Below are 52348 nucleotides of genomic sequence, written 5' to 3'. Positions count from 1 at the left end.
CCGCACGTGTTTGCCATGGCACTCGCAGCCCCTCTGGCCACAGCAGCGCCCGCGCGCCGCAGCCGGGGCAACCCGATGAACACACCGGCTAGGCCCCGCAAGCGCGGCCTTCCAGAATACTTCTTTTTTGATAGCTGAAAATCAACATCCAGCAAGCGCAAGAGGCACATTCGACCTGAAAGTCGCCCAGGCGACGACCACCGGAGCGCCGGCAGGCCTACAGTGACAGCCCATGAACACCCTCACCTGCTTCTCCCTCAGCACCACCGACCACGTAGCCCATCTGGTTCTGAACCAGCCCGAGGCCATGAACACCATGCACCCCACCTTCTGGCGCGAGCTGGACATGGTGCTGACCCAGCTGCACCAGGCGGGCGAGGCGCGGGCGCTGGTCATCAGCAGCACCGGCAAGCACTTCAGCGCGGGCATGGCGCTGGAAACCTTTGGCGGCGCCATCACGATGGACGACCAGAGCCCCGAGGGCCGGGCCGCCATCTTTGACCTGCTCACCGACATGCAGGCCACGTTCACCCGCATCGAGAGCCTGCGCATCCCCGTCATCATGGCCATCCATGGCGGCTGCATCGGCGGCGCGGTGGACATGGTCACGGCCGGCTGCATCCGCTACGCCACGCAGGACGCATTCTTCTGCATTCAGGAAATCAACATCGGCATGGTGGCCGACGTGGGCACGCTGCAGCGCCTGCCCAAGCTGATTCCGATGGGCGCGGTGAAAGAACTGGCCTACACGGGCCGCCGCCTGAGCGCACACCGGGCACTCGGGTATGGCCTGGTCAATGAAGTGTTCGACACGCAAGAGGCCATGGTTTTCGCAGCCCTGCAGTGCGCGAAAGAGATCGCGTCCAAGCCGCCCGTCGCCATCTGGGGCACCAAGCAGGCGGTGAACTACGCGCGCGACCACAGCGTGGAAGACAGCCTGCGCCAGATGGGCTGGCTGCAGGGCGCCGTCTGGAGCAACCAGCATGTGCGCGAGTCGGTCACGGCCATGAAGCAAAAACGCGCGGGCAACTTTCCGGCGCTCACGCCGCTGCAGCGTTTCAGCGACCTGGGCTGAGCCCAGCCGTGCTGCGCGCTGGCAACGGCTGCCAACGGCTGGCGGCCTGCCAACGCCAGGCAGGGCCCATGCCATCGATAGCGGCCCGACCAGCCCCGCCCTAGACTTCCTGGCCGCACGGCAGCCGACAGCAAGGCAGTGCTCCCGCACCCTGGGCCGGCTTGCGCAATGCGCCCCATGGCCTTGCATCAAAATCCATAGCTGAATGCGCAGATGGGCTAAGCGCTGGCGGGGCTTTTCGCTTGAAATGGCATGGCAACGGACTATGATGCGACGGCGTAGGCGCCGCTTCCTGGTGCCCCGCACCGCACAAGGATGCCGCCATGACCCAGACGCCCTTTTCCGTGCCCACCTACGCCGACGTGGCCGAAGCGGCCCATCGCCTGCAGGGCATGGCGCACCGGACGCCCGTGCTGCGCTCCACCACCGCCGACGAACGCCTGAGCGCGCAGCTGTTCTTCAAGTGCGAGAACCTGCAGCGCACGGGCGCCTTCAAGTTCCGGGGCGCGTTCAACACCCTGGCCCAGTTCACCGATGAACAGCGCCGCGGCGGCGTGCTGGCGTTTTCGGCCGGCAACCATGCCCAGGCCATCGCGCTGTCGGCCCGGCTGCTCGACATGCCCGCCGTCATCGTCATGCCCGAAGACGCGCCCGCCGCCAAGATGGCCGCCACGCGCGAATACGGCGCACAGGTCGTCACCTACAACCGCTACACCGAAGACCGCGAGGCCATCAGCCGCCGCCTGGCGCAGGAACGCGGCATGACCCTGGTGCCCCCGTTCGACCATCCGCACGTCATCGCAGGCCAGGGCACCATGGCCAAGGAACTCCTGGAAGAAGTGCCCAACCTCGACTACCTCTTCGTCTGCGTGGGCGGTGGCGGCCTGCTGGCGGGCAGCCTGCTGGCCGCCGAGGCACTGGCGCCGCACTGCCGCGTGGTGGGCGTGGAGCCCGAGGCCGGCAACGATGGCCAACAGTCCTACCGCGCGGGCCACATCGTGCAGATTCCCACGCCCCACACCATTGCCGATGGCGCGCAGACCCAGGCGCTGGGCCAGCTCACGTTTCCCATCATCCAGCGGCTGGCTGACGACATGGTCACGGCCACCGACGCGCAGCTGGTGGAAGCCCTGCGCTTTTTCGCCGAACGCATGAAGATCGTGGTCGAACCCACGGGCGCCCTGGCCTTTGCCGGCGCGGAACATGGCAGCGTGGACGTGCGCGGCGCCCGGGTAGGCATCGTGATCAGCGGCGGCAACGTCGACATGGCGCGCTATGCCCGCTTTCTGGCAGACTGACTCTGCGCCACCCATCATCCATAAAACCACAATCACAAGGTCTTTCGCTCATGAGCAACGTCACCGTCATCACCCATCCCCTCGTCCAGCACAAGCTCACGCTCATGCGCAAGAAAGACGCCAGCACCAACAGCTTTCGCCGCCTGCTGGGCGAGCTCTCCACGCTGATGGCCTATGAAGTCACGCGCGACATGCCGCTGCAGGACGTGCAGATCGAAACCCCGCTTGAAACCATGACCGGCAAGGTCATTGACGGCAAGAAGCTCGTGCTGGTGTCCATCCTGCGCGCGGGCAACGGGTTTCTGGACGGCATGCTGAACGTGGTGCCCGGTGCCCGCGTGGGACACATCGGCCTGTACCGCGATCCGCAGACGCTGCAGCCGGTCGAGTACTACTTCAAGATGCCCTCCGAAATGCAGGAGCGCGACATCATCGTCGTCGACCCCATGTTGGCCACCGGCAACTCGGCCGCCGCCGCCGTCGAGCGCCTGAAGAAGCTGCAGCCCCGCTCGATCAAGTTCGTCTGCCTGCTGGCCGCCCCTGAAGGCGTAGCCACGCTGCAGAAGGCCCACCCTGACGTGCCGATCTTCACCGCCGCCATCGACCGCGAACTCAACGACCACGGCTACATCCTGCCGGGACTGGGCGATGCGGGCGACCGCATCTTCGGCACCAAGTAACTAGTCCCCCCGGCAACGGCGGGCGCGCCGGAGTTGGGCCCAGGCCGCACCTATGGCCGTTGGCACAGAGGACACTCGCCCTCCCGCACCTTCAAGCGCCCGGCCGAACCCGCCCCTGCACGGCATCGCGCGATGCAGCACCGGTCTGCCATGCTCTGCCGTGCGTGTTGCGCCATGGCATTGGCGTGCACAAGTGGGTGCGCCAGCGCAAACGCTCGCCCGCCACTCCTTCACCTTGCCCTCGACCAGAGATCCCATCCAATCGGCGCAAGACCGGTGACCACTTGCCACGTGGCATAAAAAAAGCCGCCGGCGGGGCGTACCCTGCCGGCGGCTTTGGCCTTGAGGCCCCTCGTGCAGTCTTGCCACTGCGCGGGGAAGCCATTGGACATCAATACACGTCGTGCTGCGTGTTGTTGACGTTGAAGTGGCCCGTGGGGGTGATGATGCGCGGATCCTTGATCACGGCCTTGAGCTTCAGCGTCTTGTCGTCCACAACGACCAGGGCCGACTGCTTGTCCTTGGCAGACCACACGGCAAACCACACTTCGTCGCCCGCCTTGTTGAACTCAGGCTGAACGACGCGCTTGGCGCCGCCGTCGTCCGGCAGACCGGCCCACTCGGCGATCGGCAGCACGGTGTAGCCCTTGTCCAGGTTGTTGATGTCATACACCACAACGGATTGGGACACCTTGGGATCGGGGTTCAGCGGAGCGTCCGAGTACAGGTGGGTGGACTTGGGGTGGCTCTTGATGAACAGCGCGCCGCCGCCGGGGCCCTTCAGCTTGGCAACTTCCTTGAAGGCATATTGCTTGTGCTTCTTGGGATCGGTGCCGATCAGCGAGATGGTTTCATCGCCAAGGTGGCCGGTAGACCACACGGGGCCGAACTTGGGATGCACGAAGTTGGCGCCACGGCCGGGGTGGGGAATCTTGCCCACATCCACGATCGCTGCCAGCTTGTCTTCCTTGGCATCAATCACACCGACCTTGTTGCTGTTGTTGGCAGCCACCATGAAGTAACGCTTGGTCGAATCCCAACCGCCGTCATGCAGGAAGCGGGCCGAACCCAACTCGGTGATCTTCAGCGACTCGATGTCGGAGTAGTCGACCATCAGCGTCTTGCCAGTTTCCTTGACGTTGACGATGAACTCAGGCTTGAAGTGCGAAGCCACGATGGAGGCCACGCGGGGTTCGGGGTGGTATTCCTGCGTGTCGACAGTCATGCCACGGGTGGACACGATCTTCTTGGGTTCCAGCGTATCGCCATCCATGATGACGAACTGGGGCGGCCAGTAAGCGCCAGCAATGGCCAGCTTGTCGGTGAAGTCGCCGTCCTTGCCCTTGTACTTGGACGTGTCGACCGAGCGGGCTTCCAGACCGATGCGGATTTCAGCCACGTTGTCGGGCTTGGGCATCCACAGGTCGATCATGTTGACGCGGCCGTCGCGGCCGATCACGAACAGGTAGCGGCCCGATGCCGAGGTGCGCGAGATGTGCACCGCATAGCCGGTCTTGACGATGTTGATGATCTGCTTGGTATCGCCATCGATCAGCGCCACTTCGCCGGTGTCACGCAGCGTGGTGGAGAAGATGTTGGAGATGTTGTAGTTGTTCATCTTCTTGGTGGGCCGATCCTTGGGCGCCACCGTGACCTTCCAGGTCTTCTTCATGTCCGCCATGCTCCACTCGGGCGGCTGGGGCGGATCTTGCTGGATGTAGCGGGCCATCAGGTCCACATCGGCCTCGGTGAATTCACCCGAAGTCTGCCAGTTGGGCATGCCAGCGGGCGAGCCGTAGGCAATGAACACCTTCAGGTAGTCCGTACCCTTGGCCAGGGTGATGTCGGGCGTCAGAGGCTTGCCGGTGGCACCCTTGCGCAACACGCCATGGCACCCGGCGCAACGCTCAAAGTACGTCTGGCGAGCGCGGTCGAACTCGGCCTGCGTCATCTTGGGCGCCTTGGGGTTCGTACTTTGGTACATCGGCGTGTCGGTCAATGGCGAAGAACCAGCCTGGTAATTCACCTCGGGGGCCGTGGCACCTTCTTTGTGTTGGGCCATGGCGGCCAGTGCCAGAGTGGACAGTGCCAGGGCCGCTAGGCGCGCCAGCTTTCGGGTTGTCATGGGAACTCCTTGTGTGCCGCAGCCCATGCGCTATTTCCATCCCTCAGGATCGCCCGCCGAGGGCCGCGACGACATAGTTTCGGCAGGCTTGAAGGCATTCTTCGACGGGTGCCCCGGGACCACTTTGATGCGCATCAAATTATTCATCTAACGTGAATCAATTCCCTACCGGCATGTCAATAATCCCACAGCTCCGGTCTTAAACCAACACCCGCGGGTGCGATATCACCTTCGCCGCCCGTTCAGTCGCATAAATGCCGCACTTTGGCGTGTTGAAGCCGCGGGTCACCGGGCAGAGCCCGACCAAGCCAAGGCCAACAGGCTGCCCTGCCAGGCCGGCCCCGGGTCGAGGCGCTTGGCCACACCGCCGTGCCTGCCGCTGCGCCCTCAAGCGCGTTGCGAGGCCCGGCAGACGCAGTGGTCAGTGGTTACGCCATTTCTGCACCATCACCTGCTGGATCTTGCCCTTGAAGAAGTAGCGGCGGTCCGTCGCCCCCTGGGGATCGGCACCGATCACCACCGGGCTGTTGTTGAGCGTGACGCCGCCAGAGACCGGCACCGAGGCCGTGCGCTCGACGTTGTTGACCCACAGACGCACGGCACCGTTGCCATCGTATGCACCGATGATGAAGTACGAGCTGGTGCCGTTCAGGCCGATGAGCGGCGTGGTGGCATAGGTGTAGCCGCCGTTCACGTGCACGCCAAAGCGCAGCTGGGTTCCGGCCTGCTCCAGGGCAAAGCCTCCGGCATCGCTCTTGGCCACGATGCTGGCGGTGGCACCCGAAGTCAGGTCATCAAAGTTGACCACGGCCGTGACGAGAAAGCCGCCGTCCGCCGCGTTGTCGGCATCCCAGGTGGTCACGCTTTGGGCGCCGGTGAACACCATGCTGCCGCCGATGCGGTCTTCGTCGCTGGTGACGGACAGCCACTCCAGCGCGGGCATGGTACTGCCGCTGGCCAGGGAGTAGTCCGCCGTGTTGGTGCGCCGGTAGCTCAGCGGATAGGCGCTTTGCGCAGCCGTATTCAGGTACACCAGCGACGTGCTCTCCTGCGCCAGCGCGCGCACGTTCGTGGCCAGGGGCGTGGCCGCCAGGTCGTAGTCGGTGGTGATGAAATCCACATCTTCGCGCAGCGCCGAAATGAAGGCCTCGCCCATGGTGGCGGGCACCGTGTACACGCCCACCCCCAGTCCCAGCTGCCGCGCCTGTTCCAGCTTGCCAAACAGATCCGCCGTCTGGTACTGGAACTCCACCCCATCAAAGCCCAGGTTCTTGGTGGTGCGGATGTTGTTGCGGATGTCGCTTTCGATCAGCGTGTGAAAGCGGACATGGTCACGAATGCCCGCGAACTCGCTGCCCGCCAGCAAGGCCTGGGCCCGCACCAGATGCTGGTGCCGGCCATCCATGAAAGCGCGCAGAAAGACGGGGCGGCCCGCTGCGGCGTAGCCCTTGTCGCGCACCGTGCGCAGCACGCTCAGCATCAGCGCGTCGCTCAGGGCCTGCGACGAATAGGCCTCCTTCACTTCCAGAAACAGCATGCGGTCGCTCTGCTGCAGGCTGGCATTGGCCAGGGTGGCATCCAGGGTGCCGTGCACGATTTCGCCATCGTTGTGCTCGACATACACCTTGCCATCCGAATGCAGGGTCAGGTCCAGCTCCACCAGATCGAAACCCCGGCCCAGCGCCTTCGAAACCTTGGCCTCGGTGTCCGCGGTGGTGTCGCCATAGCAGTTGTGGCACGAGATCGCCACTTGGTGGCCCAGCGGGGTCGTGGGCAAGGCACGGCCGATGCCGCTCCAGTAGGCGCCGGCTGCAAGCGCCTTGGCGCCGACGGCCTGGGCCAATGGTTGGGCAACCTCCCCGCCCCCACCGCAGGCGCTGAGCAAGGCGGTGGCCACAAGGGCCGCGATCGTTGTTTTCTGCATGGTGACTCCTCCCGTTGGTATGAAAGGGACACGATCGCACGGCCAGATCACAGGCGCGTGACAGAGCGGCGACGGCACACCCCTGCCATCCGCCCCGGTTGCCGCCCCCACCTGTGCGCAGGCACCGGCAGCCGCGTCTTGCCGCCACCGCCTTCCCTGCGCCTAAACTGAAACGCTCGGCCCCTTCGCACGGCCCCCAACCAACACTTCAGACAGCGCCCATGCTTGACCTGCTCATCACCAACGCCACCCTGCCCGACGGCCGCCGCCACATGTCAATTGCCGTGCAGGACGGCCGCATCGCCGAAGTGACCGAGGGCCTGCAGGCCCCCGCCCATGAGACGGTTGATGCCGGCGGTCTGCTGGTGAGCCCGCCCTTCGTGGATGCGCATTTCCACATGGATTCCACGCTGAGCTACGGCCAGCCGCGCGTGAACGAAAGCGGCACGCTGCTGGAGGGCATTGCCCTGTGGGGCGAACTCAAGCCCCACCTCGTGCACGAGGCCATCGTCGAGCGTGCGCTGCGGTACTGCGACTGGGCCGTGGCACGTGGGCTGCTGGCCATTCGCTCGCACGTGGACACCAGCAGCGCCAGCCTGCTGCCCGTGCACGCCTTGCTCGACGTGAAAAAGCGCGTGACGCCCTATCTCGACCTGCAACTGGTGGCCTTCCCCCAGGATGGCGTGCTGCGTGCACTGGGCGGTCTGGACAACCTGCGGCGCGCGCTCGACCTGGGCGTGGAGGTCGTCGGCGGCATACCCCACTTCGAACGCACCTACGCCGATGGCACCGCCAGCGTGAAGCTGCTGTGCGAGCTGGCAGCTGCCCGGGGCAGGCGCGTGGACATGCATTGCGACGAATCCGACGACCCGCAATCACGCCATGTGGAAACCCTGGCCTTTGAAACGCAGCGGCTGGGCCTGCAGGGCCGTGTCACCGGCTCGCACCTCACGTCCATGCACAGCATGGACAACTACTACGTGAGCAAGCTCATCCCGCTGATGGCCGAGGCGCAACTGGGCGTGGTGGCCAACCCGCTCATCAACATCACGCTCCAGGGCCGCCACGACAGCTACCCCCGGCGCCGCGGCCTGACCCGCGTGCCCGAGCTCATGGCCGCCGGCCTCACGGTGGCCTTTGGGCACGATTGCGTGCTCGACCCCTGGTACAGCGGCGGCAGCGCCGACATGCTCGAAGCGGCCCACATGGGCCTGCACGTAGCCCAGATGACCAGCCAGGCCGCCATGCGCCAGTGCTTCGAGGCGGTAACCAGCAACCCCGCCCGGCTGCTGGGCCTTGAAGGGTATGGGCTGGCACCGGGATGCCATGCCGACTTCGTGCTGCTGCAGGCCCGCCACCCGGCAGAAGCCATCCGGCTGCGCGCAACACGGCTGGCGGTGTACCGGCGGGGCCAGAAGATCGCGGGCAGCCCTGCGACGGTGGCGGCCCTCGCACTGCCCGGCAGGCCGGGCAGCGTGGATTTTCTGGCCTCCTAGGGTCGAAGGGCGCAACAGACCGCAGTCACACAGCCCGGCAAGTGCCACTTTGAGCCAAACAAGCTTCAGGCGCTTATACAGTCTGCGCCATACGCTATATATTCAATAGCAATTCGATGCCTATCGCCCTGCGAGCCAACGACCCTACCAGTGTCGCAGCCCTGCTCCGGATGCCCCGGCCTTGGTGGCGCAGGCACCGGGGCCAACGCATCAGACCAGCAGAACACCCACACCGGTGCCGGGCGGGCTCAAGGTTTCCACGCGATTGCGCCCCCGTTCCTTGGCACGGTACATGGCCTCGTCCGCGCGCTGCAATACAAAGTCTGACGTCTCGCCGCCCCCGTATTGCGTCACGCCGATGCTCACCGTCAAGGCGATGGGTCCACGGCCGGTCATGGCCGGGTGGTGGGCCACCAGGGCGCGCAGCCGCTCGGCCACGGCCTGCGAGCCCTCGGAGCTTGCGTTGGGCAGGAAAATCGCGAACTCTTCGCCGCCCAGGCGGCCCATCACGTCTTCCTTGCGCAGGCAGCCGTTGGCCAGTGCGACGAAATGCCGCAGCACTTCGTCACCGCTTTGGTGGCCCCAGGTATCGTTGATCTTCTTGAAATGATCGAGGTCGATCACCAGCACGGGCAGGCCCGACTGCGTGCGCTGCGCATTGCTGATGGCTTTTTCCAGCAAGGTGAGAAAGGCACGCCGGTTGAACACGTTGGTCAGCGGATCCACCTCGGCCAGGTGGCGCAGTTCGCGGGTGATGTGCTCGTTGGTGAGCATCAGCGCGCCAAAGGCCATCAAGACCAGGGACAGGGTTGCCTCGAGCACCACGAACTGCGACAGCAGCGCCACCATGCCGGCATCGGCGTCCTCGACCGTCCCGGGTGCAACCAGCCGGAACAGCAGCGGCCTCACCAGCAGAAAGACGCCATGCAAACCCGAGACAACGGCAAACAGGTAGCGCACCGGAACGTTGTGGAAGCCTCCCCGCGCGAGGGTGTGTGCCGTCAGCAAAAAATACACGCCCGCCACAAGGCCCGCCAACGCGAACCGTATCCCCATGTGGGGGTGCACCACCGTGAAATACACCGCCATGCCCATCACGGCCACGATCACCGCCACGGCCACAACATGCGGCGGGTGCGCCCGGCCCAGATAGGCGCGGCTGCCCAGAAAACAGAGGTACGCCGCTGCGGCAATGGTGGACTGCGTCAACATCACCGACAGCCATTCGGGCACGTAGTCCCGCACCAGCAGGCTGGCGCAAAACACCGAGGCACTCAAGAAAGACAGCATCCACAGCCGCAAGCCGGGGATGTTCTTGTTGAAGTACCACACGGCATACAGCACGCTGGTGACCAATGCCGCAAGAAGGCCGGCGAGTGTGACAAGGGTGGGGCTGTGCACGAAAGCGGGTGGCGGGTGGGCGGTTGCCTGAAGCTGCAGGCGCCCTGCAGAAGGAGATGGAGCGTGAATGTTACCTCGCCACGGCACCCGCAAAGCCCCGAACACGGGCGTTTTCGCGACCGGCGGCGACCGCCGCCCGTTGTGCATCCTGGACAAGCAACCTGCCGGCCATCGTGCAAACGGTTGCGTGGCGCGAGCCCCGACGTGCCCTTAACCACCGAGCCTTCGCGGTACCGCGCAATGCGGGCGAGACGGCCCGGGTACACCCTGGTTCCGCAGGCGCAGCATCCCTGCCTTTGTGAAGGCAGGACCTGTCACCCTGCGGCCTGGGTGGCCGAACGGTGATGCGCTGGCGGCTATCGCAGGGTCCACGCCCGCGCCAGGGGCCAAGCTGGCAGGAAAATAACCGCTGCCGCGGATCGTGACGCCCCTCCCCCCCGGCTGCGCGAACGCCCTCCCGGGCGGACTGTCAGCGAGCGCCCTCGGCACCAGCACCGTGCGCGACGCCTGCGCAGTCTTACAAGCTCCTAGGTGCGCGGCGGGCGGGCACCTCGGTCACAGGGCCCACCGGTTCAGCCGGCCACGTTGCATTCGCGGCGCAGCAGCGCCAGCGCGTCGTGCATCTGGTAGTCGTGGTCGCTGGTCAAGAGCGCCTGCGATTCCTGCACAAAGCTGTTCCACAGGTTTTCATAGTCGACCTGGTGCACGGCGGGCGCGTGCGCGCGGATGAAATCGGTGGCAAGAGCGGGGTGCAGGCCGGCCTTGCGCACCTTGCGCACCAGGCTCGCCGCGGCTTTCTCGGTAAGCAGGGTCTTTTTGGGCACGCCAGCCGCCAGGCACAGGAACAGCGTGAGCAGCGAATGCTCATCGTCGTTGCCTTGCACTGCGCGGACCCAGGTCTTGCTCGCAGGCGCGGGCGGCTCGCCCTGGGCTTCCCCCGTGTCCAGGCTGCGGTGGTAATCGTCCAGTTCGGCCAACGGGTCGTCGAGCAGGAAGTAGCGGGCCCTGAACGCTCCCAGGGGCCGCAGCAGCGTGCGCAGCGATACGGTCGCATCCTGTAATCTGGGCAGGTCGGCCAGAACCACCGCGCACTGGGCCTGCATCGCTGCGCGCAGGTCGGCGGGCAACCCTGGCGTAAGGCGCAGCTGCTGGGGCGGCACGGGCTTTTTCTTGCGCCAGGCCATGACCAGCTTCTCGAACGCCACCGCATGGGGCCACTCACCCGTGTCACGGGCACCAGGCGCCAGCACCTGCATCAGCAGGCCCGTGCGAATCACCGCTTCGGCATCCGCGCCCGCCGACTCCAGCTCGTCAACGTCCAGCCCATATTGCTCGGCCAGCCACTCGGCAGCACCCATGGCTTGGGCGATGTGCGTGCGGCGCGCCAGTTCGGCCTGGTAGTCCGCATAGCTGCGCAGCGTCCAGGCCGCGAGCCGGGGAATCTCGGCGTCGGCATGGCCAGCCAAACCGAAATTGCTGCTTTCGGGCAGCGCGATCAGCCGCCGAAGCATGTCCGAGCCGCCCTTCGACCGCGACAAGAATGAATGGTCGCGCAGCGAGACTGCCGCTTGTGTCATCTCGCCGCCGGTGGTGTCCAGCAGGTACAGGCTGACGAGGTTGACCATGCGGTCGCGCGCCTTCTCCAGCTCGGGGCGCAGGAACTCGCTGCCGAAATAACGCGCAATCTGCACGATGCCCTTGGGCGCGTCGGCATCGATGGCCGCCATGCGCGACGCATCAAGGATGCCGTGCTTCACGCCGTGGACCAGGACCTTCTCCAGGAACGGACGCGCATCGTGCAGTTGCAGGGCCTGTGCGGGCATAGCGGCCCCGGTATCGGATGTGTCGGACATGGGAACCGTTTCTCGCGCTCAGATGGCGGATTCCTCGTCGGACGTTCGGGCGGCGGGCGTCGCCTTGCCGCGGTCGGTTTCACTGGTTTCGAACTTGCCATCGTCTTCGGGCGCAGGCTCATCGCCCTCCTCGAGCCCCATGTCGTGCGCGCGCGCCTTGGCGCGCAGCACCAGCAGCATTTCGATGAACAGATCGCGGCACTCGTAGCGCAGCAACCAGGCCATCTGCATCCAGTCGCGGTCGGCCACTTCGTCCATATCGATGCGGGGCTGCACGTAGCCTGAAGCCAGCAGCTCGTCGTCGCTCAGCGTGGGGCCGTAGTCTTCGGTGGCATCGAACGTGCCGGTGCGGGCAAAGGCTTCGATGCGGCTCCACTTCTCGGCGAAATAATTGGCCAGGGCCTCGCTGCCGCCTTCCAGATCGCCAATCGCTGTCAGAAACTCCACCGGATCGGCATCGTCACGAAACACCACGGCATTGACCATGTTGCGCAGGTGCGTGTGCGTGAGGTCCTTGTATTGCTTCTCAAGCACCATCGCGCGTGCAAACTGCTCAGGCGTGACGAGCATGTTCACCACGGACGCCTTGGAGTCGTCGTATTCACGCATCACCGCCAGCACATCCTTGGGCGCCAGTTGGTCCAGCACGACCATCAGGGCGTTGTCGCCTTCGGTATCGGCCAGGTCGGCCAGCGCGGCTTCGGCGCCAACAATGTCGCCCGCGGCAATCAGGCTGGTGGTTTTGGTGATAAGGGCCAGGTGGTTCATGGGCAGGAAATCTCGGTCGTCTCAGTCTTTGCGGTCAAATCCGGCCTCGGCCAGCCAGTCGGCGCTGGCCTCCTCGCGGCTGCGGCCGTTGTGCGGGTCGGCGGCATCGTCGGCGCTCAGGGCGCTGTAGTCGTCGTCGTGCTCGGCGGCCTCTTCGTCGGCGTCATTCTCGGCGGGGCCGTCGCCATGCGCGGCCGCCGGTGCCAGGCGGGCATGCTGGTGCAGGTATTCGAGCCCCGCAGCCACCGCCATGAAGGTCGCTCCACCGGGCTCGCGCAGCACGGTTTGCGCCAGGCCCACCGCCCAGGGCTCCAGCGATACGGCATCCTCCAGCGTGTCCCACGCGGGAATGCGGTCTGCTCCCTGGCTAAGCACGTGCTCGATGGCAGAGGGCCGGGCAAAGCGGAAACCCTGGTGGAACACCACGGCCACCATCTCGGGGGCCAGCTCCATCATCTTCACCAGAAAGCCGATTTCGGAGCGCTTTTCCGCAAGCCGCCGACGCAGCACGTCTTTGCCTTCCGAATCCGAAACCAGGTCGTCCAGCTCGGCCTGGTAGGCCGAGCGCAAGTCATGAAAGTAAGGAGAGAGCTTCACGGGGAAAAAATGCTGTGGGAATAGGTTTGCCAGATTTCGCGCGCTGTCTGCAGCGGGTCGTCCAGCAGGTTGCGGCGCCGGTTGTCGTCGTAGGCCTTGCGCGTGTCTTCGTCGGACAGCACCTCATAGGCTTTCTGCACGGCCTGGAATCGCTGCGCGGCGTCGGGCGCGTCATTCCTGTCGGGGTGGTAGAACGACGCCTTCTGGCGAAAGGCCTTCTTGATATCGGCCAACGATGCGTTGGCGCCCAGCCCGAGGGCGGCGTAGTGGTCTGCGGTCATGAAAGCTCGGCGAACAAAGGCGGTAGCGCCGCACCGATGGGCACAGCGCACCGGCACAGCGGCACTCAGCCGCCCAGGCTCACGAAGACGTTCTGCACGTCGTCGTTGGCATCGATGGCGGCGAGGAAGCTCTCGACTTCTTCGAGTTGCTCTGGCGAAAGGCTGGCCGGGTCGACCGGGTTCTTCGGCTTGTAGCCCAGCTTGGCCGACAGCACGGTGAAGCCCTGAGCAGGCAATGCGCGGCTGACCAGGTCCAGGTCGGTCGGGTCGGTCCAGAAGGTGGTGGTGCCCTCTTCGTCGCCGGCCTCGAAATCCTGGGCGCCCGCCTCGATGGCGGCGAGTTCGGGGTCGGCGCCGGGGGTGGCCGGTTCCGCCTCGATCATGCCCACATGGTTGAAGTCCCAGGCCACCGACCCGGAAGTGCCCAACTGGCCCTTGCGGAACAGCACACGCATCTCGGGCGCCGTCCGGTTGACGTTGTCGGTCAGGCACTCCACCATCACCGCCACCTGGTGCGGCGCGAAGCCCTCGTAGATGACGTGTTCGTAGTTGACCGCATCCGCGCCCGTGCCCGAACCCTTCTTGATGGCCCGCTCAAGCGTGTCCTTGGGCATGGACACCTTGCGCGCCTGCTCGACCACCAGGCGCAGGCGCGCGTTGGTGGCGGGGTCGGCCCCGCTGCGCGCGGCCACCATGATTTCCTTGGCGAGCTTGCCAAACAGCTTGCCTCTGGCATCTGCGACTTGTGCCTTGCCTTTTGCTTTCCACTGGGCGCCCATGGCTGAATTCCTAGATGTTGTGGCGCTCGGTGGCGCCTAGTTTTTGGTGTAGGGAGCGAACGCACGCACGCCTGTGCCATAGGAACCTGTTGACGATCTTTTCGGGGTCGCGCAAGTACCTTGCCCGAAGGTGGGAGTGAAATCGGGTCGATGAGCTTGGTGCCCTGGCGCCTCGGCTGCTTGCATGGGCACGAGCCCCTGCGGCGCATCCGAAGCATCCACTCATCCCGATTGCACTCCAACGCGATCCTCGAAAAGAACGTAGACAGGTTCCAAGCCCGGTCGTGCAGCCGAACCCTCTAGCGTACCACCCGCCGATTCCCGCACCGGTTTTCAGGTCAGCAACGTGGGCAAAAGCAGCGCCCAGGCCAGGGCCAAGCGTGCGAGGCCTCGGAACCCGGCAGCGCGCCCGGGGGCCTGAGTGCAGCCGGGGTATTCTTGGCGCCTTCCCCTCCATCAACCTCTCCCTGCGGAGTTCTTTCCTTGCTCAATACCCTCTGGCTGGGATTCTTCGCCACTGCGGCCATTTCCGCGGTGGCCCAGTGGCTCATCGGTGGCAATGCCCAGGTCTTCGCGGCCATGGTCGAGGCGCTGTTTGCCATGGCCAGGCTCTCGGTCGAGGTGATGGTGCTGCTGTTCGGCACGCTCACGCTGTGGCTGGGATTTCTGCGTATTGCCGAGAAAGCCGGTATCGTGGATGCGCTGGCGCGCTGGCTGGCGCCGCTGTTTGCACGGCTGATGCCCGGCGTGCCGCGTGGCCACCCCGCCCTGGGCCTGATGACGCTGAACTTCGCCGCCAACGCACTGGGGCTGGACAACGCCGCAACACCCATGGGCCTCAAGGCCATGCGGGCGCTGCAGGAGCTGAACCCCCGGCCCGACACCGCAACCAACGCGCAAATTCTGTTTCTGGTGCTGAACGCGTCCTCGCTCACGCTGCTGCCGGTGACCATCTTCATGTACCGCATGCAGCAGGGCGCCCCTGACCCGACGCTGGTGTTCCTGCCCATCCTGCTGGCCACCTCGGCCTCGACGCTGGTGGGCCTGCTCAGCGTGGCCGCCGTGCAGCGGCTGCCGCTGCTGAGCCCGGTGGTTCTCGCCTACCTGCTGCCGGTGGCGCTGCTGCTGGGCGGCTTCATGGCCCTGCTTGCCACGCTGAGCGCGGCCGCGCTGGCCCAGTTGTCGTCCCTGCTGGGCAACCTGACGCTGTTTGCGCTGGTCATGCTGTTCGTCGGCGTGGGCGCCTGGCGCAAGGTGGCGGTGTACGAGGCCTTCATCGAAGGCGCCAAGGAAGGTTTCGAGGTGGCCAGGGGCCTGCTGCCCTACCTGGTGGCCATGCTGTGCGCCGTGGGGGTGTTCCGCGCTTCGGGGGCCCTGGGCTACGCACTCGACGCCATCCGCTGGAGCGTGGAGGTACTGGGGTGGGACGCCCGGTTCGTGGACGCACTGCCCACGGCCCTCGTCAAGCCGTTTTCCGGAAGTGCAGCGCGCGCGATGCTGATCGAAACCATGCAGAGCCAGGGCGTGGACAGCTTCGCGGCGCTGGCCGCGGCCACCGTTCAGGGCAGCACCGAGACCACCTTCTATGTGCTGGCGGTGTATTTCGGGGCGGTGGGCATACAGCGGGCACGCCATGCCGTGGCCTGCGCCCTGCTGGCCGAACTGGCGGGTGTGGTGGCCGCCATCGTGGTGTGCTACCGGTTCTTTGGCTGATTTTGACGCCAAATTGGCCGCTTGCGCTTGCCAATGCTTCGCCAACAGCTATTAATTCATGAGCAAATAGGTGCCGTGGCGCGTAGCGCCTTGGCCAACCCGTCCTGCCACTGCCCCGTCGAAAGCCCCAACGCGACTACCGTTCGGGCGTCGGCGGCGCGGCCACCAGTTCCCATTCCGCCAGTTGCTGGTTGGTGGCGATCAGCCGCCCGACCAGCAGCTTGATGAAGGCCTTGTCGAAACGGGACTGCAGATCCTCCGAAGCCTGCCGCAACGCCGGGTTGCGGACCTTGAGCAACAGCACCTCGGTCTCGGCCACGGCGGTGGCGGTGCGCACCTTGTCGTCCGTCCGCAGATAAGTCATCTCGCCCAGGGTCACACCCGGGCCCAGCGTGCTCAGGTGCCACCCTTGCCGGCTCACGGCCACCTGGCCTTCGATAAGGATGCAAAACGAATCGCCGGGCGTGTTTTCGCGCATCAGGGTGGAGCCCTGTGGCAGGCGCCGCCACTGCCCCAGCCGCATCAGTTCCCAGAGCGATACATCGTGAAAGTCGGCCAGAAAAGGCAGCGCCCGCAGGCGGGCAAAGCGCTCGGCCTCGGTGTCCTGCGAGCGTTGGCGCGGCAAATCACGGTGGGCGGCCAGCAGCGCCTGGGCGAAATCGCCCCAGGTGGCGAAGCGGTCGCCGGGCTGTTTGGCCAGGGCGCGCAGCAGCACCGCATCGATGTGGGCGGGCAGCGAGGCGCGCAGCAGACTGGGCGCCGTGGGCGCCTCGTGCCCGATCTTGTAGAGGGTGGCGAAATCGGTTTCGCCGTCGAACGGGCGGCGGCCCGTCAGCAGTTCGTACACCACCACTGCCAGCGAGAACATGTCGCTGTGGTGGCTGAGGTCTTCCTCGCGCACCTGCTCGGGCGACATGTACGAGGGTGAGCCCACCAGCCCCGACAGCTGCGTCGCGTCGCTGCGCAAGGACAGCGCAGCGCCAAAATCGGTGAGCTTGACATCACCTCCCCGCGTGAGCATCAGGTTGGCGGGCTTGATGTCACGGTGCACCAGGCCCTCGCGCTGGGCGTAATCCAGCGCGTTGCAGCATTTGAAGGCAATGTCCAGCACCTGGGCCACGGGCAGCAGCGTGTCGGGCGTGGCAAAGGCCGACAGGGGCTGGCCGTCCACATACTCGAGCACCAGGTACGGCGGCGACACGGCGTCGTCGGCATCGAGCAGCCGCACGATGTTGGGGTGGCGCAGCCGCGCGCCCAGGGCCGCTTCGTTGCGCATCAGCCGGCGGTAGCGCTCGGCCTGCTCGGGCTGGGCCAGCAGATGCGCATGGGTCTGCTTGATCGCCACGCGCCGGCCCCGGAAACCATCAAGCCCCAAGTACACGATACCGCTGGCCCCGCGGCCCAGCTCACGCTCGATGCGGTACTTGCCAATGCTGGGCGGAAAGGTCTGGGGTGCGCGGGACATGCCTGGGGGTGTGCGTCAACGGCGTCCATTGTGGCAAAAAAGCCTGGCGCCCGGGCGAGCACGCCTGCGCAGGGAAGGCGATGGAGGCAGGTGCCCTGCCCACCGCCGGGCGCCCGTTCCCGTTCCCGTTCCCGTTCCCGTTCCCGTTCCCGTTCCCGTTCCCGCCCACTGTGCCATGGCTGTCACACCCCTGTTCCGAAACAGAACACCCGGTACACCTTGCGGCCGCGGTGCGCAGCCGGCACAGCCTGGCCGCACCGCACTGGGGTTTTCCCTGACTGCCCTCGCGCAACGCGCATGGAATCTGGCGTGCGCCACACCGGACTGGCATCTGGACCATCCGGCGCGCGCGTTGGCACGCCGCTTGCGCACTGCACAGTGCCTGCGCAGCCTCCGCTGTGCAGCAACCCGGTTCACCGCAAACCCTCAGGAGACATCACCATGAACATGGCAGAAATCGCCAGCCTCGGCATCGCCAACCCCTTCAAGAAGCAATACGGCAATTTCATCGGCGGCCAGTGGGTCGCACCGATCGACGGGCAGTATTTCGAGAACAGCTCACCCATCAACGGCCAGGTGTTCACGGCCATCCCGCGCTCGAATGAAAAAGACGTCAACGCCGCACTGGACGCGGCCCACCAGGCCAAGACCGCCTGGGGCAAGACATCGACCACCGACCGCGCCAATATCCTCATCAAGATCGCCGAGCGCATGGAGGCCAACCTGCTGACCATCGCCGTGGCCGAAACCATCGACAACGGCAAGCCTCTGCGTGAAACCATGGCGGCCGACATTCCCCTGGCCATCGATCACTTTCGCTACTTTGCGGGCTGCATCCGTGCGCAGGAAGGCGGCATCAGCGAGATCGACCACGACACCATGGCCTACCATTTCCACGAACCCCTGGGCGTGGTGGGTCAGATCATTCCCTGGAACTTTCCCATCCTGATGGCGGTGTGGAAGCTAGCGCCGGCACTGGCGGCTGGCAACTGCGTGGTGCTCAAGCCCGCGGAGCAAACGCCAGCATCCATCCTGGTGCTGCTCGAAATCATCGGTGACCTGCTGCCCCCGGGCGTGGTCAACGTGGTCAACGGCTTCGGCCTCGAAGCGGGCAAGCCGCTGGCCAGCAGCCCGCGCATTGCCAAGATTGCATTCACGGGCGAAACCACCACGGGCCGCCTCATCATGCAATACGCCAGCCAGAACATCATTCCGGTGACGCTGGAGCTGGGCGGCAAAAGCCCCAACATCTTCTTTGCCGACGTGATGGACGCCGACGACGGTTTCTTTGACAAGGCCCTGGAAGGCTTTGCCATGTTTGCACTCAACCAGGGCGAGGTCTGCACCTGCCCCAGCCGCGCGCTGATCCAGGAGTCGGTCTACGAGCGCTTCATGGAGCGCGCACTCAAGCGCGTGGCCGCCATCCGGCAGGGCAATCCGCTCGACAAAGCCACCATGATCGGCGCCCAGGCATCCCAGGAGCAACTGGAAAAAATCCTGTCCTACATCGATCTGGGCAAGCAGGAGGGAGCACAGTGCCTGATCGGTGGCGAGCGCAATGCGCTGGCGGGCGACCTGGCGGGCGGCTACTACGTCAAGCCCACGGTCTTCAAAGGCCACAACAAGATGCGCATCTTCCAGGAAGAGATTTTTGGCCCGGTGCTTTCGGTGACCACCTTCAAGGACGAGGCCGAAGCGCTGGAGATTGCCAACGACACCCTGTACGGACTGGGCGCCGGCGTGTGGAGCCGCGACGGCAACCGCGCATTCCGCATGGGCCGGGGCATCCAGGCCGGTCGCGTGTGGACCAACTGCTACCACCAGTATCCAGCCCACGCGGCCTTTGGCGGCTACAAGCAATCGGGCATCGGCCGCGAAAACCACAAGATGATGCTGGACCACTACCAGCAAACCAAGAACCTGCTGGTGAGCTACACGCAGCAACCCCTGGGTTTCTTCTAAGCCGATGCAATCCTTGCCGGGGCCTCTGACCCAAGCCCCGGCTTTTCACCATTCCCCTTTTCAGGAGTTGACGCATGACCCGCACCACCATGAAGGCTGCCGTAGTCCGGGAGTTTGGCAAGCCGCTGCGCATCGAAGAGGTGCCCGTACCCGTGCCGGACGACAACCAGATCCTCGTGAAGATCGAGGCTTCCGGGGTGTGCCACACCGATCTGCACGCTGCCGAAGGCGACTGGCCCGTCAAGCCGCAGCCGCCGTTCATCCCCGGGCATGAAGGCGTGGGTTTCGTGGCGGCGATTGGCCGTGGCGTGAAGCACGTAAAAGAGGGCGACCGTGTGGGCGTGCCGTGGCTGCACTCGGCTTGCGGTTACTGCACGCACTGCCTTGGCGGCTGGGAAACGCTGTGCGAGTCGCAGACCAATACCGGCTATTCGGTCAACGGCGGCTTCGCCGACTATGCGCTGGCAGACCCCAACTACGTGGGGCATCTGCCCAAAGACATCGGCTTTGTGGACATCGCGCCGGTGCTGTGCGCCGGCGTCACGGTGTACAAGGGCCTGAAGGTGACTGACACACGGCCTGGGGACTGGGTGGCCATCTCGGGCATCGGCGGGCTGGGGCACATGGCGGTGCAGTACGCCCGGGCCATGGGCCTGAACGTGGCCGCTGTGGACGTGGAGGACGACAAGCTGGAGCTGGCCCGCAGGCTGGGCGCCAGCGTCACCGTGAACGCCCGCGACACCGACCCGGCGGCCTTCCTGCAAAAGGAGATCGGCGGCGCCCACGGCGCGCTGGTGACGGCGGTGTCGCCCAAGGCGTTCGAACAGGCACTGGGCATGGTGCGACGTGGCGGAACCGTGTCGCTCAATGGCCTGCCGCCGGGCAATTTTCCGCTCTCAATCTTCGACATGGTGCTGCGCGGCGTGACCGTGCGCGGCTCCATCGTGGGCTCAAGGCTCGATCTGCAAGAGTCGCTCGACTTTGCTGCACGCGGACAGGTGCGGGCCACCGTCTCCACCGAAAAGCTGGAAAACATCAACGACGTGTTCGAGCGCATGCGCAAGGGCCAGATCCAGGGCCGCGTCGTCATCGACATGGCGGCATGATCATGCCCACCCCGCCCTCGCGGGTGTCTGCGACGCCGCAGGCCACCGATCGCATCGAGCGCCTGCAGGCCCGGCACGGGCCGGTGCTGCTCCACCAATCGGGCGGTTGCTGCGATGGCAGCGCGCCCATGTGCCTCACCGTCGCCGAATTCATCGTCGGAGACAGCGACGTGCTGCTGGGCCATCTGGCCGGCGCGCCGGTGTACATGGGCCGATCGCAGTTCACCTATTGGCAGCACACCCACCTCGTCATCGATGCCGTACCAGGGCAAGGCGCCATGTTTTCTCTGGACAGCGGTACTGGTTGGCATTTCGTGGCCCGCCCTCGGCCCCTCAGTGACGAGGAATCGAACGCCCTCCCGAGCCTTTGAGGCCGAAGGCGCCTGGGGCGCACGGCGAAAAGAGGCTCCGGTGCGGTGCGCCGCACAGACCTTCTCCCGAAAAGTCCGGGGCGTGAAGGCCTGTACGGTGCGCGTGCGAGGCGAAAACTGCGCAGCGAATACCAAGCAAAGCACACCGGGACCGTACACGCATGGCCGCAGGCGCGAGCCCCCACGCCCGCCCTGGGCCCCAAAAGCGCAATGGGCGCTCAGCCCCTTCAGGCGGCGTCGAAGCGAGGTGCCGAGCCTGAACCGGTTGTTCGCAAGTGGCGGTACACCGTATTGCGCGACACCCCCAGCGCGCGTGCGGCCGCCGACACGTTGCCGCCATGGGTCGCCAGGGCCTGATCGACCGCCGCCGCAGTGACCGATATCAGGCGCTGCGCCGCAGCACCTCCAAGTGGCGCCGCGCCAGGGGAGGACGCGACGCCCTGCTGGCTGGCGGCGATGGCGGGTTCAGGGGCAGGTTCCAGGCAATCCTCGAGAAAATCCTCGGGCAGGTGGTGGCGGCGGATTTCGCCCTCGTGCGCCTCGCCGTCGGCCATGAGCGCCGCCGTACGCAGCACGTTGGCCAATTGGCGCAGGTTGCCGGGCCAGCCATAACCCTGCAGCAAGGCCATCACATCGGGCGCCACACGCAGGGGCTGCGCCGGATGGCACCCTGAAGGGCCGTCCTCGGGCGGCGTGCGCAGCATCCGCTCGACAATGACGGCGAGGTCGGTGCGCTCGCGCAGCGCCGGCAAGCGCACCACCAGCCCATTGAGCCGGTAGTACAGGTCCTGGCGGAACGTGCCTGCGGCCATCATCTCGCGCAGGTTGCGGTGCGTGGCGCACACCACATTGACGTCGACATCGACCGCCCGCGCGCCTCCCAGTGGCACTACGTTGCGCTCCTGCAGCACGCGCAGCAGCCGTGCCTGCATCGACAAGGGCATGTCTCCGATCTCGTCCAGAAACAGCGTCCCGCCGTGGGCCTGCACGATCTTGCCGGCACTGCCCTTGCGCCGCGCCCCCGTGAAGGCACCCTCTTCATAGCCAAACAGTTCCGACTCGATGAGCGACTCGGGAATCGCCGCGCAATTGACCGCCACAAAGGGCCCCTGCCGCCGAGGCCCGTCGTGGTGCATGGCCCGGGCCAACAATTCCTTGCCGGTGCCGGTTTCACCCAGGATCAGCGTGGCGATACCCCGCCCCAAAAGCTTGGTGACGCGTTCGATCACATGGGCGAGCTGGGCATCGCCCGTGTTCAGATAGCGCAGGCCCGAAAAGCGCGACGGCTCCGCAGGCCGTGGTGTGCTCGCAGGGGCCGTTGCCGGGCGAGGCACGCCATCATCGGGCATCGTCCAGCGGGCCGATGCAGGGCGGTAAGCCGCCTCGGCCATCACGCTTACCCCGCCGGGCAACCGCAGCGACAGCAAGCCGGGCGCGGCCCTGCGGCAGTGGGCCAGCACGCTGGCCATCTCCACGCCGAACAGCGACGCAAAGGTGTACGCCTGCAACGCCTGCAGGGACAGCCCCAACTGGAACTGCCCGCTGCGGTTGGCCGAAAGGAAACGGCCTTCCGGCGTGAACGCGGCCAGCCCCTCCATCAAAGTGCCAAGGAATTCGGGCCGCGCATGAAAGCGCAGGTACACGGCGTCTTCGTGCGCCTTGCTCCACAAGTGGTTTTCCACCATCTGCGCGGACATGCGCACCAGCGCCATCGTGTGCGGGCTCTGGCCCCGGTGGTCACCACTCACGTCCAGCGCGCCCAAAGCCACGCCCAGCGGGTCGAGGATGGGCACGCAGGCACAGGTGAGAAACTGGTGAGCGCGCAGGTAGTGCTGGCCGGCATGCACCTGCACCGCCTGGCCGGAGGTCAGCGCCGTTCCGATGGCATTGGTGCCCTTGCGCTCCTCGCTCCAGACCCCGCCTGGCCGCAGCGCCACCCGGTCGGCGCGGGCCACGAAATCGTCATCCCCCACGGCGTGCAGGATGACGCCCTGCGGGTCGGTCAGCAGCACCAGGCTGCGAGTACCTGCGATCTGGGCGAACAGGGTTTCCATGACCGGCAGGGCGTGCGCCGCGAGGGTCTGGTTGCGCTGCAGCGCAGTGCGCAGGTCAGCGCCCGCCAGGGGTGCAGCCTCGACCACGTCCTGCGCGCGCAGGCCATAGGCCGCGGAGCGCGCATGGGCATGCCGGATCAGCTCCTGCGGCGGCATCGAAGTGGCCAGGGGGCCACGAGAGCCCGCCGTGGCAACCAGCTCGGTGTGCATAGGTCTCCTTTCGTCAGGTGTGGGGCCGGGCCCTGCCTGCGTTTTTTGCTACCTTAGCACGATGGTCTGTCAGCCGGCTTGCACCTCCACAAGCACGCTGCGGGCTTGTGCGGCCTGGGTGGGATGGCGGAGATCAGGCCGCCGCGAGCGCCTGCTCGAAGTCGGCCAGCAGATCCTGCACGTCCTCCAGCCCCACAGACAGCCGAATCATGCTGTCGCCGATACCCATGTTCGACCGCACCTCGGGGCCCGCCTCCCAGAAGATGGTGTGGGCCACCGGGATGATGAGCGTGCGCGTATCGGCCAGGCCCGTCGCCTTGATGGGCAGCTGCAGGCGATTGCACAAGGGCAGGCACTGTTCGGGGTCGCGCAGTTCGAAAGACAGCAGCCACGAGCCCGCCTTGAGGTGCTTCCTGGCCTGCGCGTGCTGCGGGTGGGATTCAAGCAAGGGGTAAAACACCCGCGCCACAGCAGGGTGCTGCTCGAGCCACCGCGCCAACGCCAGCGCGGTGGCGCTGGTGCGTTCCATGCGCAGCGCCAATGTTTCGGCACCCAGGGCAATCTGGTGCGCCGCCTGCGAAGACAGGGTACCGCCCATGTCGCGCAGACCCTTCTTGCGCATTTGCTGCAGGCCCCAGCCCTTGGCCAGCCCCTTGCGGTATGCCGGGAAAATATTCGGGTACGCGCTCCAGTCGAACACCCCGGTATCGATCACCGCGCCCCCCAGCGCATCGCCGTGCCCGCCGATGCTCTTGGTCAGCGAATGGACCACCAGGCCTGCGCCCACCGAACCGGGGCGGAACAGGTAGGGGGAAGCGACGGTGTTGTCCACCACATAGAGCAGGCCGCGCTGCTGGCACAACGCGCCGATGCCCTCCAGATCGGGCATCTGTGTGCCCGGATTGGCGATGGTTTCGACAAAAACCATCCGCGTGTTCGGGCGCACGGCGGCAGCCACCTGGGCGGCGTCCGTCGCATCGACGGTGGTGACATCCACCCCCAGATCCGCCAGGGTGCCGAACACGCTGTTGGTATTGCCAAAGACAAACTTGCTGGCCACCAGATGGTCGCCCGCCTTCAGCAGCGTAAGGAAGATGGCGCAGATGCCCGCCATGCCGGTCGAGAAAACGATGCTGCCGTGCCCCTTTTCCATCTGGGTGAGCTTGGCTTCGAGGGCTGCCGTGGTGGGGGTTCCCTGGCGGGCGTAGTTGAAGCCGCCCTTGGCGGTTCCCTGGAACACGGCGATCAGGTCTTCGACCTTGTCGAACCCGTATTGCACCGAGGTGTGGACGGGCTGGTGGATGGCGCCGTGTTCGGCGCCGCCCAGGCGGTCGGCGTGCACGATCTCGGTGGTGAAGCGATGGTTCTGCGGTGTCATCATAAAAATCTGCGGATATCTATATCTGTATGCAATGGGTTCTAGGCTTACGGAACCAACGCCCGCGCACCGCTGCCCCCGTGGAGTGGGCCCCGCCAGGCCGGTTGCGACCCCTTCGGGCGGAGGGTGCGCGGCGCTGCACGGGCTACCGTTCCGGGGCGATGTGCTCGGCGTAATCGTACAAGGCGCCCAGGATCTCCTGGGTGCGTTCATCGTCGGCGGTTTCGGAAATCTGGTCGATCTCGGTGAACAACCGGTCCACCGTGCGCGCCCCACCCTGCCCGTCGAACAGGCATGCGGCGCGATGGGCTTCCCACCGCTCCCCCTCTTCGGGCGAGAGCGTGGTCGGAAAGTTGCGGGCGCGGTAGCGCCACACCAGTTCTTCCAGGCGCGGATCGTCAAAGCCCGTGCGCGCGGCGGCAAGCTTCTGGCCGTCCATCGCGCGCAAATCGTTCAGGCGGCGCCGGTCGCTGTTGCCCACGAAGCCCCCATACAGGTCCTGGTCGACATCGGCGGCGGGCTCGGCCGGGCGCGCGAACACGGCAGGCCAAATGCCGCTCATGTCGGGCAGGCTGCGCGCAACCTCGGCATGCTGCGCGGCCTGAACAAGATCAATGCCCCACCGCTGGGCGAGCGCGGGCGTGAGCGTGTTCACATTGCCCACCACCATGGGCGACTTGTTGAGGTGAATCGTCTTGACGGGCAGGCGGGTCATGCCTTCAGGCAAGTCGGCTGCCCGGGAGAACATGCGCAGGCGGATTTCGTCGGTGCCCAGCGTGGCCAGTTCACGGGGATCGTGGGCAAGGTCCCAGGCAATGACCTCATTCTTGTTGGTCGGGTGGCTGGCCAGCGGCCACATCACCGCCAGGCAGCCACGCTCGGCCGGAAACATGCCCGACACGTGCAGGAATGGCCGCGCCGTCAGCGCCGTGGCCGGCAGGCGCAGCTCGGCGGCCACCCGATCCTTCTTGTGAAGCGACAACGCAAAGTCGAACAGACGGGGATTGTGCTGGCGGATCAGCCGCGCCAACGCGATGGTGGCGCGCACGTCCGACAGCGCATCGTGGGCCGCCTCGTGCGCAAGGCCGTTGGCCTTCGAGAGGTGCTCCAGCTTGAAGCTGGGGGAACCGTCTTCCTTGCGCGGCCAGTGGATGCCGTCGGGCCGCAGCGCATAGGTCATGCGCACCACGTCAAGCAAGTCCCAGCGGCCGCATTGGTTCTGCCATTCGCGTGCATACGGATCGATGAGGTTGCGCCAGAACATGAAGCGCGTGATCTCATCGTCGAAGCGGATGGTGTTGTACCCCACACCGATGGTGCCCGGTTGCGCGAACTCGGCCTCGATGCGATTGGCGAATTCATGCTCCGGCACACCTTTTTCAAGGCAGAGCTGGGGCGTGATGCCGGTAATGAGGCACGACTGTGGGTCCGGCAGGTAATCGTTCGCCGGCTGGCAATACAGCATCAGGGGCTCGCCCACTTCCCGCAGCTCGGCGTCGGTGCGAATGGCTGCAAATTGCGCGGGCCGGTCGCGCCGAGTATTGGCGCCGAAGGTTTCGTAGTCGTGCCAGAGAAAGGTGTGGGGAGACATGCGCGAGACAACGGTTGCGAAGGGACGACCTGCAATGTAACAAGATCGGAGGGGCGAACGTCGGAATTTGGCGCCTTTTTGGGCTGCAGCGCTTTTCCGGCGTGCGCAAAGCGCTATCAATTTGATACTTTCGGCAGTTGCCGAAAGATCCGCTTCGGCTCAGGCCGCAATGTCGGATGCGAGCGCGCGCTGCTCGAGCAGCGCCTCGAGCGCGGGCACGGGCAAGGGTCGGCTCAGGTGGTAACCCTGCACCATGTCACAGGACAAACCCGCCAGTGCCTCCAACTGATGGGGCGTCTCGACGCCTTCCGCAATGGTGGCCAGCCCCAGGCTGCGCGACATTTCCACGATGGCGCGCACGATGGACATGCCGCGCGCTGTGTCCAGATTGCGCACGAAAGACTGGTCGATCTTGAGCCGGTGCACACGCAACCGCTGCAGATAGCTGAAGGACGAGTAGCCCGTGCCGAAATCGTCCAACGAAAGCTGTACGCCCAGGTCGGCCAGGGCCCGCACGCAGGCGATGGCTTTCTCCGGTTCGTGCATGGCAATGCTCTCGGTCAGTTCGAGCTCGAGCACCTCGGCAGGAACGCCTGCGCGTTGAAGCGCCTTCTGCACCACCTCCACCAGATCGGGGTGGCGAAACTGGGCAAGCGACAAGTTCACGGCCACCGTCAGGTCGGTATGGCCCGCATCCCGCCAGCGACGCAGGCACGCCAGCGCCGTATCAAGCACCCACAGGCCGATGTCGATGATCTGCCCGCTGCTTTCCGCCACGGGGATGAACTCTGCCGGGCCCACAACTCCCAACTCAGGATGGGTCCAGCGCAACAGGGCCTCGACCCCCACCATGCGCCTGTCGTGCACACGCCACTGCGGCTGGAAATGCAACGACATCTCGCCCTGGGCGATGGCTGTGCGCAGGCCGTTCTCGATGCGCAGCAACCGTGAAGACTGCGCCTGCATGTCCGCCGAGAAGAAACAATAGTGGTCCCGCCCCATCTCCTTGGCCTTGTACATGGCCACCTCGGCATGGTGGGTCAGGGCTTCCATGTCGCTTCCATCGCCGGGGTACATCGCAATGCCCACCGAGAACGTCACCAGCAATGCGTGGCTTTCCACCTGGCAGGCCTTGCTCAGCTCACCGTGCAGCCGCTCGGCGAAATGGACGGCGCCCTGCGCCGTGGTGAGCGGCAACACCACCAGAAATTCATCGCCCCCGTAGCGCGACACCGTGTCTTCATCCCGCAGCAGGGCCTTGAGGCGATGGGCCACATCGATCAGCACGCCGTCGCCCACGGCATACCCGAGCGAGTCGTTCACGTTCTTGAACCGGTCGAGATCGAGGTACAAGAGCGCCAGCGAGCCTTCGCTGCGCTGCGAAAGCCCCAGCGCCTGGCTGAACCGCGCGGAGAACATGGCACGGTTGGGCAGGCCGGTGAGCGCATCGAAATTGGCCAGGTGGCGAATGCGCTCCTCATTGCTCTTACGCTCTGAAATGTCTTCTTGCACAGAGATGTAGTGCGTAATCGCGCCCTGCTCATCCCGCATGGGCGAAATCGACACATATTCCCAGACCTCACGGCCCGTTTTGTGCCGGTTGAGCAGTTCGCCCTTCCAGGCGAGCCCGCTCAACAGGCGCTCCCACATCTGCGCAACGACCTCTGCCGAAGTCTTGCCTGCGCCCAGCATGCGCGGGTTGCGCCCCATCACTTCGTCGGAGCCGTAGCCGGTCACCGTCGTGAAAGAGGGATTCACGTACTCGATCTGCCCGCGCAGGTTGGTGATGATGATGGAATGGGGTGTCTGCTCAACCGCGTGGCGCAGCTTGCGCAGAGCATCCAGGTCCTGCATGCGTTGCGTCACATCGCGCGAAAGCACGACGAAGCGTGGGTCGGCGAAACCCGGGTCCTGAATGCGCGCCACCGACAGCTCGAACCAGTGCCTGCCGTCGGTCATTTCGAGCGCGAATTGCTGCCCTTGCGTGTGGCCCGTTGCCTCGGCCTGAGTCAGTGCCGTGCGCACCACGCCGGCGGCATCGGGCGGCAATACCTCGTCAATGGTTCGCCCCGCAATCTGCTCGGGCACGCGCTCCGTCAACCCCGGCACCCGGGTGTGCACGCGCAGATAGCGCCCGCTGCGCGTCATCTCGAACATCAGGTCGGGAACAGCGTCCAGCACCGCCTTGAGGCTCTTTTCGGACCGCGCCAGGGCCCGATAAGGTGCCTCAATGGTGCCCTGGATGATCGAACGGTAGAGAAACAGGTAGCCAAGCAGCTTGTATATGTGGCCGAGCAGATTGAAGTGGTCCGCCGCATCCACGTACAGGGTGAAGAAGAATTCTCCCAGCCCCATGGTGCCAACAGCCGCCAACAAGGGCGGGGCGTTGAAAGTCGTAGGCTGGCGCATCTGTCGCAAAAGCAGGCCAAAAACCAGTACGTGCAGGACGATCAAACCGTATTCGGCGCCAACCTTGAATCCGGTCAAGCCCGTGGCGGGCACAAAGGTTTCCGGCAAAATCCACGGATAATACAGAACCGCGGCATGGATGGCGCCGACCAGCAAGAGCATGAAGGCCACAGGCCGCAAACGCAACGCCAACCCCATTTCGGTGGTGTCGGGCACAGTCCACGGCAACACCACCGCCAGCAGCAGCGTCAGCACCGCGACGTAGCGCGCGGGCAACCAGAACCAGATGCCCTTGGACACCGAGTTGGGCGTAAAGTAGTCGGGCATCCCCGCATACGACAGCATGTGCGAGAAATCGAGCAGTGCGACACCAAGGAATCCACAGGCAAGGATCAATACGTTGCGCTGGGGATTGAGGCGACAGGCATGCCAACCGACGGCGAACACCAACACCGACACGGCGATCGAGAGGCTCTCGAGAATCTGGTGGGCGGTGAGGAAATCCTTCACCGGGGCGGCGGGTGTGCTGGAAAAGTAGGCCCACGACGCCAGCAGGAGCAAGGCCAGCCCCCCCAAAACGGACAAAGCACGTCGCATCCCGGCGACATGTTGTGTGTGGACTTTTCCGGCCAATGTCAGCATCCGTTTTGGTTTTTCGCCGCGGTGAACCAGCGCTCCCCTCTGGGCTGATCTTAGCGGCAAAAGTCTACGGTCTATGGCCGGGGCGGGCTTTTCTGTGCAACATTCACATTGCAAGGAGCCTGCAAGCCTTCCCTGGCAAGCGCGCCGCTACGCCCAACAAAAAGGCCGGCAAGCACTTGGCTTGCCGGCCTCTGCCGGTGAGCGCGCACGGGCTCAGTCTGCGGTGGCTTCTTCGGGCTCTGCAGGTTCGGACTTCGCAGAACGGTCCTTTTTCGGTAGCGGCTGAATGTCCAGCAGAACCTCCGAAGTTTCCACGCCCTTGTCGTCGGTCTTGACGTCGATGTCGACCGTCAGGCGCCCGCCTTCGGTCAGACGACCGAACAACAGCTCGTCCGCCAGAGCCCGACGGATGGTGTCCTGGATCAGGCGCTGCATCGGGCGCGCACCCATCAGCGGATCGAAACCCTTCTTGGCAAGGTGCTTGCGCAGGTTGTCGGTGAAGGTGACCTCCACCTTCTTCTCTGCCAGTTGGGTTTCGAGCTGCAGCAGGAACTTGTCCACCACGCGCAGGATGATCTGCTCGTCGAGTGCCTTGAAGTTGACGATGGCATCCAGCCGGTTACGGAACTCGGGTGTGAACAGGCGCTTGATGTCGCCCATCTCGTCGCCCGCCTGCCGCGGGTTGGTGAAGCCAATGGTCGCCTTGTTCATGGTCTCGGCGCCGGCGTTCGTGGTCATGATGATGAGCACGTTGCGGAAGTCGGCCTTGCGGCCATTGTTGTCCGTCAGCGTGCCGTGGTCCATGACCTGCAGCAGCACGTTGAAGATGTCCGGGTGCGCCTTCTCGATCTCGTCGAGCAGCAGCACCGCGTGCGGCTTCTTCGTGATGGCTTCGGTCAGCAGACCACCCTGGTCAAACCCGACGTAGCCCGGAGGCGCACCAATCAGGCGGCTCACTGCGTGGCGCTCCATGTACTCCGACATGTCGAAGCGGATCAGCTCAATGCCCATGATGTAGGCCAACTGCTTGGCCGCTTCGGTCTTGCCGACGCCGGTAGGGCCGCTGAACAGGAATGAGCCAATCGGCTTGTCGCCCTTGCCCAGTCCCGAACGTGCCATCTTGACTGCGCTGGCCAACACCTCGAGGGCCTTGTCCTGGCCGAAGACCACGCTCTTGAGGTCGCGCTCCAGTGTTTGCAGCTTGCCCCGGTCGTCATTCGACACATTGGCAGGCGGAATGCGCGCAATCTTGGCCACGATCTCTTCAATCTCGGCCTTGCCGATGGTCTTCTTGCGCTTGCTCGGCACCAAGATGCGCTGCGCAGCTCCAGCCTCATCGATCACGTCAATGGCTTTGTCGGGCAGGTGGCGGTCGTTGATGTACTTGGCGCTCAGCTCGGCGGCGGCCTGCAAGGCAGCCGCAGCGTATTTGACGCTGTGGTGCTCTTCAAAGCGCGACTTCAGGCCCTTGAGGATGTCCACCGTCTCGGCCACGGTCGGCTCGACCACATCCACTTTCTGGAAACGGCGTGACAGCGCCGCATCCTTTTCGAAGATGCCCCGGTATTCGGTGAACGTGGTCGCACCGATGCACTTGAGCTGGCCGCTGGACAGCGCCGGCTTGAGCAGGTTGGATGCGTCCAACGTACCACCCGATGCAGCACCCGCACCGATCAGGGTGTGAATCTCGTCGATGAACAGGATGGCGTTGGGCTTATCCTTGAGAGACTTGAGCACGCCTTTGAGGCGCTGCTCGAAATCACCGCGGTATTTGGTACCCGCCAGCAACGCACCCATGTCGAGCGAATACACCGTGGCCTCGGCCAGAATCTCGGGCACGTCGTTCTGCGTAATGCGCCAGGCCAACCCCTCGGCAATCGCGGTCTTTCCCACGCCGGCCTCGCCCACCAGCAGCGGGTTGTTCTTGCGGCGGCGGCACAGAATCTGGATCGTGCGCTCGACCTCGTAATTGCGGCCGATCAGGGGGTCGATCTTGCCGTCCTTGGCGGCCTGGTTCAGGTTCTGGGTGAACTGCTCCAGCGGGGATGCTTTTTCACTGCGCTCGCCACCGCCGCCCTCTTCGCCTTCCGCCTGGCCCTCGGCCTTGGCGGGCTCCGGCGGTTCACCTTTCTTGATACCGTGGGCAATGAAGTTGACCACGTCCAGGCGCGTCACGCCCTGCTGGTGCAGGTAGTACACGGCGTGCGAATCCTTCTCGCCGAAGATGGCCACGAGCACGTTCGCACCGGTGACTTCTTTCTTGCCGTTGCCCGTGGACTGCACGTGCATGATCGCGCGCTGGATCACACGCTGGAAACCCAGCGTGGGTTGCGTATCCACCTCGTCAGATCCTGCGACCTGGGGCGTATTGTCTTTGATAAAATTCGACAGCGATGAGCGAAGATCATCGATATTCGCCGAACATGCGCGCAGCACTTCCGCTGCGCTGGGGTTATCGAGCAATGCAAGCAACAGATGCTCCACGGTGATGAACTCGTGGCGCTGCTGACGGGCCTCGACGAAGGCCATGTGCAAGCTGACTTCCAGTTCCTGGGCAATCATGTGAACTCCTTTGTGCTTGCGGGGTAAGGGATAACTTTAGATCGGGACGAGAAACCTGTTATTCAACAGGTTCACTCACACATTGCAGAGGGTGGCCCGCCTTCAAAGCGGCCTCCAGCACCTGATCCACCTTGGTGGCCGCCACGTCACGGGAGTACACCCCGCAGATGCCTTTGCCGTCGAGGTGAATCTTGAGCATGATCTGGGTCGCTGTCTCCCGGTCCTTGTTGAAGAACTCCTGCAGCACCACGATGACGAACTCCATGGGCGTGTAGTCGTCATTGAGCATGACCACCTGGTACATCTGGGGCGGCCGGACCTTTTGGGCGCGTCTCTCGAGCACGACAGAACCGCCATCATCCTGCGCGGGCCGAACAGAGGGCGGTGCAGTGGGGGTCGAGGGTGGTTTTGTTGCCATGAAATTCATTCTAGCGATCCGCAGAGCGTATCGCTGCCCGGAACATCTGGTGACACGCACCGTTTTTTCAACCGGCGTGAACGTCCCCTGTTCGCAACCAGGCTACTCATAGATCACCGTCGCGGTACCCGTGCCCACGCCGGCACTCCACGCCGCCAGCGCCGCGTCGGTGGGATAGAACCGGCTGGCATCGCCGAGTTGAAGTTCGGCCACCGCTGCACCGCGCGGCTCGACGCAGCGCACCCCCATGCGTACCCGCAGGCCATGCACGAAGTCGCCCTCGGGAGCCTCTTCGCGCCGGGGGGGAAACTCCTGTACCAAGCGCTTCACATCGGGGGATTTGTCACCCACCACCACATGCAGGTATTTGCCAAACCGGGCACGGGCCCCAGCCATGTCCCACACCTGCTGGACTTTCACGCGCAGCCCGCCGCTGAAATGGTCGAGTTGCAACCGTCCCAGCATGACCACGAACTCATCTTCCTTGAGCTGATTACGGTAGGTGTTGAGCAGCGCCTCATCGGCCGAAGCCTCGATCACGCCAGATTTGTCATCCAGGCGGAACAGACCCAGCTTGCCGCGCTGGCCGTTGATCACCCGAAAGTCGCTAATGATGCCAGCGAGGATCTGCGGTTCGCGACTATCGAGCAATTCATCGATCTGGGTCCGCACGAAACGACGGACTTCCTGCGCCACCTCGTCGAACAAATGTCCCGAGAGGTAAAAGCCCACCGCCGTTTTTTCCTGGGTAAGCCGCTCTTTGATGCCCCAGGGCACCGCATCGACCAGATCGGGCTCCTGTGTACTGGAGCCGTGGGCATCCTCCCCCATCATGTCGAAAAGCCCGCCCTGGTTCACGTTCGCCAGCGTAGCAGCGGCGAAATCGAAAGCACGGTCGATGGACGCCACCATCGCCGCACGGTTGAGGTTGAGCGCATCGAAGGCGCCCGCCTTGATGAGTGCCTCGACAGTGCGCTTGTTCAGGCGCGCGCGATCCACCCGCACGCAGAAGTCGAACAAGCTCTTGAACGGACCTTTCGTCGATCCCTGCGGCCCCTCCCCACGCCCTTCGCGCGCGGCGACGATGGCTTCTATCGCCTGCTGACCGGTTCCTTTGACGGCTCCGAGTCCATACCGGATCACCTTGTCCGTCACGGGCTCGAACCGGTACATGCCGCGGTTCACATCCGGTGGCTCGAAGGTCAGCCCAAAATTCTTCTTTGCGTCTTCGAACAGCACCTTGAGCTTGTCGGTGTCGTCCATTTCCACGGTCATATTGGCGCAGAAGAATTCGGCCGTGTAGTGCACCTTGAGCCAACCGGTGTGGTACGCCAGCAGTGAATAGGCTGCCGCGTGCGACTTGTTGAAGCCGTAACCCGCAAACTTCTCCATCAGGTCGAACACTTCATCGGCCTTGTCCTGGCTGATGCCCTTTTCGGCCGCACCCTTGCGGAAGATGGCCCGGTGCTCGGCCATTTCCTCGGCCTTTTTCTTGCCCATGGCGCGGCGCAGCATGTCGGCACCGCCGAGGCTGTAGCCACCCAGTACCTGGGCGGTCTGCATCACCTGCTCCTGGTACACCATGATCCCGTAGGTCTCTGACAGCACCGGCTCGACCAGGGGATGCGGGTACTCCACCGGTTCCTTGCCGTGCTTGCGGTTCACGAACGTGGGGATCAGGTCCATCGGGCCCGGGCGGTAGAGTGCGTTCAGCGCAATCAGGTCCTCCAGCCGGCTCGGCCGCGCCTCGCGCAGCATGCCCTGCATGCCTCGGCTTTCAAACTGGAACACGGCTTCCGTCTTGCCCTCGGAAAACAACCGGTAGGTAGGCCCGTCGTCCAGCGGAATGTTCTCGTAGGCAAAGTTCTCCTGGCCCTTGTGGCGCTTCATGATGAACTCGCGCGCAATCTCCAGGATGGTGAGCGTGGCCAAGCCCAGGAAGTCGAACTTCACGAGACCGATGGCCTCCACGTCGTCCTTGTCGTACTGGCTCACGGCCGATTCGCTGCCGGGTTGCTGGTACAGCGGGCAAAAATCCGTCAGCTTGCCCGGTGCAATCAGCACGCCCCCCGCGTGCATACCGATATTGCGCGTCATGCCCTCGAGCTTCTGCGCCATTTCGATGACAGTCTTGACGTCCTCTTCCTTGCGCACGCGCTCGTAGAGCAACGGTTCCAGTTCCAGTGCGTAGTTGTTCTTGTCGCCGTCCTTCTTGACCTCGGGCGGATACTGCAGCGTGTAGGACATGCCAGGCTTACCGGGCACAAGCTTGGAAATACCGTCACAGAAGGTGTAGCTCATGTCCATCACGCGTCCCACGTCGCGGATGGCGGCCTTGGCAGCCATCGTTCCAAAAGTGGCGATCTGGCTGACGGCGTCCTTGCCGTATTTTTCCTTCACGTAGTCGATCACGCGGTCGCGGTTGGACTGGCAGAAATCGATGTCGAAGTCGGGCATCGAGACCCGTTCAGGGTTCAGGAAGCGCTCGAACAGCAGGTTGTATTCAAGAGGGTCGAGATCGGTGATCTTCAAGGCGTACGCCACCAGCGAGCCCGCCCCCGACCCCCGGCCCGGCCCCACGGGGCAGCCGTGCGTCTTCGCCCACTGGATGAAGTCGCCCACGATCAGGAAGTAGCCTGGGAACCCCATCTTGAGAATCGTGCCCAGCTCGAATTCCAAACGTTCCACATACCGCGGGCGCTCGACGTTGCGCCGCGCCTCATCGGGGAAAAGAAGCCGCAGGCGCTCCTCCAGCCCTTCGAACGACACGTGGCGAAAATAGTCGTCCACCGACAGCACCTGTCCGTTGACGGGCGGGATGGGAAAGTTGGGCAACTGCGGCTTGCCCAGGACCAGGGTGATGTTGCAGCGGCGGGCAATCTCGACCGAGTTGGCCAACGCCGTCGGCAGATCGGCAAAGAGCGCCTGCATCTGCGCCGACGACTTGAAATACTGCTCGCGCGTGAACTTTCGCACGCGCCGCTGGTTGCCCAGTATTTCGCCTTCAGCAATGCACACCCGTGCTTCATGGGCCTCGTAGTCGTCGGCCGTGGCGAACTGAACAGGATGGGTTGCGACCACCGGCAGATGCAGCCTTGCCGCCAGCTGAACGGCCGCCACCACGTGGGCCTCGTCGTCCGCGCGCCCCGCGCGCTGCACCTCGATATAGAAGCGGTGGGGAAATATTCCCGCAAGCCGCAGCGCCAGCGCCGCCGCCCCCGCATCGTCGCCCTTCATAAGAGCCTGCCCCACCGGCCCCGCCTGGGCGCCGGCAATCGCAATCAAGCCCTCGCCCAATTCCTGCAACCAGTCCCAGGTGCAGATGGCCTGCGCCTTGACCACGTTACGGGTCCAGGCGCGCGCAAGCAATTCCGACAGGTTGAGGTAGCCCTGGCGGCCCTGCACCAGCACCAGCATGCGCGAGGGCGCCGCTCCCGCCTCGCCCTCCAGAAATATCTCGGCTCCCAGGATGGGCTTCACCCCTTTGCCGCGGGCTTCCTTGTAAAACTTGATGGCACCGAAAAGGTTGTTGAGATCGGTAATCGCCAGCGCCGGCTGGCCGTCCTTGGCCGCCGCCTTGGCCAGATCATCGATGCGATTGGTGCCGTCAACGACGGAGAACTCTGTGTGCAGGCGCAAGTGAACAAACATGGGCTCCATTGTAGAAAGCCCACCTCTCCCCCACCCCGGAATGTGCATTCGGGGGCGGTCCTGCGCCCAAGCCGCCGTCGGTACAATGCCAAAGTCTGTCGAGGTTCTGCTTCTGGCCGCGCCTGCGCCCCTGCCGGGCTGGCGGTGGCCCGGTGCCCGCAGGACACACGTTCACTTTTTGCCTGAAAGCTGTCTGCAATGCTGCGTGCCCCCCTGCCCTTTATCACTGCCCTGCTGGCTGCCGGCCTGCTCGCGGGCTGCTCGAGCACACCGGAAGACAAGACCGCGGGCTGGAGCCCCAACCGCATCTACTCGGAAGCCAAGGACGAGCTGGGTTCTGGCGCATTCGACAAGGCCGTGCCATTGCTCGAAAAGCTCGAAGGCCGTGCGGCCGGCACGCCACTGGCGCAGCAGGCGCAGCTCGACAAAGCCTACGCCCAGTACAAGGGCGGAGAGAAGGCGCAGGCCATTGCCACGCTTGACCGCTTCATCAAGCTTCACCCCGCAAGCCCGGCGCTGGATTACGCGCTGTACCTGAAGGGCTTGGTTAACTTCAACGACAATCTGGGCCTCTTCTCATGGGTGTCGCAGCAGGACCTGTCCGAGCGTGATCAGAAGGCTGCCAAGGATTCGTTCGAATCGCTCAGCGAACTGGTGACGCGCTTTCCCGATTCGCGCTACGCGAAAGACGCTCGCCAGCGCATGACCTACATCGTCAATTCGCTGGCCCAATACGAAGTCCACGTCGCACGCTACTACTACGAACGCGGCGCCTACGTAGCAGCCATCGGCCGTGCGCAGTCGGCGCTGGCCGACTACCAGGGCGTCCCCGCACTTGAAGAGGCCCTGTACATCCTCATGCAGTCGTACGATGCCCTGGGAATGACCCAGCTGCGTGACGATACGCGTCGCGTGATGGAGGCGTCCTACCCCCAGGGAGCGCTCGCCAAGGGTGGCCTCAAGGCCAAATCGGATCCTTGGTGGAAGTTCTGGTGAGCGCGTCCAGCGCTGCATCAAAATCCTGAGGGCTCTCCAGCACCCTCATGGGAGGCAGCGCCCTGCGCAGGCGCTTGCCGTAGCCCATCGTCACCATGCGGGTGTCACCCACCACCAGAATGCCTTGGTCGGACTCCCTTCGGATCAGGCGGCCAGCCCCCTGCTTGAGCGCCACCGCCGCCTCAGGCAACGCGTAGGCGCGGAACGCACTACCTCCCTCGGCCTCAATGCGCTGCGTGCGTGCCTCGACCAGAGGATCTCCGGGCGGCGGAAACGGCAACTTGTCGATGACCACGAGTTGCAGGGCGTCGCCTGGCACATCGAAACCCTCCCAGAATGAGGCCGAGGCCACAAGGATGCAACCCTGCCCGCCGTGGCTTGCACCCTCGCGCAGGCGTTCCATGAGGCGGCGCTTGGGCCAGTCGCCCTGCACCAGCACTTCAAGGCCCTGGGGGCCACCAAACCGCGCCTGCAGTTCATCGCCGATGGCGCGCAAGGCCTTGAGTGTGGTGGTGAGGACCAGCGTCCGCCCCCCTATCCGCAGAGCGGCCGCACCGACCAGCCTCGCCACGGCGGCGCTGTGTGCGGGGTCAGCGGGTGGGGGCAAGTTCAGGGGCACGTACAACCCCGACTGCGCTGCGTAATCGAACGGACTTTCCACGCGCAGAATTTCGGCGCCCTGCAGGCCGCAACGCTCGGTGAACCAGGTGAGTCCGGGATCGTCGCCCAAGGTTGCGGACGTGAAAATCCACGCGCGCCTCGCGTGCTGCGGGGGCGCAGTGGGCCATTCGTCATCTCCCTCCTCGTCTGCGGGGGCGGCAAGCAAGCGGCTGCGCATCGTCTGCGCGATATCAAGCGGCGATTCGACCAGCCGCACCTGCCCAGCCACCTCCACCCAACGCACCACGTCGGGTGCACAAGGCGCAGCGAAACGCCCCAGGCGCGCCAGCAGCTCTGAACCACGCTCGCACAGGCGGGCGAAATCGGGGGACGCGCCGCTGAAGACATCCAGGGCCTCCATGGCCTGCACGCATGCCAGTGACAGGCGCCGCAGCGCCGCGTTCCATGCATCTGGCGCCAGCGACTCTGGAACCTGCAAGGTCCAGCGCAGCCGCGTGCCCGGCGCAGCAGGCCCCACGGCAAGCCGCAGGTCACCCACCGCACGCTCGACCTCGCCCGCCACCTGCGCCCAGTCGGCAAGGCCTCGGGCATGGCGCAGGCCGGCGGCGAGCAGATCGCGCGAGAAATCCTGCCATTGCCCCGTGGACAGCTGCAGCCCCAGGAACTGCACCCCCGTTTCATTGATCTGGTGCGCCTCGTCGAAAACAACCACCCGCACCGTAGGCAGCAGCTCAGCCATTCCCGATTCGCGCACGGCCAGGTCGGCAAAGAACAAGTGGTGGTTGATCACCACCACATCAGCAGCCAAGGCCTCGCGCCGCGCAAGGTTCACGTGGCACTGGCGAAAATGGGGGCACGACGCGCCCAGGCAGTTCTCACGCGTGGAGGTGACCAGCGGAATGATCGGCGAGCGTTCGTCGAGCCCGGCCAGCTCGGCCAGGTCACCCGAGCGGGTGGCGCGCGACCAGACCTCGACCTTCGCCAGCACCCTTTGCACCTGACGGTCCTGCGCCGCCGTATCCAGGCGTGCCAGCTCCATGCGGTGCAGGCAGAGATAGCTCGCTCGCCCTTTGAGCAGGGCCGTGCGCACCGGAAGCGCCATGGCGCCCACCAGTTGGGGAAGATCGCGGGCAAAGAGCTGGTCCTGCAAGGCTTTCGTGGCCGTGGAGAGCAGAACCCGCTCGCCGCTGAGCAGCGCTGGCACCAGATAGGCAAAGGTCTTGCCCACCCCGGTGCCGGCTTCCACCACCAGGCTGCCGCCGCGCTCAATGGTCTGCGCCACCGCGTCGGCCATGCGCATCTGGCCCTCGCGGGCGCGGTAATGTTCGTCCATCTGCGCCAACACCCCTTCGGGGCCGAACGCAGAGCGAACGGCTTCCTGCAAGCTCGTCATGCGGGCTCTGGGGGTTGCAGCGCGCGCTCCAGGCAGTCGATCTGATCGCGCAGTGCGAGGCGCTGCTTCTTCAAACGCCGCAGCAGGAATTCGTCGGGCACCGCCTCCAGCGCGCCCAAGTCGATGCGGGCGTCCAGGTCGGCGTGCATCATGCGCAAATCAATGAGCTGGCGCGAAGGAGAATGCAGGTTCGATTTCAAGACAGGGGTTGTGGCTGGCGCGCGGTGCATGGCAAAAACGCCACACGCGGACGGATAATACGCGCTCTGACGGCCACCCTCCCCGGAGTTTTGCTGCGTCGCCCCCCACAATCACCCTATGACCAAAGCGTTCCGCCTTATCGCCTCGACCGGCATCCACAAGGGTGACCGCGAATACCAACAAGACCAGGTGGCCCTGATCTCGCACGAACGCTACAACGGGTGCGTGCTGGGGGTGGTCGCGGACGGCATGGGCGGGCGCAGCGGGGGCCGCAAGGCCTCCGACCAGGTGATGATGACGGCCCGCCAGTTGTTTGAACGCTATTCGCCGGAGTCCGACGACCCCGCCGCAATGCTGAAGAACATGGTGGAAGAGGCGCACATCGTGATCCGCCTCACGGCCATTTCATCCGAACAGGAGCCTCATAGCACCATCGCGGCGTTCCTCATCAACCCGCGTGGCGACTGCCACTGGGTCCACGCGGGCGACTCGCGCATCTACCACTTCGAGGGTGCGCGGCTGGCGTTCCGCACGAGTGATCATTCGTATGTGCAGGCGCTGGTGGACCGCGGCGAACTGAGCGAAGCCGAGGCCAATAACCACCCGCACTCCAACATCCTGGTAGGCTGCCTGGGTACCGAGAGCGACCCACCCATCACCACCCACACCATCCCGCAACTGCGTCCGGGTGACGTGCTGATGGCCTGCAGCGACGGGGTGTGGCACTATTTTTCGCCCACGGAACTTGCCTCGGTGGTCGACTCGCTCTCGCCCCGCGAAGCCACCGAGTTCCTCATCGACAAGGCCCGCTCACGTGCACGGGGCGGCGGCGACAACCTCTCGCTGGTCATCGTCAAGATCGAGGCCCTGGTCGAAGAGAAGAAGATCGCCCGACTCGTCCCCATGTCCGCCGGAAAAGCCTGAGCGGCTGGCCAATGATGGCCTGCGGTACGGAACATCGCGGGCGCGAACTGCTTATCCACGACCCGGGGCCCAGCGCCTTTCGGCTTCAGCCGCGCGATAGGGACAGCGAGAACCATGACAGCGGCCCGGCTTCCCAGCCCGCTGGCATGGCCCTTTTTTCAGGGTTGACTGGCTGGCCGCAGCCCCGAAGACGCAGGCAGCGGTGCCGCCGGCGGGCGGCCCGATGCCGCCGCTTGTGACTGCATCTTCTCGACGCGCTCACGCCGCTCCTGCGCAGATTTCAGGTTTTCTTCGTGGCGCAAACGCGCGGTCGCTGCACGTTCGGCGTTATCACGGGCACGCTCGGCCTGGTCGGCTGCATGCGATTGCTGCCGGTTGCGCTGCTCTTGAGCCCTGCGCCGCGCTTCAAGGTCGTGCTGGCTTTGCAACGCCTCGGTTCCCAAGGGCGGCGCTGCGCGGTTGCCGCCTCTGGCGGAACCCTGCGGTTGCGAACGATCGGGCGCCACACGCTGCTTCTCTTCGATCGAGCGCAGGCGGTCGGTAGCCTTGGCCCTGCGCTCTGCGTCGTTGACCCGCACCTCGCGGGCACGCAGGTCCAGTTCGGTCACCCGTGCCCTGGCGCGCACGTCACGCAGGCAATCCTCCACCGCAAAGCGGCGATAACAGGCAGCCTCTTCCTGCTTGCGGGCGGTCGTACTGGTGCGGCGCTCCTGCTGGATACGGTCGCGTTCGGCCTGCCGCTCGGCGGGCGAAGCAAAGGGTGCCCCTGGAGGAGGCAACTCCGCCGAGGGCTGCGCCCACGCGGGCGCAACGGCCAGCAGTGCCAGGGCAAGGGTTCGCTGAGCCTTGTGCATCATGTCAGCCCCGTATCGACCGTGCGGCGGTCCAGTGCAAGAAACTCTTTCGACTGCATCTCGTGCAGCCGCGACACCGTGCGCGGAAACTCGTGGGCCAGTGGCCCCTCGGTGTACAGCTGCTCGGGCGGCACCGCCGCCGACAGGATGAGCTTGACGCGCCGGTCATACAACACATCCACCAGCCAGGTGAAGCGCCGCGCAGGCGATGCCATGTTGACCGGCATGTACGGCACATCCGACAGCAGCACCGTATGGAACTGCGAGGCGATTTCAAGGTAGTCGTTCTGCGAGCGCGGACCTCCGCACAGGGTCTTGAAATCGAACCAGACCACCCCACCCGCCTTGCGGCGCGCCCGGATCTCGCGGGCCTCGATGTGCAGCACGGGGTCCTCGTCGTGCACCTCGGCCAGCTGGTCGAAGGCTGCGTTCATATCGGCATCAGCCTCGGCGCCGAGGGGCGTGTGGTAGAGCTTGACCTGCTCGAGCGTGCGACGCCGATAGTCCGTGCCGTTGTCCACATTCACCACTTCCAGCTTTTCGTTCAGCAGCGCAATGGCCGGCAGGATGCGGTCACGGTGCAGGCCATCGGGGTACAGCTCATCCGGCCTGAAGTTGGACGTGGTGACGAACCCCACACCGTTGTCGAACAACGCCACGAGCAGACGGTGCAGGATCATGGCGTCCGTGATGTCCGCCACGTGGAACTCGTCAAAGCAGATCAGCTTGTAGCGCTTGGCGATGCGTTCGCCCAGAACGTCCAGCGGATTGACCGTACCCTGCAGCGCCGCCAGTTCACGGTGCACCTCGCGCATGAACTCATGGAAGTGCAGGCGCACCTTGCGCTTGAGCGGCACGGCGTTGAAAAAACAGTCCATCAGGAAGCTCTTGCCCCGCCCCACCCCGCCGTACATGTAGACGCCGCGCGGAACCTCGGGGTGGTTGATGAGCTTCTTGAGGGCGTTGGAGCGGCGCGATTTGTACGCGGCCCAATCGCGGGCGCAGCGCTGCAAGGCGTCCACCGCGCGCAGTTGCGCCGGATCGCTCTGGAACCCCTTGGCGGCCAGTTCAGCGAGGTAGGTCTGTTTGACGGTCACGTTGACAATGCCCTGGAACTCTAACGCTATAAAACAAATAGCTGCTAGCGCTTAGTGCATAAGCGCTAGCAGCCAATTTCACGCAAAGAATCAGAAATTCAGCGTGCGCTTGTCAACGGCCAGTGCCGCTTCCTTGGTGGCTTCGCTCAAGCTGGGGTGGGCATGGCAGATGCGGGCAATGTCTTCCGCGCTGGCCTTGAACTCCATGGCCACCACGGCTTCGGAGATCAGCTCGCTGGCCATGGGTCCGACGATGTGCACGCCCAGGATCTCGTCCGTGGCAGCGTCGGCCAGGAACTTCACCATGCCGGTCGTGTCGCCCAGCGCGCGTGCCCGGCCGTTGGCCAGGAACGGGAACGTGCCCGCCTTGTACTTCACGCCATCGGCCTTGAGCTGCTGCTCGGTGCGGCCCACCCAGGCGATCTCGGGGCTGGTGTAGATCACCCAGGGAATGGTGTTGAAGTTCACATGACCATGCTGGCCGGCAATGCGCTCGGCCACGGCCACGCCCTCTTCCTCGGCCTTGTGCGCCAGCATGGGGCCGCGCACCACATCGCCCACGGCCCACACGCCAGGCAGGTTGGTCTTGCAATCACCATCGACCACGATCTCGCCACGGTCGCCCAGCTGCAGACCCACCGCCTCGGCATTCAGGCCGATGGTGTTGGGCACGCGGCCGATGGAAACGATGAGCTTGTCCACGTCCAGGCTCGCAGCCTCGCCCTTGGCGTTGGTATAAGCCACGCTCACGCCCTTCTTGCCGGCCTTGATCTCGCCGATCTTCACGCCCAGCTCGACCTTCAGGCCCTGCTTGTCGAATGCCTTCTTGGCTTCCTTGGCGATCTGCTCATCCACGGCACCGAGGAACGTGGGCAGGCCTTCCAGAACCGTGACGTCGGCGCCCAGGCGGCGCCAGACCGAGCCCATCTCCAGGCCGATCACGCCCGAGCCGATCACGCCGAGCTTCTTGGGCACGGCGCCGATGCGCAGCGCGCCGTCGTTGGACAGGATGTGCTCTTCGTCGAACGCCACGCCGGGCAGTGCGCGGGCGTTGGAGCCCGTGGCGACGATGACCTGCTTGGCCACCAGGGTCTCTTCGGCGGCGCCCGCCACCTTGATCTCGTAGCCGCCCTCGGCGGCCTTCACGAACGAGCCGCGGCCATGGAAGAAGCTGACCTTGTTCTTCTTGAACAGGTACAGGATGCCGTCGTTGTTCTGCTTCACCACGGCGTCCTTGCGGCCGACCATCTTGGCCACGTCCATCGTCACCTTGCCGGTGCTGATGCCATGGTCGGCGAAGTGCTTGTTGGCGTGCTCGAAATGCTCGGACGACTGCAGCAGCGCCTTGGAGGGGATGCAGCCCACGTTGGTGCAGGTGCCACCCGGTGCCGGGCCGCCTGCCGCATTCTTCCATTCGTCGATACAGGCGACATTCATGCCCAGTTGTGCTGCACGGATGGCAGCGATGTAGCCACCGGGGCCGCCGCCGATCACGACGACATCGAATTGTTTGCTCATGGAAAATCTCTCTCAATCAGTTGGAAAAAGACCCACCGACGGGCTCCAGCACAGGCCAGGCCACATGGGTGGGTCAATGCTTGCCGCTTTCAGCGCTTAGATGTCGAACAGCAGGCGCGATGGGTCTTCCAGTGCGTCCTTCATGGCCACCAGGCCCAGCACGGCTTCGCGGCCGTCGATGATGCGGTGGTCATACGACATCGCCAGGTAGTTCATGGGGCGCACCACGACCTGGCCGTTTTCAACCATGGCACGGTCCTTGGTGGCATGCACGCCCAGAATGGCCGACTGGGGCGGGTTGATGATGGGGGTGGACATCATCGAGCCGAAGGTGCCGCCATTGGAGATGGAGAACGTGCCGCCGGTCATCTCCTCAATGCCCAGCTTGCCTTCGCCCGCCTTCTTGCCAAATTCGGCGATCTTCTTTTCGATGTCGGCAAAGCTCATCTGGTCAGCGTTGCGCAGGATGGGCACCACCAGGCCACGGGGCGAACCCACGGCGATGCCGATGTCGAAATAGCCGTGGTAGACGATGTCATTGCCGTCCACCGAGGCATTGAGCACGGGGTACTTCTTGAGCGCGTGCACAGCCGCCTTCACGAAGAACGACATGAAGCCCAGCTTGGTACCGTGTTCCTTGGTGAACTGGTCCTGGAACTTCTTGCGCAGCTCCATCACAGGGGCCATGTTGACTTCGTTGAACGTGGTCAGGATGGCGTTGGTGGATTGCGACTGCAACAGGCGCTCGGCCACGCGCGCGCGCAGGCGGCTCATGGGCACGCGCTGCTCCGGGCGGTCGCCCAGGTCTTGGGCGGCGGAAGGCGCGGCCACCTGCGGCAGCGCCTTGGTGGGCACGCCCGTCGGGATCACCGCAGCCGTCGACTTCACGCCACTGGCCACGGCGGCCAGCACATCGCCCTTGGTCACGCGGCCGTCCTTGCCCGTGCCAGGCACGGCGCTGACCGACAGGTTGTTGTCGGCCAGCAGCTTCGCGGCGGCCGGCATGGCCACATCGCCCTTGGCACCACCCGTTGCCGCGGCGGCGGCTACGGGAGCGGGAGCGGCGGCAGCCGGTGCGGCAGCAGCGGCGGGAGCCGCAGCAGCGCCGGCCTTGCCTTCGGTGTCGATTTTGGCAATCAGCTGGTCGGCCACCACGGTGGCACCGTCGCCCTGCACGATTTCCGCCAGCACGCCAGCGGCCGGTGCCGGCACTTCCAGCACGACCTTGTCGGTTTCGATTTCGATCAGGATCTCGTCCACGGCCACTGCCTCGCCGGCCTTCTTCTTCCACGTCAGCATGGTGGCCTCGGCCACGGATTCGGACAGTTGCGGTACTTTGACTTCTACGATAGCCATGTCAGTTCTTTCGGAATGGGGTTTTGTTCTGGAGAGGGGTTGCCGGCCTTACTTGGTCAGGACAAAACCCTTGAGCTTGGCAAACGCGCCTTCCACCAGCGCCTTTTGCTGTTCCTGGTGCAGGTGCGAATAGCCCACGGCAGGCGAAGCGGACGCTGCGCGGCCGGAGTAACCCAGCTTCTGGCCGTCGAGCATGTTCTCGTGGATGTTGTGCTGGATGAAGAACCAGGCGCCCTGGTTCTGCGGCTCATCCTGGCACCACACGATGTCGGTGGCGTTGGGATACTTCTTGAGCACAGCGGCAAACGCCTTGTGAGGGAACGGATAGAGCTGCTCGACACGGATGATCGCCACGTCGGTCGCTTCGTTCTCGGTACGCTTCTTCACCAGGTCGTAGTACACCTTGCCAGAGCAGGCGATCACGCGCTTGACCTTGTCGGCCTTCTTGTCGATGGCCTCGTCCTGCTCGGGAATCACCGTCTGGAAACCGCCCTTGGTGAACTCGGACAGCGGCGAGGTCGCGTCCTTGTTGCGCAGCAGCGACTTGGGCGTCATGATCACCAGCGGCTTGCGCAGGTCGCGCACCATCTGGCGGCGCAGCACATGGAAAATCTGGCTGGCCGTGGTGGGCTGCACGATCTGCATGTTGGCGTCGGCGGCCAGCTGCATAAAGCGCTCCAGGCGGGCCGAGCTGTGCTCGGGGCCCTGGCCTTCATAGCCGTGGGGCAGCATCAACGTCAGGCCGTTGGCACGGCCCCACTTCACCTCGCCCGAGGCGATGAACTGGTCGATCACCACCTGCGCGCCGTTGGCGAAGTCGCCGAACTGGGCTTCCCAGATGACGAGGGTGTTGGGGTCGGAGCCGGCATAGCCGTACTCGAAGCCCAGCACGGCCTCTTCGGACAGGATGGAGTCGATCACGACGAACGGCGCCTGGTTCTCGGCCACGTTCTGCAGGGGTACGTAGGTGCCGGTGTCCCACTTCTCGCGGTTCTGGTCGTGGATCACGGCATGGCGGTGCGTGAACGTACCACGGCCCGAATCCTCGCCCGACAGGCGCACCGGGTAGCCGCTGGCCACCAGCGATGCAAAAGCCATGGTTTCGCCCATGCCCCAGTCCACGTTGACTTCGCCGCGGCCCATGGCTGCGCGGTCGTCATACACCTTCTTGACCAGCTGGTGCGGGGTGACGCTGTCGGGAATGGTGGTGAGCTTTTCGGACAGGCGCTTCCATTCGGTCAGGGGAATGGCGGTATCGCCGGCGTCGGTCCACTTCTTGCCCACGAAGGGCGACCAGTCCACCGCGTACTTGCTCTTGAAGTTGGTCAACACCGGATCGACCGTGTGCTTGCCAGCGTCCATGGCGGCACGGTAGGCCTTGACCATGTCGTCACCCAGCGTCGCGCCCAGGCCCTGGGCCGCCAGCTTGTCGGCGTACAGCTTGCGCGTGCCGGGATGCTGGGCAATCTTCTTGTACATCAGCGGCTGGGTCAGCGCGGGGGTGTCCTGCTCGTTGTGGCCCAGCTTGCGGAAGCAGGTGATGTCCACCACCACGTCCTGGCGGAATTCCATGCGGAACTCCAGTGCCAGTTGGGTGGCCAGCACGACCGCTTCAGGGTCGTCGCCGTTCACGTGCAGCACCGGCGCCTCGACCATCTTGACGATGTCGGTGCAGTACACGGTCGAGCGCATGTCGCGGGGGTCGGACGTGGTGAAACCGATCTGGTTGTTGATGATGATGTGCACCGTGCCGCCAGTGGTGTAGCCACGGGTCTGGGCCAGGGCCAGGGTTTCCTGGTTCACGCCTTGGCCGCCGAAGGCCGAGTCGCCGTGCACCAGCACGGGCAGCACCTGGCTGCCCTTGGGGTCGCCGCGGCGGTCCATGCGGGCGCGCACCGAGCCTTCCACCACGGGGTTCACGATTTCGAGGTGCGAGGGGTTGAATGCCAGCGACAGGTGCACGGGGCCGCCTGCGGTGGACACATCCGAACTGAAGCCCTGGTGGTACTTCACGTCACCGGCCGGCAGTTCTTCGGGGGCCGTGTGATCGAACTCGGCAAACAGGTCCTTGGGCATCTTGCCCAGCGAATTCACCAGCACGTTCAGGCGGCCGCGGTGGGCCATGCCGATCACGATTTCCTGCACGCCCTTGGCACCGGCCGACTGGATCAGCTCGTCCATGGCGGCGATGAAACTCTCGCCCCCTTCGAGCGAGAAGCGCTTCTGGCCAACGTACTTGGTGTGCAGGAAGCGCTCCAGGCCTTCGGCGGCCGTCAGGCGATCCAGGATCTGGCGCTTGCGGTCGCCGTTGAACTGGGGCTTGCTGCGGATGCTTTCGAGCTTCTGCTGCCACCAGCGCTTTTGCGCCTGGTTGGTGGTGTACATGTACTCGGCGCCGAGGGTGCCGCAGTACGTTTCATGCAGCGCGTTGAGCAGCTCGCGCAGCGGCATCTTGTCCTTGCCGAAGAAGGTGTTGCTCGTGTCGAACACCGTTTCCTGGTCGGCATCGCTGAAGCCGTAGAACGATGGCTCCAGTTCGGGAATGGCGGGGCGCTCGGTGCGCTTCAGGGGGTCCAGATCGGCCCAGCGCTGGCCCACGTTGCGGTAGGCGGCGATCAGCTGCTGCACGGCGGTGCGCTTGCGGCCCATTTCAGCGTCGGCGCTGGCAACCACTACCTTGGTGCCGCCCTGCTTTGCGCGCTCGGCAAAGGCGTTGATCACTGGCAGGTGGGGAACGTCGCGGGCGTTGGTTCCGTCCACGGCGGGAACATGCTGCAGCGCATCGAAATACTCGCGCCACGTGTCGGGCACGCTGCCGGGGTTGGCCAGATAGTTTTCATACATCTCTTCGACATAGGGCGCATTGCCGCCGAAGAGGTAGGTGTTGCCTTGGTAGGCTTGATAGACGGATGTCGTATCGCTCATATTCCGCTGACCTCCGCTTCCCTGCGGGAAGCATTAGCTGGTTGAGAAACCTTCCGCGACACGGCTGGACCGATTTGCGGATGCGACTGTGGCTGGGGAAGGGCCTTTGTACGGGCGGTATTGTGCCACCGAACGCAAAAGCGCTCCAGCCAGCGTCCGCCCGCCGGGCAGCACGGACGGCCGCATTCCTGTCACGCGGCCACCGTTCCCTCGCGTACAGTGCGGGCTTCGCATCTGCCTGCAAACGCCCATGCACCCTACCCTCTTTCAGAACCGCGTTTTCCTGATCCTGCTGACGCTGGTCACGCTCGCCTTCGGCGCCATCCTCTGGCAGTTTCACGGCGCCGTGTTCTGGGGCGTGGTGCTGGCCATCCTGTTCACGCCCTTTCACCGCAAGCTGCTGCGGCGCATGCCGGGCAGCCCCAACCTGGCGGCCCTGGCCACCCTGGGGCTGTGCCTGGTGATCGTCATCCTGCCCATGACCCTCATCAGCCTGTCGCTCGTCCAGGAGGCCACGGGCATCTACGACCGCCTGAAATCCGGGCAGCTGAACTTTGGCCAGTATCTGCAGCAAATCCTGGACGCCATGCCTGCCTGGGCGGCCGGGCTGCTGGACCGTTTCAACCTGACGACCCTGGGCGAGCTGCAGGAGAAGCTGTCGTCCGTGGCGGTACAGGCCAGCCAGTTCTTTGCAACCAAGGCCCTCAGCATCGGGCAGAACACGCTCGAGTTCGTGGTGGGCTTCGGCGTGATGCTGTACCTGCTGTTCTTCCTGCTGCGCGATGGCTCTGCGCTGGCGGCACGTATCAACCGCGCCACGCCGCTCGATACCGAGCACAAGCGCCAGCTGGCCAGCAAGTTCACCACCGTGATCCGGGCCACCGTGAAGGGCAACATCGTCGTGGCGGCGTCGCAAGGGGCGCTGGGCGGCCTGATCTTCTGGATCCTGGGCATCCAGGGGCCCGTGCTCTGGGGCGTGGCAATGGCGTTCTTGTCGCTGCTGCCCGCCGTGGGCGCGGGACTGGTCTGGGGGCCGGTCGCCCTGTATTTCCTGGCCACTGGCGCCGTGTGGCAGGGCGTGGTGCTTGCGCTGTACGGGGTGGGGGTGATCGGGCTGGTGGACAACATCCTTCGCCCGCTGCTGGTGGGCAAGGACACCAAGATGCCCGACTACGTGGTGCTGATCTCCACGCTGGGCGGCATGGCCCTGTTCGGCCTGACCGGTTTTGTCATCGGCCCCGCCATCGCCGCCCTGTTCATTGCGAGCTGGGACCTGTTCGCCCCGCCCGATTCACCGGCCGGCCCATCCAACTCGGAGCGCTGATTCCTGCGGCTGCGCATCCGGCCCCCTGCAGGTGGGCGGCCGGACTTCCGCGCTGGGCGCAGCAACGAGGGGCGGCGCCGTGCGGCTACAGGGCACGGCGGACTGCATGCGCTGCGGGCTGCTCCGCACTGAAAAGCTATTCATTTCATAGCTGCTCGCGGCTTGCCAAAAAGCGCTGCAGGCACTTCTCTCTTCAAATCCAGGGTTAAGGCCCTTCGCAAGCCCCTGCGCCCACCGCCCCTCGATGCGAACCTTGGCTGCAGCCCACCCCAGACCGTCCGCGCGCAAGCAGGTGCATCCCAACGGAATGCCTCACCCCAGCGCCCCACCACCTAACCATATGCGCAAACCTTCGTTGGCTTGACTCACGTCAAAACCTACGCTGCAGCCTTCGATCTGTCTCCACCCGAAGGACCGCGCACCATGACCTTAGCCACCAGCCGCCGCTCGGCGCTGAAAACCCTCACCGCACTGACCGCCGCCAGCTGGGGCCTGGCCGCCTGCTCGCGCCCCGATGAGCAGGCCGCCGACTCTGCTGCTGCCACCGCACCGTCGGCGGCAAGCAATAGCAAGATCGTCGAATTCCTCTACCCCGACAACCCCTCGTTCGACCTGATCTACCTGGCCGATCGGCTTGGCTATTTCGAGGGCACCAGCACCCGCCCCAAGTACGTGGGCAAGGTGGCGGCGCCGCAAATCATTCCGCTCGTCGGCACGGGCGAGATCCACTTTGGCGCCCGCATGGTGCCGCTGGTGATCTCGGCAATTGCCAGTGGTGCCGACATGAAAGTGGTGGCGGCCGGTGGCAAGACGCTGCAGGAAGCGCCCCACATGAAGTACTTCGTGAAGAAGAGCTCGGGCATCCGCCAGCCCAAGGACCTTGAAGGCAAGACCATCGGCTTCAACAGCTTTGGCGCCTGCGCCGAGTTCGTCACCAAGAAATACCTGCGCGAGCACGGCGTGGATGTGAACAAGATCAATTTCATCGTGGTGCCCGACAACCAGAACGAGCAGGCAGTGGTGACAGGCAATGTGGACCTGGCCATCATCCACCCGCCGCACTCGGGCGGCGCCGAAGCCAACACCGACCTGCTGCGCCTGTGGAGCGACTTCGACCTGGACGGCGGCCTGGGCGGCATGTCGCCCTACAGCGTGAACGGCAAGTTCGCGCGCGAAAACCCGCAGGCCGTGCGCGACGTGGTGGCCGCCCTGGCCAAGGCCGGCAACTGGGTCAACGCCAACCCCGAGGAGGCCCGCAAATACACGGCCGAGCGCATCGGCATGGACCTCCAGCATGTGGAACGCTACGCCTACGTGGACAACCAGCTCATCACCGAGCCACCCATCCAGTACTACATCGACATCCTGCAGGCCGAGGGCAAGCTGGCGCCCGGCAAGGTCAAGGTGGCCGACGTGTACACCAACGAGTTCAACCCGCACGCCAACGCCAGTGCAAAGGGCTGACCCCATGAGCAACGCCAAGATCGTGGCGCGCGGCGTGCAGATGGACTTCCAGGTCCGCGACGAGCTCGGCCAGAAAAAGACCATTTCCGCGCTCAAGGACTTCGACCTCGACGTGCGCCCCGGCGAGTTCTTCACCATCCTCGGGCCTTCGGGCTGCGGCAAATCCACTTTCCTCAGCATGCTGGCAGGCCTGTCACGCAAGACCGGCGGCAGCATCACCATCGACGGCCGCCCCGCCGAGGGCATCAACCAGCACCAGGGCGTGGTGTTCCAGGGCTATGCGCTGTTTCCGTGGCGCACGGTGCTGCGCAACATCGAGGTGGGGCTGGAGATCCGCAAGGTGCCCAAGGACGAGCGCCGGCGCACCGCGCAGGAGTTTCTGGAACTGGTGGGACTGGAAGGCTTCGGCCATCGTTACCCGCATGAGCTGTCGGGCGGCATGCGCCAGCGCGTGGCCATTGCGCGCTCGCTGGCCTACAACCCCGACCTGCTGCTGATGGACGAGCCCTTCGCCGCGCTCGATGCGCAGACGCGCGAAATCCTGCAGTCCGAGCTGCTGCGCATCTGGGAGCTGCACAAGAAAACCATCGTCTTCATCACCCACAGCCTGGACGAGGCGATTTACCTGTCGGACCGCATTGCCGTGATGACGCACCGGCCCGGCCGCATCAAGGCCATCCTGGACGTACCGCTGCCGCGCCCGCGCGCCCCGGAAATCCGCAACTCCACCGCTTTTGTGCAGTTGCGCCAGCAAGCCTGGGAAATCCTGCGCGACGAGGTGGCCTTTGCCAGCAACCACCGACAAGAGCCGCTGGCACCGCTGGTGCCTACCGCGCCCGACTTTCGCCTGGCCCTCACGGGGTTCGCCGTATGACCACCTCTGCCACTTCCGCCGCTGGCGCTTCCGCCGCTGACATTTCCACTGCCGGCATGTCTGCCGCCAGCCCGGCCCCTGCACAGCGCCTTGCCACGCCCACCGCCGTATTGCCCACCCTGTGGCGCGGCCTGGAACGCAGCGCCTGCATTCTGCTGTTCCTGGCCCTGTGGGAGTTGCTGCCCCGCGCGGGCTGGGTGAGCCCGGCATTCTTGAGCCCGCCCTCCGATGTGGTTCGAGCCATCGCCACCCTGGTGGACAACGGCCAGCTCTGGAAGCATGTCACCGCCAGCCTGCAGCGCTCGCTCGCCGGCCTGCTGCTGGCCATCGCCAGCGGCGTGGGCCTGGGCCTGCTCATGGGGGCCGTTCAGCGTTTTGAAGCCTTTGTCGACCCGCTGCTGCAGCTGTTTCGCCAGGTGTCGGCCTTTGCGCTGTTTCCGGTGTTTCTGCTGTTCCTGGGGATAGGCGAGGCGTCCAAGGTGGCCATCATCTTCTGGGCGGCGTTCTGGCCGGTGCTGCTCAACACCATCGGCGGCGTCAAGCAGGTGGACAAGCTACTGGTGCATTCCGCCCTGTCGATGGGTGCATCGCGCAGCTACATCTTTTTTCGCGTGGTGCTGCCAGCAGCGTCGCCCTCGATCTTCACGGGCATTCGGCTGGCGGGGGCCTACTCCATCACGGCGCTGGTGGCGGCAGAAATGATCGGCGCCCATGCCGGACTGGGCTTTCTCACCCTGAACGCGCAGGAGATCTTCCAGATCCCCACCATGTACGCGGGCATCCTGCTGCTGGCCTTGCTCGGGCTGGGCCTGAACTACGCCCTCGCCCTCATCGAAGCCCGGCTCACCGGCTGGCGCAAGGGGCTGGAACTCCATGGCTGAGCCCGGCACCCTGCCTGCCGATGCAGGCCTGCCCCCACGCCCCCCGTGGCGCCCGATGCAACGGCACGGCTGGTTGGCGGCGCTGGTGGTCCTCGGCGCGACCACCTGGAT

37 protein-coding genes are annotated in these 52348 nt (G+C 64.9%); 14 read left to right on the top strand and 23 right to left on the bottom strand.

The window, feature by feature from the left end; genetic code table 11:
- The first annotated feature begins 232 nt into the window (after positions 1–232).
- From ACDELDRAFT_RS03375 to upp, 3 genes are all read left to right on the top strand, one after another.
- On the top strand, positions 233–1075 hold the full coding sequence (locus ACDELDRAFT_RS03375; RefSeq protein WP_005793442.1) for an enoyl-CoA hydratase-related protein: 843 nt from the start codon (positions 233–235) through the stop codon (positions 1073–1075).
- Positions 1076–1398: 323 nt separating this feature from the next.
- The gene (locus ACDELDRAFT_RS03370) at positions 1399–2373 is read left to right on the top strand and encodes a threo-3-hydroxy-L-aspartate ammonia-lyase (protein WP_005793440.1); all 975 of its coding nucleotides are present in this window, start codon (positions 1399–1401) and stop codon (positions 2371–2373) included.
- 50 nt (positions 2374–2423) lie between these two features.
- Positions 2424–3053, top strand: coding sequence for a uracil phosphoribosyltransferase (gene upp, locus ACDELDRAFT_RS03365; RefSeq protein ID WP_005793438.1), 630 nt, complete (start codon positions 2424–2426; stop codon positions 3051–3053).
- A gap of 391 nt (positions 3054–3444) precedes the next feature.
- Here upp and ACDELDRAFT_RS03360 read toward each other — a convergent pair whose 3' ends face one another.
- Together ACDELDRAFT_RS03360 and ACDELDRAFT_RS03355 are read right to left on the bottom strand one after the other, a co-directional pair.
- Positions 3445–5178, bottom strand: a complete 1734-nt coding sequence (locus tag ACDELDRAFT_RS03360) for a nitrite reductase (protein ID WP_005793436.1) — start codon at positions 5176–5178, stop codon at positions 3445–3447.
- A gap of 421 nt (positions 5179–5599) precedes the next feature.
- Positions 5600–7102 carry a LamG-like jellyroll fold domain-containing protein gene (locus ACDELDRAFT_RS03355; RefSeq protein WP_005793434.1) on the bottom strand — a complete coding sequence of 501 codons (1503 nt, stop codon included), beginning with the start codon at positions 7100–7102 and terminating at the stop codon, positions 5600–5602.
- A 221-nt stretch (positions 7103–7323) separates the two neighbouring features.
- Between ACDELDRAFT_RS03355 and ACDELDRAFT_RS03350 the strand changes: the two genes are divergently transcribed.
- On the top strand, positions 7324–8598 hold the full coding sequence (locus ACDELDRAFT_RS03350) for an amidohydrolase family protein (RefSeq protein ID WP_005793432.1): 1275 nt from the start codon (positions 7324–7326) through the stop codon (positions 8596–8598).
- Positions 8599–8808: 210 nt separating this feature from the next.
- Here the strand turns inward: ACDELDRAFT_RS03350 and ACDELDRAFT_RS03345 are convergent, their stop codons facing one another.
- The 6 genes from ACDELDRAFT_RS03345 to ACDELDRAFT_RS03320 form a co-directional block, all read right to left on the bottom strand.
- Positions 8809–9999, bottom strand: coding sequence for a GGDEF domain-containing protein (locus ACDELDRAFT_RS03345; RefSeq protein ID WP_040327942.1), 1191 nt, complete (start codon positions 9997–9999; stop codon positions 8809–8811).
- 572 nt (positions 10000–10571) lie between these two features.
- Positions 10572–11852 (bottom strand): hypothetical protein, encoded by a 1281-nt coding sequence (locus ACDELDRAFT_RS03340; protein WP_005793428.1) that lies wholly within the window; start codon positions 11850–11852, stop codon positions 10572–10574.
- 18 nt (positions 11853–11870) lie between these two features.
- The gene (locus ACDELDRAFT_RS03335; protein ID WP_005793426.1) at positions 11871–12620 is read right to left on the bottom strand and encodes a hypothetical protein; all 750 of its coding nucleotides are present in this window, start codon (positions 12618–12620) and stop codon (positions 11871–11873) included.
- Positions 12621–12641: 21 nt separating this feature from the next.
- Positions 12642–13217 (bottom strand): hypothetical protein, encoded by a 576-nt coding sequence (locus ACDELDRAFT_RS03330; RefSeq protein WP_005793425.1) that lies wholly within the window; start codon positions 13215–13217, stop codon positions 12642–12644.
- Entirely contained in the window at positions 13214–13498 is a 285-nt protein-coding gene (locus ACDELDRAFT_RS03325) for a DnaJ domain-containing protein (protein ID WP_005793423.1), read from the bottom strand. The genes ACDELDRAFT_RS03330 and ACDELDRAFT_RS03325 overlap by 4 nt, the downstream gene beginning before the upstream one ends.
- A 65-nt stretch (positions 13499–13563) precedes the next feature.
- A complete protein-coding gene (locus tag ACDELDRAFT_RS03320) occupies positions 13564–14277 on the bottom strand; it encodes a YebC/PmpR family DNA-binding transcriptional regulator (RefSeq protein WP_005793422.1) in 714 nt (237 codons plus the stop codon).
- 483 nt (positions 14278–14760) lie between these two features.
- Between ACDELDRAFT_RS03320 and ACDELDRAFT_RS03315 the strand changes: the two genes are divergently transcribed.
- On the top strand, positions 14761–15990 hold the full coding sequence (locus tag ACDELDRAFT_RS03315; RefSeq protein ID WP_005793420.1) for a nucleoside recognition domain-containing protein: 1230 nt from the start codon (positions 14761–14763) through the stop codon (positions 15988–15990).
- Positions 15991–16126: 136 nt separating this feature from the next.
- Here ACDELDRAFT_RS03315 and ACDELDRAFT_RS03310 read toward each other — a convergent pair whose 3' ends face one another.
- Entirely contained in the window at positions 16127–17455 is a 1329-nt protein-coding gene (locus tag ACDELDRAFT_RS03310) for a protein kinase domain-containing protein (protein WP_005793418.1), read from the bottom strand.
- A 441-nt stretch (positions 17456–17896) separates the two neighbouring features.
- Here ACDELDRAFT_RS03310 and adh point away from each other — a divergent pair, with 441 nt between their 5' ends.
- The 3 genes from adh to ACDELDRAFT_RS03295 all read left to right on the top strand — a co-directional run bounded on the left by adh (position 17897) and on the right by ACDELDRAFT_RS03295 (position 20894).
- Positions 17897–19417: an aldehyde dehydrogenase gene (gene adh, locus ACDELDRAFT_RS03305; RefSeq protein ID WP_005793414.1), complete on the top strand. Its 1521-nt coding sequence runs from the start codon at positions 17897–17899 to the stop codon at positions 19415–19417.
- Positions 19418–19491: 74 nt separating this feature from the next.
- Positions 19492–20523 carry an alcohol dehydrogenase AdhP gene (gene adhP / locus ACDELDRAFT_RS03300; RefSeq protein ID WP_005793412.1) on the top strand — a complete coding sequence of 344 codons (1032 nt, stop codon included), beginning with the start codon at positions 19492–19494 and terminating at the stop codon, positions 20521–20523.
- Positions 20520–20894 carry a DUF779 domain-containing protein gene (locus ACDELDRAFT_RS03295; protein WP_005793411.1) on the top strand — a complete coding sequence of 125 codons (375 nt, stop codon included), beginning with the start codon at positions 20520–20522 and terminating at the stop codon, positions 20892–20894. Before adhP ends, ACDELDRAFT_RS03295 begins: the two co-directional genes overlap by 4 nt.
- Positions 20895–21121: 227 nt before the next feature.
- On the opposite strand, the gene ACDELDRAFT_RS03290 is transcribed toward ACDELDRAFT_RS03295, so the two are convergent.
- The 7 genes from ACDELDRAFT_RS03290 to dnaE all read right to left on the bottom strand — a co-directional run bounded on the left by ACDELDRAFT_RS03290 (position 21122) and on the right by dnaE (position 35809).
- Positions 21122–23158, bottom strand: a complete 2037-nt coding sequence (locus ACDELDRAFT_RS03290; RefSeq protein WP_005793409.1) for a sigma-54-dependent Fis family transcriptional regulator — start codon at positions 23156–23158, stop codon at positions 21122–21124.
- A 133-nt stretch (positions 23159–23291) separates the two neighbouring features.
- Positions 23292–24539, bottom strand: coding sequence for a cystathionine gamma-synthase family protein (locus ACDELDRAFT_RS03285; RefSeq protein WP_005793407.1), 1248 nt, complete (start codon positions 24537–24539; stop codon positions 23292–23294).
- A 142-nt stretch (positions 24540–24681) separates the two neighbouring features.
- The gene (gene sbcB / locus ACDELDRAFT_RS03280; protein WP_005793406.1) at positions 24682–26127 is read right to left on the bottom strand and encodes an exodeoxyribonuclease I; all 1446 of its coding nucleotides are present in this window, start codon (positions 26125–26127) and stop codon (positions 24682–24684) included.
- Between the two features lie 159 nt (positions 26128–26286).
- A complete protein-coding gene (locus ACDELDRAFT_RS03275; protein ID WP_005793405.1) occupies positions 26287–29133 on the bottom strand; it encodes a bifunctional diguanylate cyclase/phosphodiesterase in 2847 nt (948 codons plus the stop codon).
- 258 nt (positions 29134–29391) lie between these two features.
- Positions 29392–31740, bottom strand: coding sequence for an ATP-dependent Clp protease ATP-binding subunit ClpA (clpA, locus tag ACDELDRAFT_RS03270; protein ID WP_005793403.1), 2349 nt, complete (start codon positions 31738–31740; stop codon positions 29392–29394).
- Between the two features lie 58 nt (positions 31741–31798).
- A complete protein-coding gene (clpS, locus tag ACDELDRAFT_RS03265; protein WP_157764867.1) occupies positions 31799–32158 on the bottom strand; it encodes an ATP-dependent Clp protease adapter ClpS in 360 nt (119 codons plus the stop codon).
- A gap of 102 nt (positions 32159–32260) precedes the next feature.
- Complete coding sequence (gene dnaE, locus ACDELDRAFT_RS03260) at positions 32261–35809, bottom strand: DNA polymerase III subunit alpha (protein WP_040327946.1); 3549 nt, start codon at positions 35807–35809, stop codon at positions 32261–32263.
- Positions 35810–36007: 198 nt separating this feature from the next.
- Between dnaE and ACDELDRAFT_RS03255 the strand changes: the two genes are divergently transcribed.
- Positions 36008–36805, top strand: coding sequence for an outer membrane protein assembly factor BamD (locus tag ACDELDRAFT_RS03255; RefSeq protein ID WP_005793396.1), 798 nt, complete (start codon positions 36008–36010; stop codon positions 36803–36805).
- Here the strand turns inward: ACDELDRAFT_RS03255 and ACDELDRAFT_RS03250 are convergent.
- Together ACDELDRAFT_RS03250 and ACDELDRAFT_RS03245 are read right to left on the bottom strand one after the other, a co-directional pair.
- Entirely contained in the window at positions 36768–38819 is a 2052-nt protein-coding gene (locus tag ACDELDRAFT_RS03250) for an ATP-dependent DNA helicase (RefSeq protein ID WP_005793394.1), read from the bottom strand. The genes ACDELDRAFT_RS03255 and ACDELDRAFT_RS03250 overlap by 38 nt on opposite strands.
- Entirely contained in the window at positions 38816–39019 is a 204-nt protein-coding gene (locus tag ACDELDRAFT_RS03245) for a YdcH family protein (RefSeq protein WP_040327936.1), read from the bottom strand. Before ACDELDRAFT_RS03245 ends, ACDELDRAFT_RS03250 begins: the two co-directional genes overlap by 4 nt.
- Before the next feature lie 118 nt (positions 39020–39137).
- Here ACDELDRAFT_RS03245 and ACDELDRAFT_RS03240 point away from each other — a divergent pair, with 118 nt between their 5' ends.
- A complete protein-coding gene (locus tag ACDELDRAFT_RS03240; RefSeq protein WP_005793390.1) occupies positions 39138–39944 on the top strand; it encodes a PP2C family protein-serine/threonine phosphatase in 807 nt (268 codons plus the stop codon).
- 158 nt (positions 39945–40102) lie between these two features.
- On the opposite strand, the gene ACDELDRAFT_RS03235 is transcribed toward ACDELDRAFT_RS03240, so the two are convergent.
- The 5 genes from ACDELDRAFT_RS03235 to ACDELDRAFT_RS03215 form a co-directional block, all read right to left on the bottom strand.
- The gene (locus ACDELDRAFT_RS03235; RefSeq protein ID WP_005793388.1) at positions 40103–40801 is read right to left on the bottom strand and encodes a hypothetical protein; all 699 of its coding nucleotides are present in this window, start codon (positions 40799–40801) and stop codon (positions 40103–40105) included.
- Positions 40798–41895 (bottom strand): cell division protein ZapE, encoded by a 1098-nt coding sequence (zapE, locus tag ACDELDRAFT_RS03230; RefSeq protein WP_005793385.1) that lies wholly within the window; start codon positions 41893–41895, stop codon positions 40798–40800. Before zapE ends, ACDELDRAFT_RS03235 begins: the two co-directional genes overlap by 4 nt.
- A 90-nt stretch (positions 41896–41985) precedes the next feature.
- A complete protein-coding gene (gene lpdA, locus ACDELDRAFT_RS03225; protein ID WP_005793383.1) occupies positions 41986–43413 on the bottom strand; it encodes a dihydrolipoyl dehydrogenase in 1428 nt (475 codons plus the stop codon).
- Positions 43414–43509: 96 nt separating this feature from the next.
- Positions 43510–44769 carry a 2-oxoglutarate dehydrogenase complex dihydrolipoyllysine-residue succinyltransferase gene (gene odhB / locus ACDELDRAFT_RS03220; RefSeq protein ID WP_005793381.1) on the bottom strand — a complete coding sequence of 420 codons (1260 nt, stop codon included), beginning with the start codon at positions 44767–44769 and terminating at the stop codon, positions 43510–43512.
- Between the two features lie 48 nt (positions 44770–44817).
- Positions 44818–47694: a 2-oxoglutarate dehydrogenase E1 component gene (locus tag ACDELDRAFT_RS03215; protein ID WP_005793379.1), complete on the bottom strand. Its 2877-nt coding sequence runs from the start codon at positions 47692–47694 to the stop codon at positions 44818–44820.
- A 250-nt stretch (positions 47695–47944) separates the two neighbouring features.
- Here ACDELDRAFT_RS03215 and ACDELDRAFT_RS03210 point away from each other — a divergent pair, with 250 nt between their 5' ends.
- The 4 genes from ACDELDRAFT_RS03210 (at position 47945) to ACDELDRAFT_RS03195 (ending at position 52237) form a co-directional block, all read left to right on the top strand.
- Entirely contained in the window at positions 47945–49018 is a 1074-nt protein-coding gene (locus ACDELDRAFT_RS03210; protein ID WP_005793378.1) for an AI-2E family transporter, read from the top strand.
- Between the two features lie 423 nt (positions 49019–49441).
- Positions 49442–50482, top strand: coding sequence for an ABC transporter substrate-binding protein (locus tag ACDELDRAFT_RS03205; RefSeq protein ID WP_005793376.1), 1041 nt, complete (start codon positions 49442–49444; stop codon positions 50480–50482).
- Positions 50483–50486: 4 nt separating this feature from the next.
- Positions 50487–51356, top strand: a complete 870-nt coding sequence (locus ACDELDRAFT_RS03200) for an ABC transporter ATP-binding protein (RefSeq protein WP_005793374.1) — start codon at positions 50487–50489, stop codon at positions 51354–51356.
- 56 nt (positions 51357–51412) lie between these two features.
- A complete protein-coding gene (locus ACDELDRAFT_RS03195) occupies positions 51413–52237 on the top strand; it encodes an ABC transporter permease (protein ID WP_040327944.1) in 825 nt (274 codons plus the stop codon).
- Positions 52238–52348 lie beyond the last annotated feature (111 nt).

This window comes from Acidovorax delafieldii 2AN (genome assembly GCF_000175235.1).
GTDB lineage: Bacteria > Pseudomonadota > Gammaproteobacteria > Burkholderiales > Burkholderiaceae_C > Acidovorax > Acidovorax delafieldii_B.
The sequence above is the reverse complement of the archived record's forward strand: the minus strand, read 5'-3'. Positions and strand labels throughout refer to the sequence as shown.

What these genes read in the sequence shown, in the direction of transcription:
- ACDELDRAFT_RS03240 (WP_005793390.1), top strand. Translation starts at nt 39,138, where the DNA reads ATGACCAAAGCGTTCCGCCTTATCGCCTCGACCGGCATCCACAAGGGT.
- ACDELDRAFT_RS03340 (WP_005793428.1), bottom strand. Translation starts at nt 11,852, where the DNA reads ATGTCCGACACATCCGATACCGGGGCCGCTATGCCCGCACAGGCCCTG.
- upp (WP_005793438.1), top strand. Translation starts at nt 2,424, where the DNA reads ATGAGCAACGTCACCGTCATCACCCATCCCCTCGTCCAGCACAAGCTC.
- ACDELDRAFT_RS03210 (WP_005793378.1), top strand. Translation starts at nt 47,945, where the DNA reads ATGCACCCTACCCTCTTTCAGAACCGCGTTTTCCTGATCCTGCTGACG.
- dnaE (WP_040327946.1), bottom strand. Translation starts at nt 35,809, where the DNA reads ATGTTTGTTCACTTGCGCCTGCACACAGAGTTCTCCGTCGTTGACGGC.
- ACDELDRAFT_RS03310 (WP_005793418.1), bottom strand. Translation starts at nt 17,455, where the DNA reads ATGTCCCGCGCACCCCAGACCTTTCCGCCCAGCATTGGCAAGTACCGC.
- odhB (WP_005793381.1), bottom strand. Translation starts at nt 44,769, where the DNA reads ATGGCTATCGTAGAAGTCAAAGTACCGCAACTGTCCGAATCCGTGGCC.
- ACDELDRAFT_RS03350 (WP_005793432.1), top strand. Translation starts at nt 7,324, where the DNA reads ATGCTTGACCTGCTCATCACCAACGCCACCCTGCCCGACGGCCGCCGC.
- ACDELDRAFT_RS03290 (WP_005793409.1), bottom strand. Translation starts at nt 23,158, where the DNA reads ATGCACACCGAGCTGGTTGCCACGGCGGGCTCTCGTGGCCCCCTGGCC.
- ACDELDRAFT_RS03325 (WP_005793423.1), bottom strand. Translation starts at nt 13,498, where the DNA reads ATGACCGCAGACCACTACGCCGCCCTCGGGCTGGGCGCCAACGCATCG.
- ACDELDRAFT_RS03250 (WP_005793394.1), bottom strand. Translation starts at nt 38,819, where the DNA reads ATGACGAGCTTGCAGGAAGCCGTTCGCTCTGCGTTCGGCCCCGAAGGG.
- ACDELDRAFT_RS03200 (WP_005793374.1), top strand. Translation starts at nt 50,487, where the DNA reads ATGAGCAACGCCAAGATCGTGGCGCGCGGCGTGCAGATGGACTTCCAG.
- adh (WP_005793414.1), top strand. Translation starts at nt 17,897, where the DNA reads ATGAACATGGCAGAAATCGCCAGCCTCGGCATCGCCAACCCCTTCAAG.
- sbcB (WP_005793406.1), bottom strand. Translation starts at nt 26,127, where the DNA reads ATGTCTCCCCACACCTTTCTCTGGCACGACTACGAAACCTTCGGCGCC.
- ACDELDRAFT_RS03320 (WP_005793422.1), bottom strand. Translation starts at nt 14,277, where the DNA reads ATGGGCGCCCAGTGGAAAGCAAAAGGCAAGGCACAAGTCGCAGATGCC.
- ACDELDRAFT_RS03215 (WP_005793379.1), bottom strand. Translation starts at nt 47,694, where the DNA reads ATGAGCGATACGACATCCGTCTATCAAGCCTACCAAGGCAACACCTAC.
- ACDELDRAFT_RS03205 (WP_005793376.1), top strand. Translation starts at nt 49,442, where the DNA reads ATGACCTTAGCCACCAGCCGCCGCTCGGCGCTGAAAACCCTCACCGCA.
- ACDELDRAFT_RS03195 (WP_040327944.1), top strand. Translation starts at nt 51,413, where the DNA reads ATGTCTGCCGCCAGCCCGGCCCCTGCACAGCGCCTTGCCACGCCCACC.
- ACDELDRAFT_RS03295 (WP_005793411.1), top strand. Translation starts at nt 20,520, where the DNA reads ATGATCATGCCCACCCCGCCCTCGCGGGTGTCTGCGACGCCGCAGGCC.
- clpA (WP_005793403.1), bottom strand. Translation starts at nt 31,740, where the DNA reads ATGATTGCCCAGGAACTGGAAGTCAGCTTGCACATGGCCTTCGTCGAG.
- ACDELDRAFT_RS03370 (WP_005793440.1), top strand. Translation starts at nt 1,399, where the DNA reads ATGACCCAGACGCCCTTTTCCGTGCCCACCTACGCCGACGTGGCCGAA.
- ACDELDRAFT_RS03360 (WP_005793436.1), bottom strand. Translation starts at nt 5,178, where the DNA reads ATGACAACCCGAAAGCTGGCGCGCCTAGCGGCCCTGGCACTGTCCACT.
- ACDELDRAFT_RS03375 (WP_005793442.1), top strand. Translation starts at nt 233, where the DNA reads ATGAACACCCTCACCTGCTTCTCCCTCAGCACCACCGACCACGTAGCC.
- ACDELDRAFT_RS03335 (WP_005793426.1), bottom strand. Translation starts at nt 12,620, where the DNA reads ATGAACCACCTGGCCCTTATCACCAAAACCACCAGCCTGATTGCCGCG.
- ACDELDRAFT_RS03275 (WP_005793405.1), bottom strand. Translation starts at nt 29,133, where the DNA reads ATGCGACGTGCTTTGTCCGTTTTGGGGGGGCTGGCCTTGCTCCTGCTG.
- clpS (WP_157764867.1), bottom strand. Translation starts at nt 32,158, where the DNA reads ATGGCAACAAAACCACCCTCGACCCCCACTGCACCGCCCTCTGTTCGG.
- ACDELDRAFT_RS03235 (WP_005793388.1), bottom strand. Translation starts at nt 40,801, where the DNA reads ATGATGCACAAGGCTCAGCGAACCCTTGCCCTGGCACTGCTGGCCGTT.
- ACDELDRAFT_RS03285 (WP_005793407.1), bottom strand. Translation starts at nt 24,539, where the DNA reads ATGATGACACCGCAGAACCATCGCTTCACCACCGAGATCGTGCACGCC.
- lpdA (WP_005793383.1), bottom strand. Translation starts at nt 43,413, where the DNA reads ATGAGCAAACAATTCGATGTCGTCGTGATCGGCGGCGGCCCCGGTGGC.
- ACDELDRAFT_RS03255 (WP_005793396.1), top strand. Translation starts at nt 36,008, where the DNA reads ATGCTGCGTGCCCCCCTGCCCTTTATCACTGCCCTGCTGGCTGCCGGC.
- ACDELDRAFT_RS03355 (WP_005793434.1), bottom strand. Translation starts at nt 7,102, where the DNA reads ATGCAGAAAACAACGATCGCGGCCCTTGTGGCCACCGCCTTGCTCAGC.
- adhP (WP_005793412.1), top strand. Translation starts at nt 19,492, where the DNA reads ATGACCCGCACCACCATGAAGGCTGCCGTAGTCCGGGAGTTTGGCAAG.